We start from the raw sequence: 54385 nt of genomic DNA, 5'->3' as shown, positions 1-54385 counted from the left end.
AATCTGATCACGCTGTTCGATTATCCCCCCGCCATCCGGAAGGTGATTTACACCACCAATGCGATCGAGTCACTGAACAGCGTGCTGCGTAAAGCGACCAAGCAAAGGAAGCTGTTCCCGACCGACGACTCGGCGCTAAAAGTGGCGTTTCTCGCGATACAGCAGGCCTCCAAGAAATGGACCATGCCGATCCAGAATTGGAAGCTTGCCCTAAATCGTTTTATTATCGAATTCGGTGATCGCCTGAACGGTCACCTGTAATGGAGTGGGCAGTTACACAGAATTATTTACAGGCTCACAGATCTAGTTATCACCTGACACCGGCCTCAGGCCGGTGTTAATTCCTTTTTGAACAGCATCTTGTTCCTGCCCCCCGTTGCCCCGTATTCTGGTCAAACTCCGAGGTGTTTAGTGTCTCTTCCATCTTCCTCATATTGATTCCCGGTCAAACCCACTCCCTGTCGGGCTTTCTCAGCCAACACCTTCCGCAGCTCAGCAGTGACTTCCTCTACCGGTACGCTGCGATTCCGTAGGTAAACTCTCACCTCCGCCTCCATCTCACATACTCGCAGGGACACCTGGCGGCCAACTGGCGCGCTACGGGGAACAGGATTATTCCGCAGAATAACGCCCCGCACCTCTGCCGGCCGTGGCGCAAACTGCCGATCGGCATCCTCCCCAAGCTGCAGCACCGCCTCCCGGATCTGCTGCGCATTGAATCCCCTGAGTAAACTCCCCCAGGCCAGCGCTACGCCGCGGGCATTGCCGTCCAGCTGGTTGGCACTGGCTGGCCATAGCCCTGCCATCAGCGGCAGAAGCTCCTCGGCCAGGAATACCGACATGCGAGCACTGACCTGCAGTGCGTCCCCTGGCATGCTCAGGGCGGTTGTCTGGTTAGAGCGGAGTGCTGTCGTCATAGTCCCCCCTCCCCGACTCTCTCAACGCTTGTGCAGCCTGCTGGGCCGCCTGGATGTTGGCCAATGGCTTGCGCTGTGCCGCTGTTCGGAACGAGCTGGCTGCCCGGCGTATCCAGTTGCGCCAGGTCTTCTCCCAGTCCAGCTTGACCGCCTTGGCGCCGGGCAGCGCCTGCCAGTAATCGGCGAACGTAGCCGCCTCCATCAAGATCCGCTCTCTGGGGAGTCCTGTCTCCTGGATAGCCCACCTCCCCCACTCGGCCGGTAGTCCCCAGTCGCTAGGCAAGCGGGTACCTCGTCGAGAACTCTCGCTTGCAGGTCGCGTTTCCCCTTGGGGGGATACAGAGGGGATCTTTGGATCAATGACTGGTTCTAAAGAGTTACTGATTCTATGTGCAGCTCCTGCACCACCCCCTAGTGCAGCTCCTGCACTACCCTGGTGAATCTCCTGCACCTCTGGATGTGCAGCTCCTGCACCATCTAACGTGAGCACATAGACATTGGATCGCTTTCCTTTGGGACCGACTCGGGACTCCTTGGTCAGAAGCCCCACTTCACACATTGCGTCGATATGATTGATCACTGAGCGCCGGGAGATCTCGCACTGATCTGCAATGTGTTGGTATGACGGCCAGCACTCACCGGTATCGCTGGCGTTATCCGCCAGCTTGATCAGAACGAGCTTTCTCAATGGGTTCCCCACTTTGATGCTCATGGCCTTGACCATCAGTAGCATGCTCATGCTGCCATCTCCTGCTCGGTGTACTCACAAGCGAGGCACTCAAATATGCTGTCGTCGGTAACAGATTGCAGCTCACTACCACACTGCGGGCAGTGGCCAAGATCATGCAGCAAGAAGGTGCCCCCACGGGCGATGGTTGGATTGGTCATTGGTCAGGTCCTGGTTCAAGACGCCCGCTGGTCAGGCGGGCTGATTGTGGTTATGCGCTGGGTTGGGCCTCTGCTCGCTCAACTGTTCGGGCCTGCAGCTCTCGAGCCAATCGCAGTGCCTGCCGATCGGTACCGGCTGCATGTGCAGTCGGGATAAGTGCAGTATCCAACTCAAGTGCCAATTCATGGATCACGGCCTTCAAGATGATGTTGTCGCGATCACTAACGTGTCGTGATGCCGGGCGTGGCGGCCTGGGTTTCGTAGTCACGGTGTTACCTCCCGAGAATGAATTTGATGAGTTTTTGCAGGGGGCGTAGAGGGCGCTCCTCGTTGTATGTCGCCTCTTCATCTGAGGAGAACTGCAGGAGGCCACGCTCGGGTAAACCGGATCCATCCAGTATTTCCTCGACTGTCACGGGCGGGTATCCCTGTTCTAGCAGGCTCCGATTGGCCCGTTTGACGGCTCTCGCCAGGATCTGTGGATCGTGCTGTGATATAGCCTTGAGCAGGATCAGCAGCGAGGTGCGCGCGAATGCGGTTTCAGTCATCTGCAGTTCGGCCCCGACCTCTTGCCAAACTCGACGCTGAGCAGGGTTACCCCGCACGCGGAGCGGTGAAATAGAATCCATTTTTTCGTGATCAGATAATGCTGGGCGTCCCATTGAGTTGGTCCTCTTGGTGCGGTATTGAAGGCCGGTGGTCAGGCAGCCTGTTGAGTGGGTTGTTCCTGCTCTTTGTCCAGGGGGTAATCCTCCAGCCCTAGGCGTAGCTCACCATTACTGGCGATAACAAAGCTGACTGCATGCTGGGCAGGGATCACGTCGCCCCACTTCACGGCGAGGCTGCGGGAGATGCGGATGGCTTTCATGGCACGGGCCATGTTGCCGAAGTACTCTATTACTTCACGTTTCTTCATTGGTCGGGTCCTGTGGCGTAAATGCATGCAAATAATGTCCTCCACAGAGAACGATGTCAATCATCAGCGTCTCCCAAAGAGATCAGCAACAGAATTACAATTTAGTCTCTAAAGAGAACGAGAGGTTATTGATGAAAACATTTGGACAACGCCTTGAAGAGAAGCTGCAAGAGCTAGGCATCAGCATGTCTGAGCTTGCGCGACGCACGGGCTTATCCAAGAGCGTGATCAGCAACACCATCAATAACCCGAACCGCGAAATGCGCGTTTCATCCCTGATCTCAATCGCAAAGGTGTTAAAGGTTGACCCGATTTGGCTTTACTCGGGCCGTAGTAGTGGTGACCTACTAAACGATATTCAATTCAACTCAGACAAAGTCCCTGTCTGGACTGTCTCCGATGTGGAGAACTTGGCCACCGATATGATGCCGAACATGGATAGTGGTAGGTATGTGGTGGCCGAGAATCAAAGCCACAGCATTGCTATAGAATCCAACAACGATCATCTATCGAAGTCTGGGATAGTTGCCGGGGACATTTGCATCATTAACTTGGCTGAACGTACTCCAGAAGATGGTGCAGTCATGCTGATCCAGCTGGCGAAGAGTGGCCAGGCTCGGCTGTTGAGAGCTATGGCCGGTATTGATGGTTGGGTGTACGGGGTTGATGACCCGAGGCTTGGGACAGTCACATCCAGTGAGGCGACTGTACTAGGCAAGCTTTCCGAACTGAGACGTAGCGAAATCAAGTAACCCATAACTGCCCTTCTCAATACAGATCGCATCAACCCGCTTCGGCGGGTTTTTTGTTGTTCATAAAAAACATCGTTTATTTTAGAGATCGATATTGACCATTCGTTCTCTTAAGATTACAGTTTGCACGTCATCCTCTTGAGAGAACGACAAGAGTAAAATTCAAAGCCTGTTGGAACCAAACCAGAGGACCAAACATGAAAGTGAATGACCCTGTGCAGTACACCAACCCCCAGACCCGCGTCACCGTTCCGGCAGTGATCACCGGCATCACTGACCTAGGCAAGCGCCGCGGTGGCGGCCTGTTCTACACCGTCAAAACCGAGGCCGGTAAGGAACACCGAACCCGTGCAGGCTGCCTACAAGCGGCAGCGTAACCAGGCGCTCTCGCCGAGTGCGGGAGCACTCAACAGCATGAGCATTGCCTCAGTACTCAACCGGTTGAAAAAAATCATGGCCGCCAGCAACAGGACCCACCCCTAACCAGGGAAAAGTAGAAGGCGCCTGACCAGCGCGTAAGAACGACAAAGCCCGCACAAGGCGGGCTTCGAAGGACCAGGGTACCACCCCTAGTCATATTGCCAGGGGACCAACCCCAGCAACAGGACCCAACCACGCCAAAGCGGGCCGGTGTTAACAGGGACCAACCCGTCAACAGGAGCAAATGTACCATGACCAAGAACATTTTTTCCAGAGCCGCGCATTGTGCCGGCCAGATCATTACCGGCATCGCGGACCGGTTGAACGGCAATACAGCCCGCCGCCGAGCCCTCAAACAACGTCTTTATGTCGCTATGCTGGCCGCAGAGCAACACCGCATCGTTGCCGCCCGTGCAGTCCAACACCGCACTACCGGTTTAACCAAACACAACGCCCTCCTCCACTGGCGCGCCGATTTCCACCGCCACGCAGTCTGACCCGGGTCTGGCGCTTCCCTGATAGCGCCGTAGCCAAAGCTTTTTTTAGCACCACAAGGATGCTTTGGCTTCGCTCACGCCAAATTTGGTTGAGCTGCTCTTTAACAACCTGGATTGGGCCGTCACCGCTCGTAATCTGCTGGCCCGACAGATCCCCGCTAACCCGTTCAAACCGGAATGTGGGGCAGGAAGGTGACAGGGCACCGGCTTGCAAGCCGGTATCCCAAGGCGGTTCTGCTAAAACAGCGGCCGCCTTCGGATAACCGCATATCAAGAGGCCCTAAATATGAATGACCAAACTGAGAAATGCCCCTCGAATGAGCCAACCCCTCTTCGCTTCATTCGAATGCGTGAGGTCATCAAGAAAACAGGACTTTGCAAGTCCAGCATCTACGACCTTATCAACAAGAAAGATTTTCCTCAACCAATCCACTTATCCGCTAGGTCAGTCGCCTTCATCGAATCCGAAGTTGAGGCTTGGATGGCGGATCGCATCTCAGCAAGTCGCAACAACAAGTAGCCACTAGAACCACCAAAGGACCCGACCATGAAAAAACGTACCGAGCAGTGCAACGAGACTATCCCCCGACTCAATGACGAGTGCCGCAAGCGCCTGCGTGAATTGCGTGAGCGTCTTGGCCTAAGCAGGCCGAAGTTCGCCGACTTGCTGGGGATCCCCCCCAGCACGCTCAAGAACTACGAGCTGAACTACCGGGAGATTGGCGGCGGTACCCTGCTGTTGATCGCACAGCACCCCGAGCTCTCAACCCACTTCATCTGGCTTACTACCGGCCAAATGGCCGAGCAGACCATAGCCTAACCGGAGAGTTCGCCATGACCACCGAACATACCCTACTTGCCCTGCTCGACAGCAAAGAGGCTGAGGTTATCGCCAGGGCTGAATGGATTGCCCAATGGGTAGAGACTAACCGCCTCCCACTTCTGTCCGGCCAGCTCGACACAGACGCGGCCACCTTGTTGGCCGAGGTCAATACCGACCAAGCTACACAGCTCAACCAGGCTATTTACCTGCTGATGGTGTCTGGCGACAAAGTACCGCTCACCCTCCAGGTCCAGCGGCTACTGGAAGAAGGACTGACAGTTCTGGCAGACGACGCATGGAGCAACCATGTTGCCGGACTTGAAGATGCCATGGGCGACGAGCAGTGGGAGCAATACCAGCAGAGGAGCGCAGCATGAACGTCCCTGTCGATACCAGCCTGGCGCTGCCACACGGCATGGTGATGGGGCTGAGCAACGAGCAGTACCACGCAGGCCAAGGCGTCAGTAAGTCTCAGTTGGATGATATTGCCGAGAGTCCCGCCACCTATCTCTGGCGCAAGAGTGCGCCGGTCGATGATGAAAAGCTAAAGCCGCTGGATATGGGTAAAGCCCTGCATTGCCTGCTGCTGGAACCGGAGGAATTCAAGGATCGCTTCATCATCGCCCCGGAGTTCAATCGCCGCACCAATGCAGGCAAGGATGAAGAGAAGGAGTTCCTGGCTAGTTGCGCGGAGCTGGGTAAGACAATTCTCTCGTTCGAAGACGACCGCAAGCTGCTGTTGATGCGTGAAAGCGTGTTTGCCCACCCTGACGCCCGCTGGCTGCTGGAACAAGATGGTATCTGCGAAGGGTCGCTCTACTGGACCGACTCAGAAACAGAAGAGCTCTGCCGGTGCCGCCCAGACAAGAAGCTCAGTGACTTCCCTATCCTGGCCGACGTGAAAAAGGTGGACGACATGGCCCGCTTCGAACGCCACGTGGAGGAGTTCCGCTATCACGTCCAGGACGCAATGTATTCGGATGGCTTCTTTCAGATCTACGGCGAATTACCTGACTTCATCTTTCTGGCGGTCAGCTCATCCATTGAGTGTGGCCGCTACCCGGTACGGGTTCGCCCGCTGGAGCCTGAGTGGAAAGAGTCAGGCAAAGACCTCTACCGCCGTGACCTGCAGAAATTCCACGAGTGCCGCGTCAACAACGACTGGCACGACCTGATACCACTTACCCGCCCGGCATGGGCAAGGAGAGCAGCATGAGCAACATCACCAGCATCAAGCAGCAGGCGGTCGAGAACTTTGCCGCCCAGTTCCCCATGCTCGTACAGCGCGGCATCGACGAGCCAACCTGGAACGCCCTGTGCAACACCATCTACCCTGGCGCCAACCCAGACTCGATTGTCATGGCCATCGACTACTGCAAGGCCCGAGGCCTAGACATCCTGCTCAAACCCGTCCATCTGGTCCCCATGCAGGTCACGGATGCCCGCACTAAGGAAAAGGTATGGCGGGATGTACCGATGCCCGGGATCGGCATGTACCGGATCCAGGCTGACCGCTCCGGCAACTATGCCGGCGCCGACGAGCCCGTGTTCGGACCGGATGTGACCGAGGAGTTCCAAGACCCCTACAACCAGAACGCCAAGATCAAGGTCACCTACCCTCAGTGGTGCAAGTACACCGTCTACAAGATGGTGAATGGGCAGCGGGTAACCTTCCATGCCCTGGAGCGCTGGAAGGAAAATTACGCTACCCAGAGCAACAAGACTGAATGCCCCAACGCCATGTGGCGTAAGCGCCCTTATGCCCAACTTGCCAAGTGCACTGAGGCGCAATCCCTGCGCAAGGCATGGCCAGAGATAGGCAGTGAGCCCACCGCAGAGGAAATGGAAGGTAAGGAAATCATCATCAACGAGATCCCTGGCACCCAGCCGCCCCTGAGCGTTCCCGCCAAGAGTCGAGCCTTGGATGCCATGCGCGGCCAACACACCGCTCCGGTCACCCTAGACCACGAGCAGGCCACCGAACATGAAGCGTCCGCTGGGGTTGACCATGCCAACGCCTACGCCGACCACTGTGCCGCCATCGAGGGGGCCAGTGATACGGCTGAGTGGCAGCAGGCCTATACCAGCGCCTGGGCATGGGCCAGCGAAACCGCTGACCAAGCAATCACCGACGGAATCAAGCAGGTGGCCGGTGAGCGCAAGGCCCAGCTCAACAAAGCCAAGTAACCAGGTCACCTTTAACTTAACCAGCCCGCTAACACCAGCCGGTCAACCAGCGGGCTTTTTTATTGAGTAAGGACCCGACATGACCGAACAAGCCAAGACTGACACCGCCCAGAACCAGCTGGTTGTCATCGAACCTGCCAGCGTTAATGCCTTGTTTATTGAGGGCGTAGGCCTGCACGAAATGCTTGCCGCCGTGCGTCAGCAGGTGACTAACATCGTGCCAGACGAATCCACCGCCAAGGGGCGTAAGCAGATCGCGAGCCTGGCCCATTCCTGTGCCAAATTCAAAGTGTACGGAGAGGGCTTTGGCAAGGAGCTGGCCGACGATCTCAAGGCGAAGCCCAACAAGCTCGACGCCAACCGCAAGATTTTCCGTGATTTCATGGACGCCCTTAAAGACGAAGTGCGCACACCACTCACCAAATTTGAAGAAGCAGAGGCAACCCGGGTTACCGCCCTGCAAGACCGACTCACAATGCTGAAAGATCTTGGCGCTTCAGGCGGCCACGAGTTCACCGCCGCCGATTTGCAAACAATGCTACTGGAGGTCGAGCAGGCAGCCCTGGACGATAGCTGGCAGGAGCTGCTGCCACAGGCTACCGTGGCCAAGGAACTGGCTGCCAAGCGCCTTGGTGATACTCTGGCCACCCGGCTGAAATACGAAGCCGAGCAGGTCGAGCTGGAAGAATTGCGTAAAAAGCAGGCCGAGCAAGATCGTATCGACCGCGAACGCCTGATAGCAGATCAAGCCGCTGAGGGCGCTCGCATCCAGGAAGAAGACCGTCAACGTCTCGAGCGTGAAGCTGCTCAGCACCGTGAGCAGGAAGCTCTGCGCCAAACCCAAGTAGCAATAGGGCGCGAAGCTCAAGCCCGATGTGATGCAGAAGCTGCCGAGCTGGCCCGCCAGCAGGCTGAAGACAACGCAGCACAACAAGCTGAAGAAGCGGCGACCCACGCGGCAGAGCAGGAACGCCAGCACATTGCCGACGAACAACGCCTCAAAGACGAAGAAGATGCCCGCCGCCTTGCCGACCAAGATCACCGCGGCCGGATCCACAGCTCAATCATGATGGACCTTATGGGGCTCGGCATTGAGGAAGATAAAGCCATAACCCTCATTAAGCACATCGCCAGCCACAAGATCGCGCACCTGACTATCAATTACTGAGGAGCTGGCTTGATGGCTGATTACCGAGGTTCAACGACTCCTGATGACACCCGAGATCTCACCCAGACCCCAATGTTCCTTTTTCGAGCGTTGGATCGTGAGTTCAACTTTGCTCTCGATGCAGCGGCCCTGCCAGAGACAGCCTTATGTTCACACTACCTGACGCCGGGCATTGATGCTCTGCGCGTGGATTGGGGTGACTTCATCAACCCTCTTCTACGCGCTCCCTGGGCTTGGCTTAACCCGCCCTATTCCGCTATCGGCCCATGGGTAGATAAGGCCATTGAGCAGCAAAGGAAGGGCATCGGCACCGTCATGCTGGTACCGCAAGACACCAGCACTGAATGGTATCCAGGGGACATGGCCAGTGAAGTACGTCACATCAAGGGCTACCACGATGAAAGGGGTAAATGGCGCAATGGCCGGATCAACTTCATCGACAAGAGAACCGGCCTGGAAATGAAGGGTAACCCGAAAGGCTCCATGTTTCTTATTTTCGCCCCGAACTGGCGCAGCACCTGCCGGATTTCAGATGTCAGTAAGCAATCGCTGATGCTCGCCGGAGCAGAGCCCATCAGCGCTATAGCCTGATACCCCCAAACCATCCACCGATAGCCACACAGAAACGGTGGATAACTCATAGGACTCTCATGCAAAAGACTGAAAGCCCCTACTGCGGTGCAGTAGTTATTGGGTTTGGCGTCGTCATGCCTCATCCCAAGCAGCCCGACATGTTCGTCCTCCCAGGAGGCACGATATGCGATCGACAAACCGCCGAAGCTGCGGCCCGCAAGATTCACATGTTGCAAACACAGAGCCACCAAAGGCTTCGGAGGTGAGCAATGCGCTACAGAAAGCCCATTATCCAACCAGGGTTGACCCGAGAAGAAGCTACTGATGTACGTGAGCGATAACTGCGCATCAACCCCGACGCCCGGGTCACCATCGACAGCCAGATAACCCCCAGCTCAAGATCCTGATCGCCCATCTCCCGGTCCTGTCATTTCGACAGGTGCGGGATCCTGGTTTTATCGGGTACCGCAGCTGGAAATGCTGACTGCCCCCGAAAAGGCGACTTCTCGATGCCAATAAGTAACTAGCCAAATATCCAATAAATAGGTGTAGCTCAGCAAGGTGGACTTCAGGCAAAATCATGGAAAACAGATGCTTACCATGAGTACAAAGAATAATATTGGTATCGCATTTTTTTTTCGTATTCATTCGATTTTTACAGCATCCCCCATATTGAGGCCCCCCCGATGTCTAGCCTATTACTACTATCAACAACTCAAGATATCCCAGGGTACAAAGTCATTGAATTTAAAGGTTTAGTAAAAGGAATTGTTGTTCGTGCACCGACACTGTCTCAGGGGTTTAGTGCAGGATTTAAATCCATTGTTGGTGGTGAAATAGGTGCATTAATTGAAGTATGTGAACAAACCAGAGAGAAAGCTCAAATGAAGATGGAGCTTTGTGCCATCGAACTTGATGCAAACGCTGTCATCGGAATGCGATTTGATACTGCTGAAGTATCCAGCCTTTCAGAAGTTCTATGCTATGGAACAGCTGTGAGAGTTGAAAAAATATAGTTATATCAATTAATTGAATGCGTCATGAGCAGCTAAAAACATTAAGCGGCCCTTCCATCAACCACACTGGCACCCCATCCTCTGGGACAGGAGGGCCCCACAATGCAACAGCTTCAACTGACCATCGACCAAGACAGCCAGCTGCTCAATGATCTGGTCAGCACCGTTCGCTCCCCCACCCTTTCCCGATCGGCCAAGCTCGCCGAGATCGGTCGTATCCTAGCCCACTTCGATCTACCTATCGAAGCGCCACGGATTGCCGGCCAACTCTGGAGCGCAACCGAACTGGGCAAAGAGTTGGGGGTCAGCGCCCAGGCCATCGGCCGACTGGCCAACCAACACAAACTCAAACGCCCGGCGTTCGGGGAATACCGCCTTGACCAAGCGGTGAGTAGCAGGAAACAAGTCGAATGTTACCTCTACAACCGAGCGGGCCGGGATGAAATCACCAGATTGACGAGGACCAACCACCATGGAAACAACTACCGATCCCGCCAAAAGCCAGATCCAGGGCCAGCTCCTCATAATGAGATTGCCTGACGCCATCCCGCTAAGTACCTACCTCAGTACGATCGAAATCACCGACCGCGACACTATCAACAAGCGCATCCAGCGAGGCATCTGGCAGCTGGGAATCCAAATAGTCAACGTTGACGGGGCCAAGGAGCGTTGGGTTAACATTGCAGAGGTAATGAAGTGGGCAATGAAAAACAGCTCCCGCGCGGCGTGACGCTGCGCAGTGATACCATCAACATCACCTTTACCTTCAGGGGGGTTCGCTGTCGCGAGCCCATTTCCAATCTACCAAACTCCACCGCCAACGTGCGCTATGCCTCGCGGCTACTTGGCGAGATACAGGGAAAGATTGAGCGCGGCCAGTTCGCCTACGCCGACTACTTTCCGAAGTCCAAGAAACTGCGCATCTTCGGCGGCGCATCCATCGCCGCCAAGGTGGCCGACTATCTGAACGAGTACATCCACCGCTGTGAAGTCCGAGGGCTTAGCCCGTCAACTATGGTCGGGTACCGCAAGTGCTGCACCGCTCTGACGGATCTACACCAGGTGACGGTCTCCGACCTCACACCCGCCTTGGTGAAAAACTGGCTGATCAGAAGCAATACCTCCGCCAAGACGGCACGCAACCGGCTGTCATTTCTGCGCAGCTCCATAGATGAAGCTGTGACGGACGGACTGCTGCAGGCGAACCCAGTATCACTGATCTCGGTTTCCAGATATTTGGACGTGGATTCAGCTTCTGAACGAGCAGTTAGGGACGTTGACCCGTTCACCCCGGCAGAGGTGGAAGCGATCTTAACGACTGCCAGAAAAATCAACGAACAGTGGGCAAGCCTGTTCGCCTTTGCTTTTGCCACTGGAATGCGGCCATCCGAGATCTGCGCCCTGAGCTGGTCATCGATAGACTGGATCGGCAACACGGTCGCCATCTCCAGCGCTACGGTCGTCGGCATTACAAAAAGCACCAAGACAAGAGCTGGCACCCGCATAATCGAGCTGACTAAGGAGGCTATTGCCGCGCTGAACAGCCAGAAGCGCTTCACCTTCATGCGTTCAGAACTCGTTTTTGAAGATCCAAAGCTGGGCAAGCCATGGCCCGGGGCCGAGCCGATCCGGAAAAAAGCATGGCTCTACACACTCCGTCGCTCAGGCGTTCGCTATCGCCACCTCTACCAAACCAGGCACACCTATGCGACGGCCAACATCAGCCGTGGATGCAACCTGTTTTGGCTCGCCGGCCAGATGGGACACAAGGGGCCTGAAATGCTATTTCGGCACTATGGATCCTACCTTTCCGAGTACGACGGCCAGACGGCAAAAGCGCCAATCCCGATCCAAATTACAAAATGAAGATAAAAACACCTTATATTTCAATTGGTAAAGTTGATTTGGACGGGGGTTCAAATCCCCCCAGCTCCACCAAACAATGTTCCGGCCGGGAACGAAGAAGTACAGAAACCCGCACAGCGTAAGGCTTTGCGGGTTTTTTGTTGTCCGTAAAAGTCCGAGGGAGTCGCCAGAAGCCAGCTCATTTAGTACCATTATTAGTACCACAGGGGCTGTGGTACTAAATTCGGTGGTACGAAGAGGCAACATGGACAAGAAGACACGCGAGACCGGAACAAACCGGCTAACCGACACTAAGGTGAAAACTGCCAAGGCAGATGTAACCCGCCGCCGAAAATGAAAAAGATTTACGGGGAAAATGAGAAACTACCAGCCCAGCTGTTTATCAAACTTGGTGACACCGCAATCGCTGAGTTTGATAAGCCTGTTAAACCGGCATTAAACCTCTATCTCATAGGTCGGTAAATCCGGCGCCTCTCCTGCCAGCTCCCCTCCCCTGTAAAACGCCTTCTTGCCGATGGCCACAATACCTCTCACTGTCACGGTACCGCCGGGCAGGCGCGCAGGGTTCTCGGCTTTCGGGCAAAAGAAAAGCCCCGAACGGCGAACCGTTCTGGGCTTGAATTGGGGAGTGCTAGCCAATAAAAACACTGGCCGACTGTAGGGAGATGCTAACGCTGAACAGAGTTAAATTCAACCTGTAGCAGTAGTAAGCTTCATTATCCTCAAAATATTAGCCTTACTGAATAGAAAAACGAGCCACTTATAGTGACTCGCTATAATTTACCGGCCTACACTAAAGCATGTTGCAATTCATCTTTCTTTTCATTCTTCGAAATCGAAGTGGCTTCCAAAATTGCTACTGTGCAATGATTCCCATCAATAAGGCTATTCGCGTAGAGCGCAGTTGACATAGGGTCTGCCTTGCTGCGACTAACCGCTTTAGTTGTATCCTGGCCAGAATAAATAACATGTAACTCATCATCAATTAGCTCCCATGCACAGATACTGGAGCTATCAACGCTTAACCATGGCTTGGTTACTTTGATAACGGAAGAAGTTGGACTAAAGTCCAAATAGCTATCTTTTGTGCCCGCGATCTTGTAATAAAACTGTGTTTTACTGTCTTTGTATTTTACCTGTTCAAATTCAACAGCTTCATTCTCAGAGCCATTTCCGTAAAAAGCATCATGTCCCTTGTTCATTTTTACATAGCCGAAGTCTTGACCTTGGAATGTCAGCTTGAGGATTTTTTTTCCCATTTTTAGAGCGCCTTATATAAATGTCGAAACGTCTGATGGATGATGAAAATAATGATACTCCGTGCCGCTATAATAAAATGAACAACTCAATCATAATCATCGCGCACTCACAAGCTATCCTAGCCCCTCCCAAACATCTAGTGACACATTCAACACTAGATAATGACGCGCGAGCCTACTACCCAAAAAATACAAAGAGATTAGTATATTAATCAGCAAGTTATATTTATGAGAGCATAAGTAAACTCACCTTTATCAGCAACAGCAGGAATAGGACAAACGGCTATTAACGGGCTTGCGACAGACTCATCGCCTGATAAGCATTGATTTTAGTATCACGCAGCCGATTGACCGTGACAGTGGCCTGCTCCGCTTGCTGCTTCTTGGTCGCCTGAGGCGCCACATCTCAAAGGCAGTGTTCATTCTGGCGGGATTCTCAAGCAGACCATCGAGCTTGCCATGTTGGTTTGCCTTTTGATGAACTGCAGTCGGTCAGGATCACCACCTAAAATGGTGTCCGGAATGACCAAGCCACTACAGAATTAATTTATCCTCTCGCAACAGCGCTTCCCACAGGTCAGCTGTACCCTGATACGTATCAACCGCTTTATAATGAGTCGTTGCATGTAATTGAGCGTTACGCCCAAGTCGAATGACAACATCTGGCATAGCATTCAGTTCTACCAATACTCGGGCAAGATCATCAGAGTCGTTTGGATGATATTTACAGCAGTTCACACCATCAATCAGGTGCTGATCCCACCAGGCACCATCAGTTGGGATAACCACGCATAATCCTGCCGCCATCGCTTCCAGAATGGAGAGCCCAAACGGTTCTTGATGACTAGTAGAAACAAAAATACCGCATTGAGATCTTATCTCATCAAGATTATCAGGACTTGAGTACCAGCGGGTATCCGGCAACTGGGGCTGGGGCTGACTGCATGGCAGACGTGTTCCCATTGGCTGAAGATAGCAAACTATCAACTCTGGACGGCAGCTAGATATCTGTTGATGGGCGGCCAATATTGTTTCCAATCCCTTCCATTTCAGCAAGGACGCTGCCCACAATATACGAGCACCTCCCGATGTCGTCGTAGGCCAGTCAACGTCACTCAAACCATTTATAAATGACTTCCAATGTGATGGAAAATCAGTTTCGCCAAGCCGAAGTATTAACGCCTCCAAAGAGCGACGTGTACTTTCCAGATAAAATACAAGATTCGCACGCTGCAATGCTCTGGCTGAGAGGCCAGAACACCCCACAGGCCCATGGATCATCTGCACCACCCGACACTGCAACCAGCGGGCAGCCCAGTAACAGCAGAGATCGACCCCGGGCCCTGATGCTGCCAGCAAGCACTTGACCGCCCCCAGACGCCATGCCAGCCACAGAATAGCCATGGTCTGCCACCCCTGCTTGAGCAGATAACCCAAGCCTGACTCCCGCCCTTTCAAGAACGGGGGAACCCAAAGCTTGTGATGTCGACAATGAGCCCAGGAAGCCGGATCCTGAGTCAGCACATGAAATGTCATCTCCGGCATACGTTTGGCTAACTCGTCGAGTAATACTTCAGTCGCCACCTTGGATCCACCACGAAAGGGGATAGGATCAACCACGACAATCTTTCCTGTCACTGGCTTCATCTGTGTTGTCATCTTTTTGCTCCCCCCTCAATTTGATAAATTTCGGGTGCCAATACCAGCCAACATCCTCACCCACAATCTTCGTCCTCTAGCGGCAAGCCGTCGCCCAAGCCAACGAAACATCCGTTGATAAGGAAACTGACTCGCACTAGCCCAGCGCCCAGCCAGCGCGTCAGTCCATACCTCTGTTATCTTGTCGACATAAATCTCCACAGTGAAGAGTCGCTCTGCACGTTGCTGCCCAGCATGACCCATTGCAGATCGAAGCGAAGGGTTGCTCAACCTCTGCCAATGCCCAGCCATCTGGATCCAATCTCCCGGTTCAGCCAGCAGCCCATTAACCCCGTGTTCAACCACCTCAGGGATCCCCCCCACCCGGTAGGCACTCACCGGCAGCCCCAGCATGCCCGCCTCGGCCAAGGTAAGACCGAATACCTCTTCGCGAGCACCAGACACCAAGAGATCCACTCCCCCCCGCAAAATAGCGGCGCTATCAGAACGCTCGCCCAGAAAGTGCACCCGCTCCGCTACCCCGAGCTCGACCACGAGTGCCTCCAAGGCTAGTCGTTCAGGACCGCTACCAATCACCAGAAGTTGTACCTCTTCCCCTGAGTTGACGAGTTCTGCCAGAGAGCGGATCAGTAAATCGATCCCCTTTCGTTTGATGAGCGACCCTATCGTGGCCAGAATCAGCCCCCCGGGGGGCAGCCCCAACATGTCGAGCACAGGCCAGCGAGATCCACTGTTGAGGCGCTCACCATCCACGCCATTGGGAATGTGGATCAGGCGAGCATGCTCGCAGCCATCCTCTCGCCAAGCGGTCAGCACCGGCTGGCTCACCCCGATCAGTACATTGGCTTCGTGTACCCGTAAGGTGAACCTGTCTCTGGGCTGATAACGGGCATGCAGATGGCACACCAGTGGCACGGCCATCTCCCGGCACACCCCGGCCAACCACTGGCAGGGGGCGGCGCTGTTGGCGTGTACCAACGTGACACCATGTTCACCTATCAGCGCCCTCGCCCGTTGGCACAAAGCCCGATGAGCGGCCAAATCGAAACGGGGAGCCTGCCACCCGAACAACAGAGTAAAGGGCTCAACCACAGTGTTCACCCCGAGGCGGGCCGCTTCATCCGCCAACATCTGGCTGTTGCACCAGAGCAGAGGCGCAAAACGGCTGCGATCAAGGTGGGCCAGCAGATCCAGCAGGCAGCGTTCGCTGCCGCGGATCCAGTCCTCACCGTAGTGAACCAGCAAAATGGGGGTTGCACTCATTATCCTGCTCCCTTGTCGTTTGTGTCCTGTACCACAGCGGCCGCTTCCCTGGCCTGTTGGACGTATTTGATGGCGGCGACAGCCAACGCCAGCTCCAGATAGATGGGCCAGGTAAACCCTTGGGTCAGGAAGGACCCCGAAATAACAAATCCCACCATGCTGGCCATCACACCCTGCATGGCAGTGATCACTGCAGGAGGCATGCCAGCAAGCTGACAACGCCAACAACTGTGCAGCGTCACTGTGACCATACCAATAAACAGCGCCAGGCCGACAAATCCGGTTTCCGCCAGTACCCCGAACCAGGTGGAGTGCACTGCATGGTTGAGGCCATCCCAGTGGGGACTGTAGAAAAAGTAGTTGTAATAGAAGTTGGAAAGCCCCACCCCCACCAGCGGATGGCCTAACGCCATGCCCCAGGCAGCTTGCCAGGCGTAGATCCGCCCCATGGCAGAAGCATCGATCCCGCTCTCGGCCGCACCGCCAGATGCCCGGTCATTGATCCCTGCGACGGCAAAAAGCACCAGCAACGCCAGGGAACCACAGAGGATCAGCACGGTTTTAGACTTCACCCGCTGCCAGGCAAACAGGCCACAGACCGCACAAATGCCCAGCAAGCCCCCCCGGCTTTGGGTGGCGATAATGGCGGCCACCACCAGCACGAACCCCAGCGCCCCAAGGGCCCGCCCTGCCACGCCGTTACCCTGATTGAGCAGCAAGCTGAGCGAGAAACCGGCAGGAAAGAGCAACACCAGCGCCAGATCGTTAGGATCCCCCAGCACAGAGCCAAGCTCGCGACCAATGGTCACCCGGGTTTCCTCCACCAGCCCGATCCCGCTCGCCTTGTTGTAGAGCGCCACCAGCGCCACCAGACAGCCCGCCACCACGAACACCCTCACGGCCAGGGCAAAATCCCCCGGGGTGCGCACCAGCCAGGCTGTCGCCAGAGTCATCAGGTAGATCTTGCTGTAACTGCCAGTCCAGGTGGCAATCGCCTCGCCCCGGTTGCTGGCGAACAGTACACCGATAGACACCATCACAAAGAAGGCCGTCAACCAGCTCAGGGGCTGGCTCCAGTAGGGTTTGATCCGCCCGGTCAGCAAAATGTGCCAGACCAGGGCGCCAATGGCGGCCAGCGAGAACAGCAGCGGTATCTTGAGGGGATAGAGCTGGGGAAACACCTCATGCAGACGAAAGAAAGAGAAGGTGACAAACCCCAGCACCATCAAAAATGGCCAACGCAGGGCGAACCAGATAGCAGGGATAGCCAGGCCAATCACCGGCATCAGCAGGGGATGAGGCAGACGCCACCATAGCCCCGCCACCAGCAGGCTGACGGCCAGTCCCCACAGTGCATGGCTCAGGCGACCCATTGCCCTGCCCACCACTGACCCAGCCACATCATGGCCAACGACCCAGCGCTACTCGCCCAAAGCATAGAGAGACGATATGGCAACGGCAGCAACCGCTGGCTCACCAGATAGAAGGCCAACGCCCGTACCATATAGACCAGCAGCAGGGTCCAGATCACCCCGCCCACCCCGAACTGCGGGATTGTGAGCAAAAAGCCAGCCACGCCAAGTGCACTGCAGCCCAGATTGATGAACATTTGCGCCTTACTCTCCTCGCCGCTGAAGCAACCGACATTGAGCAGATCGGAAACATTGCGCACCGCCATTCCCAACACTAACAACGGGATATAAGCGATGGCCCCGTGATAGCTCTGCGGAGTGAGCCAGTGAATGAGCAAGGGAGCCGTGAGACCGACCACCCCGGCAGTGGCAAAACCCAACACCGACCCCAACACGCTGTAGTGCGCATTGAGACGCAAGCCATCCGGTTCCTTGAGCAGCATGAAGCGGCGGGGATACCACCAGAGGGCAAAGGGCTGCAGCAAGAGCCCCACCGCCAGCGCCAGCTTGCCGGCCACCGCATAGTAGGCCAGCAGAGTCTCGCCAACCACGTCTGCCAGCAACCAGCGATCCAGCCCGCTCAGAGCAAAGCCAGCCAGCCCGCTCACCACCAGTGGCATACCGTAACGCATCAGGGGACGATAGGATTGCCAGTCAAAGCGGATCCCGCTATCTCGCCACTGCCACAGGCTGAGCAGCAGGGCCAATGCGATGCAGGTCAGGGTGCCGGAGGCAAGCACCCCGCTCACACCCCAGCCCAACCAGAGCCACCAGCCCGTCAGCAGGGACTGGATCACAGCCTTGCCAGCCGTGACCACAAAGAAAAGGCGAGCCTGATTGCGCATCCGCAGCCACGCCAGCGGCACCCCGATCACCCCCTCGAACGGCAGGGCACTGAGCACCCAGCGCACATCGGCCAAACGGGTCTCCGCCGGCAGCAGCCGCTGCACCTGCGGGGCCAGCAACCAGAGCACCACCAGACTGGCCAACGCAATGACCCATACCAGGCCAAACACCCGCGCCACCACTTGTTTACGTTCGGCGTCGTTCTGTGCCATGCCAGCGAAGCGGTAGAGGGCGTCCACCAGACCGAAGCCGAGAATGAGTGAGCCCAGATTGATGATGGTCAGCAACACCTCCAGCTGACCATACTCGCGAGGCAGCAACTGATGGGTCAGCACCGGTAGCATCAGCAGGGAAATGCCCTTCATCAGCAGTAATCCGACCGCGTAATAGAGCATGGCTATCTGGTTCACACCAAGTTTCATAGGGCCTCCCAGCCACCAGGCAACACGCCCTGGGTCATATACCGCCAATGCAAAGGGCACGCCAGACAGCATATATGACGATAATCCCCTGTTTCCCTGAATCCTACACTCACAGCAAAGCATATTAGGTCCAAAATGAGACTGTTATTTGCGTTTTGCAGCACGGATAGCGCAATTTGCATATCCCCCTGCCACGCCCACCACCATCAGCCCCTCATCTGCAGGACGCGCTCGATTGGCGCGATCCATGCTAGTCCCTGACAGGTCGGCCAAACGGCAGATGAGAATAAGGAGACGACACAATGAACAGCATCAGCATGTACCGGATGAAAGCGTGGGCCAAACAGGGCGAGTCGGCGCAAGCCCGCTTTGTATGGCGGTTCGCCAAGGGCGCACGCAGCTGGTCCTTTCCACTGGTTCCTCCTCTTCATCGCCTGCTTTATCGCCTCTACAAGTTGGGCAGCCAGAGCCTCTCGACCCTGACCCGTACCTTTTGGTGGACACCGCTGTTCCAGTCACGCCTGAAAGCGCCCGCCCCCCGCCTCTATCTTTATGGCGGCATCCCCTTTATCAGCGGGCCCGTGTCAATCCAAGTCGGCTCCGACTGCCGCCTCAGCGCCGCCATGACCATCAGCGGCCGCCCGTCGAGCAAGGATCCGCAACTGACGCTCGGCAACAATGTCGGTATCGGTTGGCAGACCACCATAGCGGTGGGTAGCAAGGTGGTATTGGGGGATAACGTACGGATCGCCGGACGTGCCTTTCTTGCAGGTTACCCGGGGCACCCGCTGGACGCTCGGGCCAGGGCCCAGGGCCTGCCTGATCAGGACGAGCAGGTGGGCGACATCGTCCTGGAGCAGGATGTCTGGCTCGGTACCGGTGTCATGGTGATGGCAGGTGTCACCATTGGAGCGGGCACTGTGGTCGCCGCAGGCAGCATAGTGACCCACAATCTACCTGCCGGAGTGCTGGCCGCCGGGGTACCAGCTCGGGTACTGCGCCCTCTCGACACCCAAGATAGCCACGACATCCTCGCGGCCCCCACTCTCACAGAGGAGAACCGGACATGATGCAACCGACAGCACAGCCACAACTGGTGGTTCTGGGCGAAGATTGGGGCCAGCACCCCTCCAGCACCCAGCATATGATCAAGCGCCTGCTGCCGGACTATCAGGTGCTCTGGGTCAACTCCATCGGCATGCGCCGCCCCCGCTTCAATCTGCACGATCTTGGCCGCCTAGGGCGCAAGCTGGGGGCCGTGCTAGGTCTCTCGACCAAGCGGGAAGAGGTGGTACCGTCACACCAGGCGCAACCACGCCCCAAGGTGCTGCCTCCGCTGGCGCTGCCCCTGCCCGGTAGCCGCCTGGCGGGCAGAATAAACGGTCACTGGCTTGCCGCCCAGATCCGCCGCCAATTGCCCGATCTTGACCGTCCTCTACTCTGGATCTCGCTGCCCAGTGCCGTGGATCTGGTCGGCAAGCTCGGCGAGCGCGCGGTGATCTATTACTGCGGCGATGACTTCTCGGCACTGGCAGGCGTCGATCATGATGCCATTGCCCGTTGTGAGGCCAGACTGGTTGAAAAAGCGGATCTCATCCTGGCCGCCAGCCCGGCGCTGGCCAGCCGCTTTCCTCCCCACAAGACCCGACTGCTGAGCCACGGGGTCGATCTCGATCTCTTTATGCCGCCCCAACCGCGCCCGGCGGATCTGCCAAGCGGACGCCCCATCGCCGGTTTTTACGGCAGTCTGAGTGACTGGATCGACATCCCTCTGTTAGCAGAGACAGCCCGCGCCCTACCCCACTGGGACTTAGTGCTGATAGGGCCGCAAAAGACCGACCTTAGCGCCTTGGTGGGAATACCCAATATTCACCTGCTCGGGCCCAGACCTCACCACACCCTGGCCGCCTATGCCCAACACTGGCAAGTTAGCCTGCTCCCCTTCGTCGACAACGCCCAGATCCGTGCCTGCAACCCCCTCAAGCTGCGGGAGTATCTGGCGGTAGGGCGGCCCATCGTCAGCACCGACTTCCCGGCGCTCGATGATTATCGGGAGCTGGTGCACTTGCCCCGCCCCGGTGACAATCTTGCCCAGGCAATCAACCGCGCCGCCTTTGATGAACACGGTCCGGACTGGTTCCAGCGCCATGAGTGGGAGACGCTGACCCACTCCCAGGGATACCATGCCCGTCAGCAGACAGTGGCAACACAAAGCTGGGATCATAAGGTCGATGAACTGAAAACCTGGCTGGCAGCATTGATATGACAGGAGGGGCGGGAATGCGAACTCGCTTGCCATGGATCCCTTGGCTACTGCTGGCACTGTTCCTCATCGGCGGGGAGCCTGTGATGGCAGCGAGCCATCTGGCAGGGCTTGTCCCATTGCCACTGACTGGCGACAAGACGCCCCAGCGCCTCACCTTCGACACAGTCCCCTGGCCCGTCGGTGGAGATGATGAACTGGTGATCGAAGGGCATAATCCCTATTCGCAGACCCAGACGCTCATACTGCGGGCCGATGACGCGGCGTCAGTCAACTATCGCAGCCGGGTCAATCTGGAGCGGGCCATTGCCCCCGGTCCTTTCACCCTGCGCTTCGCCCTGAGCGACTGGCGCACCGCCCAGCCCAGAGCCCTGGCCCTCGACAAGCTGACCAAACTCTATCTTTTTATGGCCGACGGGGCGCCTCAGCTAACAATTCACCGTTGGTACTGGGAGCCAGGATTAACACTGCCCACCGGCACAATTGCCCTCGATCTGGGGGCGGCCGATGCCCCCCGTTTTACCGGTTTTGAAACCCTGGCTCCGGGCGATCCCCGTCTGCTGGGCCACCCCACCCCCATACTGCGCCCCTCCGGCGATGCCCTGATCCGCGATGGCCTGCGCAATCTGGACGGGGTGCGACTGGAGGTGGCCAAGGGCCGCTACCAGCTCACCCTCTGGCTGGATGATCCCGGCGAGTGGGAATACCTGCCCCACCCCTTCGAGCGCAGTGTACTGGTCAATGATGAGCCCATCTGGGCCGAGCAGTGGCAACCGCAAGAGTGGCTGCGCCAGCGCTACCTCGCAGGGCAGTCCCGCGAGGCACTGCCAAACCCGGATCCCTGGCTGCTGCTTGGCGCACCTCAGGGGGGGCCCGTCCATGTCACCCTGAACCACCCCGGCGGCCCGCTCACCATTACCCTGGTGGGCCACTCACCGGATGCAAAATACCTGGCGGGTGTGCTGCTAGCGCCCTATCCGGCACCCACCGGCCTGGCCGACACCCCGGTCGTGGCGGGTCACCCGCGCCACGTCATGCTGGCCAATGCCACCGCCCGGGTGCTGGCCAAACAGCGCCAGCTGTTTTTGGAAAAGTGGACGCTGGCCCCCTCTCGGCCAGCACCAATCCCGGAGAAGCTCAGCCTCACGCCGATCCCGGATGCCTCCCTGACCCTCCAGATCACACCAACGTCGCCCGCCCACGCATTGCAGCAAGCCTCACAACCTGTGCTGGCCGCCCGTGGCAGCCAGCTGCTGCTTGAATTTGCCATCCACGCGGCGACGGATGATCCTGCACCCTTGCTGGTGATCACGCCGCCCGAGACAGCAGGCACACGGCTGGCGCTGACCCCCTATTACAGTCAGTGGCATCTGGTTCGCCCCCAGGCGAGCGGCACCCTGCTGGCCCCCTCGGATCAGGAGCTGGTCGAGGGGGTGGCCGGGCTCACCCTGCGAGCAGGGGTGCCACGGCGTCTGGTGCTGCACGTGACCATCCCCCGCAGCGCCCCTGCGGGTCGCTATCAGGGCAATATTCAGCTGCTCAGCCAACAGCAACTGGTGCAGTTGCCACTGACTATCGAGGTACTGCCGCTGACCCTGCCTGCGGCCAGCAAACCGGTCGGCATCTACGTCGAAGCGCCCCCCTACCTAAGCTGGCTCACGCCGGATCCCAAGCCCTTGCAACAACAGCTTGCCGCGGCGAGTCGCTGCGATCTGGAGCGGCTAGCCCGGCTCGGGATTAGCGGGCTCTCCCCGGCCCTGCCACAGGATGAGGCGGGCATGCGTGACATCATGGGAGAAGCCGCCGGACTTGGCTTTATTCCCCCTCTGCTTGCCTATACCCCGCTCAAACGCTGGGGAGGCGATCCTGCCAGCCAACTCGATCAGTGGCAGAGGCGGCAACAGGCACTGACTGCCAGCGGTTTGCCACCCTTGGCCTGGAGCCTGTTTGATGAGCCGGATCTCGCCACCCTGCCCGCCATCACTGCGATGGCCCGGGAGATGAAGCGCCGGGATCCGGCGGTGATCCGGGCAGGCCACTTCAACCACCCAGGTCAGGTTGCACTGTTGGCAGAGGTGGAGATTGCCCTGATCAACGCAGGCTTTGGTGCCGACAAGGTCGATGTGGCGCGGGTCAAGGCCGCCGGGGCCACCCCCTGGCTCTACAACCTGGGCACCCCGAGAGCCGCCGGTTTCTACCTCTGGCAAAGCGGCGCCGAGGGATATCTGCAGTGGCACGGCCGCATGCCTACCGCCCTGCCTTATGACCCCACCGACGGACGGGAGAGCGACTTTATGTTGCTGGGCCCGCAAGCCTGCGAAGCCCATCGTCTCTCACATGACCTTCTGCTGCTTCAGCAAGCCATCGAGGATCTGCGCTGGCTCGCCTGGCTCGAGCAGGAAGCCCGTTACCAGGTCGATGCCGCCCTGCTGCTACAGCGTCTGCGCGATCAGGTGCCAAGCCGCTGGCAACTGGCCGAGCAGTTGCCAGCCAGAACCTGGATACAGTGGCGCCAGGAGATTGAACAGCTAGCCAAGCGATTGAAAACATTGCAAACTGGTGCCAACTCATCTTCCTGAAGTGACTGCGTATGGCCAATCAGATCCCCCGTGGCACCTGTCGGGGCAGACCACTGCCCCGATGGTTGCCCCTCATGCTGCCGCTGCTGATGCTCGTCGGTTGCGCCCGTCAGGAGCCGGTCAATGAGGCCATGCCCATCCTCAACCAGTTGCGGGATCAGCAGTTGGCCGAACAGCCCCAGTTGCAGCTGCAGTACCAGCAAGAGCAGCCCCTGCTGCAGGCTGATCAGGAGCAGCAGTTGCATCAGTTTCTGGGACTCAAGGATCCGGCCCGGATCGCCCTGGTGAGCGGCCCCGGACTGCAAACAGACATGCTGGAGAGTGCGCGGATAGCGAGCGTACGGCTGACGGCCCTGACCCACTTGCTGGCCTCTCGCGCCATTGAACTGGAACCCCGTTATGACCCCATGCTGGCCCCCAACACCTTGCTGATCCGCATTCTGCCGAGCGATGAACAGGCGCGGGTCACGCCATCGGCGGCGCAATGAGCCCGAGGCAAGCCGTCGGCAAGGCGACGCGATAGAGGGGATAGGGGGTCAGCCCCCACAATTTACGCCAGCCCTGAGTGAGGCGGTATGAGAGCAGCGGCGAGCTCTGGTGAAGCTGGCCTAAAAACATCACCCCCTGACTCATCCCCTCTCCCGCCAGCGTCACTGACATCGCCTCGCGATCCGGCGCCACCAGCATGGCCTGCAGCGTCCCGTCACATTGGGGATGCACCAGCTGATAGCTGACATAAGTGCCACCCAATACCGGCGTGGCTGCTCGCATCCGCCATCCCAGCTGGGCCAGCTCCATCAGCATGGGTTTGGCCCCTTCATTGACCACCCGGTTCTGATAGCGCCACCCCATGGCCGCGGCACTGGCCAGCGCCACCAGCAACAACAGCAGGTATCCCCTAGACATTCCCGCCATAGCGCCCCCTCATAAACAGAATGGCCATCACCAGCCGCATCACATTGACCACCCGTGTCTGATAGCACCATCTCATGGCCCCAACACCGGCGGCGGCACTGGCCAGCGCCACCAGCAACAGGTATCCCCTAGACAGTCCCACCATGGCGCCCCCGCATAAACAGGATGGTTATCACCAGCAACATGATGGCCCACTGATAGAGCTGGGCCAAACTGCCGGTGTGCAGCCAGCCATACCAGCGCAGATCCAGGCTCATCAGCACCAGCCGTAACTGATTGGCCCCGATATAGAGCAGGCAGACCAGCAGCAACATGGGCCACTGCCGGTATAAGGGACGTTCCGGCGCCAACCAGCAGCTGGAGATAAGCCAGGAGAGGGCGACCAGATAGAGCTGGGAGAAGGAGGAACACCCCTTGAGCACGATCAGGGCATGGCCCCCCAACCGCTCGATGCGATTGCCATCCCAGCGCGTTTCCCACCCCAGCAGTTGCAACCACTGGCTAACCCCCCAGGCATCGAGCGCCAGCACAGGGCCGGAGAGCAGGGCAAACACCTGCTGACCCCATAACACGGCCACGGTGAAGGCGAGCACGATCTGCAACACGGCCCGTTCATCGGCACTCTGGTGACGGCGCCACAGTGTGGCCACCAGCAGCAGACAAGCCAGCGCCTTGCAACTGGCGCTGGGGATCAGGATCAGCAGGATAAAGAGGGCGAGCGCAAGCGGGTGCACGCGCCAGGTTGGCGCAACCCGCGATGCAATTTGCCACCAGATAGCAATCAGCAACACCACCAGCACGTTAAAGTGACCCATATTGAGCCACACCATGCCCCACTGATTGGCCAAGCCAAGCAACAACCAGTTGGGTGCCCACTGCCAAGGACGGATATCCATTGCTACTCCTGCCCGTTATCACGTGTCTTATCCGGTATCGCAAGTTCCATGCCTGTCCCGATCAGGTCAGTTAACAAAGATGGCACGTTTTATTCATTCATTCTGCTGGCATTACCGCCAAGGAGAAGGAGTGAGCGATGAAACTCAAACCGTTGGCAGGGCTGCTAGGGATGGTACTGGTGACCTCCCCCGCATACGCCTTGACCCAAGTCGATACCGAACTGCAACTGCTGATGGATGTGTCTGGCAGTGTCACTTCATCGGAATTCAATCTGCAGTTACAAGGCTATGTGGACGCCTTTTATAACCAGGATGTGCAGAGCGCCATCCTCGATACCAGTGGTGGCAAACTCGGGTCCATCGCCGTGCAGATGGTGATGTGGAGTAGCAGCAACCAACAGAGAGTGATGACCGACTGGTTTCACCTCTACGACATGACCTCCATCAATAACTTCGCCGCCACGCTGGATAACCTGGTGCGCCCCTATGCGGGGATGACGGCCCCCGGCTCGGCGATGGCCTTTGGTGGCAAGCAGTTTGACACCAACAACTACACCGCCGCCCGGCAGGTGATGGATGTGTCAGGAGACGGGATCCAGAACAACGGGCGGGATACCGCCACCGTGCGGGATCAACTGCTCGCCTCCGGCATCGATACCATCAACGGCATCACCATAGGTCAGGACTATCCCGACGGGGTGCTACAGGATTGGTATCTCAACAACATTGCAGGAGGAGAGGATGCCTTTGTGATCAATGCCACCCGCTTTGAAGACTTTGGCAGTGCCCTGCAGCTCAAACTGGCGGCCGAGATTGAAGGGGGCATCATTCCGGAAGGCGCGCTGGCCGCCCCCATCGAGGAGATCCCGCTGGCCGCCCAGCTGTTGCTCGGCATGCCGCTGCTGCTGGCATGGCGCTATCAAAAGCGCCGGCAGCCCACCAACAGGCAGCTGGCGCCCGCCATCGGCTAGTTCGTCACCCCGAGTGCAGCGATTAGGGAGCCATGGCTCCCTGATTTTTTGGTTTATCCATGTGCGAATGCTGTGGCTACTAACATCAACTTCCAGTCACACATAAGCTCAATTCTGTAGAACAACCATAGAGTCATATAGTTATCACAGGTTGAGTGCTTTAGCCCTATAATATAGGCCTTTCAACTTCCTTAGGTATTAACAACAATTGGTACGTCAAAATTCTATGCTCCCTACATAACAAATAAGGATTCAACGAAAATAAACAGCACCATACATTGAGGCTCCCGTTGAATTTTTATACATTTTTCGAACCGACATAGATACCACTTACATGGGAAGCACTCTCATACCGTTTAATATTAGTGATTATAAACTTAATGCTTTCTAAATCGTCACCTAATCCTTTAGATATGCGCACCATAAAATAAACGATTCGAGACCATGCTTTGAAGTGATCATCCGTTAACTCCGATGCAACGGGAAGCAAGTTTCCGAATGTATTTAAATCAACATCACATTGGCCACGGATGGCATCAATTTCTTCAGTAGCCAATCCACCTGCCTTAATAAAATCGAATACACTATCTAAGTACTCAATGTTTTGTTCGTGTTCTTCACCATAAAAATTACCAACACGGTACTTGCGAGGTAATGTTTTAAAGCCGTGTCGTAAGAAAAAAATCAGATACTCTCTTAGACGCTTCTCTTTAACGATTAAAATCTGAATTCTGTTTTGCTCCTGCCAACGGTCGACAATGAACAGTATAATGCATAACTCAATCAGCATTCCGGTTAGTTCGGGCAAAAGATTAGCCGAAAAATACTCTACTGGGTTATTTATATAAAACCCTGTTCGGACACATACTAATAAAAGGATGGCAACCACAATGGTAAATGTCCCCTGTTTAGTATTACCTGGCATCCAATTCATTTTTATTCTTTCCCTCTGACTTAGTACAACACAGCATTAAGTACTCAATAACTTCACCAACCGACCTAACTCACTGAAGTACAATACATAAAAAATTTTAATCGCAACAACCAAGCGTTATAGACCTATGTTAAATTTAAATTTAACTCGTGTAAAAGATCACCGCAACCACAAATAACAGGTCCGCTGGTCGATTAGCGAGGCGTAATTGGACGTTTGCGGCATATGTCTCTTTAACTCGCCAAAATCCTCCAATCTTGCCACGTCTCCGCCACCCGAAACTCACTCTCGAACTGGCACCGGTCGGGACGTACTTCCCACATTGACGGGAAGTGTCGCCACGAGCGTCCTATTACGCCTGCTGGCTAGTCGAACCTACGAGTTAAACGAAGAATGAGCTCAACCAAGCTTTTTACCCCCTTAATGCGCTTGTTATATGTTTGACTTTCCTTTCATAAAATAATATTAGCTTGTTGCTGTAGCTTTCCAACATAACTATTTAAAGATTTTTTGAACTTAGGAATGGTTTCAGCTACAAAGTCCCAGTTAAAGCTAAGCAAAGCACTACTCCAACCAACATGAGATATAAGCCCATTTTCATTAGGTTGTTTATCACCATGTTTTACATAAAAATTTTGTTGGTCAAAGTGCGCTCCCTGCTGGTTACGATATGCTTTAGCTTGCTCAATAAACTGGTAAAAGCTTTCTCGAACATCTCCTGAAAATGCCTCTGTAATCACATTATCGATAATGGGTTCCCAAAATGCCTTCTTATTACCAGAAATAACACCAACCTTCCCATAACCATCGTTGAAAATAGTACAGAATTTAATTATTATTTCTTCGGTTATTAATTCATCAATCAGGTGAACATCATGAATATCTGGAAATAGAGAGCCATGCTTATCTTCAAAATCATCTAACTCCGCACCTTCAAGGCGTAAGCCAATTTTTAACCTTGCACGCTCTTCATCATATAATAGGGTAATATTCTGTGGTCTTCCAGAGTTACAGAAACGGTCAACCCGTAGTCTCAGTGCCAAAAGATCACTAATTCTATTAAGTGCTACTTGCCATAAATATAACCTCCCGAGGGTTTCCTTCTCACTCGACACTATATTACCCCTAACATATATGATAAAGTTTTTAATTAGATACAATAAAGCACATAATAGCAATTACATTGCTGACGCCATTAACATGTTAGTAACACATTTAATCTAACTCCACCCCACCACTCGTCATCACAACCAATAAATAATTTTAAAATCACTGCATTACCAACCGGCGCCTGATTTATAAGTGTATTATCAACGCCGGACACTGGTTCCAGTTGTATCACTGCGTAAAACCACAGTCAAGAAACGGAATTAAAATGTGCCACCAAACCTCATATTTATAAACACAACTGCATGGCGCTCTATGCAAACCATATCAAATGGCGTAGCTGGCCAAGAAGCTGACTACACCTTATAAAAAAGGCCTCATCACGAGGCCTTAACAGGAATATGCAAGTTCAGGATGGCTGGCATTGCGCCAGCCTTCGCGGCTATCAGCCCGGCTCTTATGCCAATGGCAGTACCTGACCAGCACTGCTGGCTGGATAGCCCTGTGCGGGCTCGCAATAGGGGATCCGGCTTAGCACAGGCGCATTGACCAGGTTTGCCAACTGATCGGCGCGACGCAGGCTGGTATCCGCCAGCTCGGTCAGCAAGGCCAGACCACAGCCAAGCCCCAGCCCCCCCACCACACCGGCGACCAGAAACAACCAAAGCGGGTAGTTGCTCGGTTTGCCAGGCGCAAACGGCTTGTCGATGACCTTGATCCGTTCGCCAGGCTCGAAGCTGCCGAGCGCCCCGGTCACCTTGGCTTTCTCGTAGCGCAGCAGCAGATCCTGATAGAGGGTGCGCTTGACCTCAAGGTCACGCTCCAGCTCCGCCAGCTGGCGCTCCGTATCCCCTTGGGAATCCACTACCCCGGTCAGTTCGTTGAGTTGCGCCTGCAAACCGGCGACGTTCTGCTCAGCCTCGGCCAGCTGTCGCTTGGCCTGTTCCCACTCGGGCCCTATGGCTGCGTCAGGCTTGCTCTTGAGCCGCGTCAGCTCCTGCTGTAACTGGCCAATTTGGTAGAGCAGCGTCTGCACCTGGCTGTGTTCGTCGCTGTAACGTACCCGCAGCAGCGCCAGTTCGGTCTGCATCTGCTGCAGTTTCTCCTCAAGGCTGCGAGCCATAGGCCCTTGCTGACCAAGGGATAACTGCTCAACCTGGGCTTTGGCCTGTTGCAGCTGGAGCTGGCTCTCGGCGTAACGATCCTTGAGACCATAGAACCGTGCAGCGTTGGCATTTTGCTGCGCTGGCAGGGCGCTGGCGTGCTCACGTTTGAAGTCGGCCAGCGACTGCTCGGCCCCCTGCAACTCAGTGCGACGGCTGTCGAGCTGGCTTTGCAGGAAACGCTCGGAGGACTCGGCTGACTGACGTCCCTTGTTGAGCAGGTTGAAAAAGAAACGGCGCGAGATGGCCTCGAGCAGGCCGGCACTGTTGGCGGCGGAGTCAGCCTTGACCTTTAGCTCGATCACTTCGTCTCCGATCAATTGGATAGACACCGAAGTGGAGAGCCAATCCATGATGGCATCGCGCTTGGCGGGAGGCGTGTCGTCATTCACCAGCCCCCGATCCCGCGCTACCCCGTCCATCACATAGCGGCTACGCAGCATGGCCTCCAATACAGCAAAGCGATCTTTAAGGCTCTCCTGGGTGAGGAGGTCCTTGAGGGTCGAGGCCTGATTGGAGTCCTGCGGCACCATAAAGGTGGTGCGGCTCTCGTACATCTTTGGGGTCATCAGACCGATCGCCCCCCCCACCAGCGGCATGATCAAGATGGGCATCAGGATCAGATAGCGGCGCCGCCAGGCGGCGAAGAGAATGATGTAGAGGTTGTAGTAAAACTGGGTTGGCATGATGTCACTCCCGACAAGACGGCTAAGGCATACAATCAAATGCAAGGGCGGTGCCAGTAGATAGAAAGCGGGCACAATTCTCATACGCCCCCGACCAGTGTTGGTACAGGATTCGCATAGTCACCGCTACGGGGCGAAGGCGTGCTCCATTCAGGACAGGAGAACACCATGCAAATGCTCACTTCACCAGCCCCTTCAGTATCCCTACAGTCCGCCATCGTGCAAATCGTCCAGCACCTGCAACCCGGGGGACTGGAAACCATGGTGCTCAACCTCAGCCAGGCCAACGAGTGCCACCAGCCCATGCACATCATCTCACTGGAGGGCACAAAAGACACGCTGCTGGCAGCCTGGCCAGCCCTGCGTCCCTTTGCCGAGGGGATCCACTGCCTGGACAAGCCAGCCGGCTGGTCGCCCGCCACCCTCTATCGTCTCATCCGTCTGTTGCGCAAGCTGCGCCCGTCAGCGGTACACACCCATCATCTGGGCCCTCTGCTCTATGGCGGACTCGCCACCCGGCTGGCCCGGGTGCCAACCCTGGTGCATACCGAACATGACGCCTGGTATCTGGACGATCCTCGTCAACGCAGGCTCGCAGGCCTTGGGCTGCATGCCTTCCGGCCTATCCTGGTGGCCGACGCCATCCCGGTCGCCAATCAGTTGCAGGCAAGGCTCGGCAAGCTGACCCCATTGGTGATCCCCAACGGCATCGATGAGCAGCGTTTTACGCCCGGCGCCAGCGAGCTGGCTCGCCAGACCCTGGGCTTGCCGCTCGGCGTCCGGCTCATCGGCTGCGCCGCCCGCCTCGAAACCGTCAAGGGCCACGCCCTGCTGCTGGACGCCATGGCCACACTGCCCGATGAGGTGCATCTTGCACTGGCCGGGGTGGGCAGTTTGCAAAATGCATTGCAGCAGCAGTGCCAACAGCTGGGGATCGCCCATCGGGTCCACTTTCTCGGTCTGGTCGAGCAGATGCCCCGCTTCTACCAGGGGCTGGATCTCTTCTGCCTCCCCTCGCTGGCAGAAGGGATGCCCCTGTGCGTGCTGGAGGCCCAGGCCTGTGGCGTCCCCGTGGTCATGAGTGCGGTGGGCGCGGCGGCAGATATCGTCTGTCCAGCGAGCGGCCAGTTGCTAGAAGAACGCGATCCCATCCGACTGGCTCAACTTCTGGCACAAGGGTTGCTCAAGTCTTGTGGCCTGCGCGCAGCCACCAGAGCATTTGTCTGCGAGCAAGGCAGTTTGAGCCAGATGGCTCATGCCTATCAAGCGCTGTACGTCCGTTGAACTGACGGTAACCTTCGACAAAGGAGTATCCCATGGTGTGGATAATGATCCTGTTCTGGCTATGTGCAGCTTTGGTGGTCTACCACCATGTCGGCTACCCCCTGCTGCTGAAATATGTTGGCAAGCGCGCAGGTGGGCGGGTCACCCCCCCGCTCCCGGTGCAACGTGGCTTCAAGGCCGAGGCCAGCGACGCCGCGCTGCCGACCATTACCCTGGTGATGCCCATCTACAACGAGGCGGCGACCCTGGCGGCCAAGTTGCAGAATCTTGCCAGTCTCGACTATCCGGCCAACAAACTCTCCATCCATCTGCATTTTGATGGCTGCAGTGATGAGAGCTACCCCATAGCCCTCTGCCAGTTAGGCGATCCTGCACTGCAGCAGTTGCACATCCGTCTGTTCGACCACCCCTGCAATCGCGGCAAGGTGGCGGTACTCAACGAGGCAATGACCCATATTGAAAGCGATCTTGTGGCCCTCACCGATGTCTCTGCCCTACTCCCCATAGACAGCTTGCTGTTGGCGGTCGCCCATTTTCAGGACCCAGAGATCGGGGTAGTGGGCGAGGCTTATCGCTTCTGGCAGCCCGGTTCCCAAGGGGAAGAGAGCTACTGGCACTACCAGAGCCAGATCAAGCTGTGCGAATCAGCCCTTGGCAGCATGCTGGGCGCCCACGGGGCATTTTACATGATGCGTCGGGAGTGCCTCACCCCGCTGGCCGCAGATACCATCAACGATGACTTCATGCTGCCGATGATGGCCATCGCCAAGGGATACAAGGCGGTCTATGACAATCGCTGCTCAGCCCTGGAGCTCGAGGTATCCGATGCCCTGCTGGAAGCCCAACGGCGCAAGCGTATCGGTGCTGGCAACACACAGCAGCTGCTACGCCTGCTGCCTCTGCTGCACCCCAGATTTGGCTGGGTCGCATTCAACTTTGCCAGTGGCAAGGGACTACGGGTACTGATGCCCCTGTGCCTGACACTGCTGTGGCTGTGTGCGATTCCGCTGGCAACGCAATCCATGCTGTTTCAGGCGCTGCTGGTGCTGCAACTGCTGGGGTATCTGCTGGTCACGTTAATCCATCTGACCCCCCTGTACAGCTGGCCCACTCTGTTTCGCAAGATCCACTATCTGGTACTCGGACATTGGTACAACGGCATCGGCACCCTGCGCTACGGCCTGCGGATGCTGGTACACCCCACCACACAGGAGAGAGCAGCATGAAACACCCAATTCCAACAGCAACACTGGTGATCAAACGCATCATGGATCTGGTGGGTGCCAGTCTCGGCCTGCTGTTAACGCTGCCGCTGTGGCCCTTGATCATGCTGGCTATCCGGCTGGATAGCCCGGGTCCGGTGTTCTTTCGCCAGTTGCGGATCGGACGCAGCCACGAAAGCCATACCGAACTGTTTTTCATGATCAAGTTTCGCACCATGCGCGCCGACGCCGAAGCGGCCACGGGGCCGGTCTGGTGTGGCAAAGGGGACAGCCGGATCACCCGCAGCGGTGACTTTCTGCGCAAAACCCGGCTCGATGAACTGCCGCAGTTTATCAACGTACTCAAGGGCGACATGTCTCTGATAGGTCCCCGTCCGGAGCGGCCCGGGATCGCTAACCGGCTGGAAGAGGCAGTGCCTTTCTTTATCGAACGCACCTATGGGGTGGCTCCCGGCATCACAGGTTTGGCTCAGGTCAATCAGGGCTATGATGAGTCGCTGGATGATGTGCGCAGCAAGCTCGCGTTCGACCTTGCCTACTCGGTCGCGCTGCTCCATCCCTGGCGCTGGCTGGTGCAGGATGTGCATATCATCGGCAAGACGATCGCCATCATGGTTGGCAAGAAGGGGCGCTAATCCCGCCACCCACCTCATCAACAGCCTCAGGCCATTGCCACTGCAATGGCCTTTTTTATGAAGCATCCGACGTGGTCGTGCACGAGGCGACGGCTTGAACGCCGTCATATCGCTACCCATCAATATTGCCGGCGCTCATGTCACCTTGAGCAACGAGCGGTGTCAGGGCCGGCCGATAGCAAGGAACCATGCCCCATCACATAAAAACGAGTGGCAAAAGCCATAATGCCCGCCAGGTAAGCATGTCGCGCCGCTAACAAATCTGTGCTGCTTCGAACGATGCCAAGCCCCACATAGCTGGCCACGATGTCGGCATGACAAGCTACCCGCAGACAAGGGATATGACGTTCGCCGTTGCTGTGGTTATCGGAGGCGACGGGGGATCAAGACTCCCATTGCCGGCGAGGCATCGATAGCAATGCGCAATGCGCGATGGGATCGTCACTCTGGATCATCGCGCGAACTCATGGTGGCTCGCCGGTTTTGGCAAGCGGAGTCTGCGTTTCGAGCGACGCTGGATACCCATCTCGCTTGCAGACGCAGGCATGTGCCCTTATCTGCCTGCACTTGGTTGAGCTGTGTTGTTAGCGGCTCTTATTGTGACTGAATATTTGAAATGTTGAATAACAGGAGCCGCGCCAGGGTGAAAGAGTCCATTTGGCTGAACCCCCTGCCCTGACGGGTATCCAATAAAAAGAGGGAGGCATCATGCCTCCCTCACTCTTTGGCCCTATCCCTCTCAGGTTGGGACTCACATTCTCTTAACTGACTGGCATTATGGCCAAAACCACCCGTTCTTCAGGCACTGTAGACGGCCAGAATATCGGTCACTCTGTGGTTCACGCTGTAACCCCTGGCAATGGTTCTGCGAGCCGCCTGACTCATTCTGCTACGAGCCGTCTCATCGCTGCGCAGCCAGTAGTTGACCAGCTCCGCCATGTCACGAACATGGCCGGGCTCTACCAGCCAACCATTTGATTTGTGATCAATCAGGTTAACCAAGCCGCCCACCGCAAAGGTACAGACAGGGATGCCATGAGCCATCGCCTCAAGGGCAACCAAAGGCAGTCCTTCAAAACGGGAGGTAATACAGAGCAGGTCTATGTTATGCCACTCATGGGCCATGGTTTGAAAGCCATGAAGCTGCACGCGATCGCCATACTGCTGCCACAAGGCGCTCTTCATGGGGCCATCCCCGTAAAGATGAAACTCCCCATCCGGGCAAAAGGCGGCCAACTGACAGAACGCTTCTGGTCCCTTTTCCGGGGAGAGGCGGCCGACAAACGCCACCCGGTTACCTGCAACCGATGCCGGAGTCGTCGGCATGGGCACAAAGTTGCTTATCACCGTACTTGGCACAGGCAATCTGCGAGCGATTGGCTCACTGACTGCAATACACTTCGCAAAACGCGCGGTGAGACGATCCAGCCAACTGTAGAACTTCAGCCAGCCCTCCCCTTCATCACCACTGTGAAAAGTAGAAACGACCTGCTTGCCGCTACACCAGGCGGTAAGCCGACCGAGCACTCCGGCCTTGTAACCGTGGGTATGAAGCAGAACGGATCCCGGCTGGCAAGCCAGCTGCCGCATGAAATCCCGGCTGTTGCGGCACACCCTGTATGGCAACCCAGCCCGCCGGAGCAACGCGATAAAAGGGGTCATACCGTGGTCGGCTACCAGCACTATGGTGACCCCCAGTCCCCTTGCCAGCAGATCGCTGGCGAGGTGTGTGATGTGAACCTCGATCCCGCCGACCTGACGGGCATCAATGGCAAGCCAAACCTGCTGTGTTGGCAACATACATGTTCTCCTTTTGTGGCCCCAAGCCACATCCAGCAGGTTATTGCATAGAACGGGCCAGCCTGGCTGGGAGAGAACAGGATCAGGGGGAGGGACAGGCAATCAGCAGCAGGGTCATGTCATCCGGTGCACTGTCAGCTCTGTCGTCAAACCAGTTGGCGATACGCTGAGTCAACCGATCCAGGTTGGGTTCGTGGCTAAGGCAGATTTGCTGCAACTGCACCTCCCACTGCTGGCGCTCGACAGCATTGCGGCTCTCCAGCAACCCGTCGGTCCAGAACAACAAACGTTCCCCCGGAAGAAGCCGGTGCTCGCAGGTTTCGAAATGGGGATCCGGTCGCAGGCCGGGCAATGGCCCGGTGACGCCAAGCTGATGCATCCCATCCGTTCCTATTAGCCAGGGCGCCGGGTGTCCCGCACTGGCCCAGCGGACCCATCCCTCTTCACCGAGTTCAATGCAGAGGGTGGTGAGCAGGGTCGCCCCAAGCAACGGATCGCTATGGACGGCAGTGGAGAGCGTTGTCAACAGCCGGGCGGGTGAGCACTGCTCGCTTTGGGCCGTCAGCAGACCACGCAAATAGCCAGCATAGGCGTGGGCGAAGAACTTGGCCTCAGCATCGTGCCCCATCACATCCCCAAGCCAGAGCACCCGCTCCCTGACCAGCAGAAAATCCCCCCCGCCCACAGCGGCGGCTCGGGTCTGTAATGCCAGCTGATAACCATGGATACGACTGGCAGGCAACAAGGGACGCAGGGCCGAGGTCATCCGCTGATCCAGCTGATCCCCCCACTGAGACTTGAGCTGGACCGAGCGTTGCAACACCCGGGAGACAGCCAGCAACAGTGCCTGCTTGGTGATGGGCTTGGTCAAAAAATCATCTATGCCGAGCGCGCCGGCCCTGCTCTGGGTCCATTGATCCTGATGACCGGTCAGGAAGATAAAGGGCACACCGCGCATCTTGGGGTCCTTCATCAGCTGCTGACGCAGGCCAAAGCCGTCGATACCCTCCATCTCGATGTCGGAGAGCACCAGAGCCGGGGGCTGGCGCCCTAGCGCCTGCAGGGCTGTGAGAGGATCGGCATAGCTTTCGACCCGATATTGACCGTGAAGATACCCGGTCAGCAAGGTACGCATCACCTTGTCGTCGTCGATCACCGCCACTACGGGCTCCTGCCTGGCACAGCCACGGGCCCGCAACATCACGCGATTACGATTGCCTTGGTGGCTAAAGCTCACCTCATCAAACAGCCGGTATACCAGAGCCAGACCGTACCCCCCCTCCTGCAGTTCGTCCGGTAGTTGTGTCGCAACGAGGTTAGGCTGGGGGCCACCATCGTCGTCAAGCAGAAGACTTAATCCAGATTCATCCTGTTGCAAAGTGAGCCAGAGGTGGTGAGCCGGCGGCTCCGCATACCGCACGACATTGGTGGCCAACTCGCTGAAGCAGAGGAGCCAGTTGGCCTGATCCTGGGAGGGGACCTGAAACAGCGCCAACCCCTGTGCCAAGCGGCCGCGCAGTTCGCGCACCGACTGCAGGGTAGCGGGGGCAGATCGCAACCACTCTTCCATAGGCACTCCCTCAGATCCTGAAATTGAGCAGGGCGCTGCGCCGGCACCAACGCTTGAGCCACTCGGTCAGCCGGTTGTTCGGCAGCCGGTTGAGCTCACGCAAGATCTCGCTGGCAAGCCCGGGGTTAAGGCGATCGTTAAACACGGCACCCATCAGGTTGGCCTCGGCCCGGGTCAACTTGTCCACGGCACGTTGCACCATGGCAGTCGGTGTAACCCCGGCCAACACAACCAGCACTGCGCCCTCGCAAGCCCCGCAGACCTGATCTGCCGGGATATTGCCCCGGTTGAGGGCATTGAGGGGGGAAGTATCAAAGAGCACCACGTCATAATGTTCGAGCCAGCGAACCAGCAGTTGGCGCAGGGTATCCTTGTTGCGAAAAGCCATCAAATCCTTACCGGGTGCCGGCAGCACCGCAAGGAAGTGGCCCCGACTCAGCGGCTCCGGTACATCGTTGGGCCCCCAGGCCTGGGTTGCGGGGCGACCGGGGTGATACAGGTTGAGATCCACCAGCAGTGTGTTGAGCCCATCCGCTTCTGCTCGCCGGGCCAGCGCCTCACAAATGGTGCTGACCCCTTCTCCCCCTTCGGCCGAGGTCACCGCCAATGAGCGGATCCCACGACCCAGGGTGGCGGCATAGAGCGACTCCAGCTCAAGGTACTGGATTGGAATGCTCATCTCACAGGGTTCCCATCAGAGCGACCACCGAGATAGTGGTGAGAATGTCCCGCATTCCCTCCATGAAGATGGCCCAGTTACTGCTCTTGCTATCGGGGATGAAGACGGTGTCTCCTACCCGCAGCACCGGTAGCTTGCTGAAATCAGGCTCCTTGGCAAAACCGTCCAGATCGAAGGTACGAGCCTGATCCCCCTGCCCGCTCACAGCCATGTTAATCACCACAATCTTCTTGATGTAAGCAGAGCTGGTTGGCCCACCGGCCTCCGCCAGCAGATCCAACAGGGTCATGGAAGAATTGAAGCGATAGCGGCCGGGTCGGGCAACAGCCCCTAGCACCCGGATGGTGTCCTCCTTGGGTTCATCAAGCCAGGGGCGGTTTTTCTCCGGCAAGTAAATGGAGTCACCTGGCAGCACCTTGGGCAGCAGGGTTTCATCACCGGTCTCGAAGTAAAGGGCCAGATCCAGCTTGCTCACCCGTGCCGTACTACCATTGCGATGGGCGATGCGTACATTGCGCAAGTCCGCCATGGCGCTAGGACCATCGGCCGCGGAGAGTATGTCGATAAAACCCATCTGATCGTTGAAAGCGTAGCGACCGGGAGCGCCAACCTGGCCGAATATATAGATGGAACTGTCCGGTGACTGGCGTACCCACTGAGATTTGTTGTCGCTGGGATCGGTGGGCAGCTCGGGGATCATGATGGTAAAGCCGGCATGGATCGTTGGCAGGCTGGCGAGCGCGCCCCCCTGATGCAGAAACTTGTCGAGATCGAAGAGGGTCGGAGTTGCCATCCCCCCATCCGCCTTCAGGATCTGTACTTTGGCAATGTCGGCGCGCTCATTGGGGCCACCGGCATGGGCAATCAAATCAAGCAGAGACATCTCATCAGACCATTCATAACGACCCGGGATACGTACCGCCCCCATCACCATCACCGCCCGTCCGGGCGCCACTTTTAACCAGGATTTCTCGTTAATATCGGTCTTTTCCGGGACAAAAATCGCGTCGCCGGGTTTGATTTGAGGCAGCGCCTTTTGCGTACCTTCGGTGTAAGCCTGCAGATCGATCGGTTCGACCGACCCATCGGTGCGCAGTAAGCGGATTTGGCGACTCTCGGCATAGCGGGTCGGACCGCCAGCGTTGGCCAATATGTCGAGGAAGGAGTCCCCCTCCCGCCCCTCATAGGCGCCAGGTTTGAACACCTCTCCCATGATGTAGATGGTGCGAGCCCCCCGCTTGATTTGCTCTTCATCCTTGGGGATGAAGATGGTGGCCCCGGGGGCCAGAGTGGGCAGCAACTTATTGTTACCCGAGTCCAGGTAGGCTTTGAGATCGAACAACTCGGGGGCATCGCCATTGATCACCCGGATCCGCTCCACCCCTGCAAAACGAGTCACCCCTCCGGCCCGCATCAGCAGATCGACGATAGAGTTGCCACTTTTAAAGCTGAACGCACCCGGGCTGTTCACCTCGCCAAAGACCTTGATAGCCTTGCCGGTGTCACCATCCCCCCCTGCCGCCAGGGTTGCAGCATCAAAATCAATCTGGACGTTGCCGATGAGAGGAGAGGCTGGCACGAACACCACATCGAGGGATTGCAGCGGGGGCAGCAAGCTGGCATCGCCGGTATCGAGATAGTGCTTGTAGTCGAAGTTGGAGACGGTATCGCCACGACGTACCTGCATGTTGTTGAGCTGGGCACCCGGCACCAAACCACCAGCCGCATCGAGCGCCATCTGTACATTGCCATCGGGTGCCAGATCATAGCTGCCTGGCTTTTTGACATACCCCATAACACTAATGAGCAGGCGCTTTTCCAATAGCGTGACAGTCAATTGTGAGAGGTTATTGTAGATGGGCTTGAGGGCAGTACGGATAATCTCATCCGCCTGCTGGAGCGTTTTCCCCCCCACCACCACAACACCCACCTCGGGGAGTTTCACTTCCCCTTGCTTGTTTATCTGGAAAGGCTGGTCAAAAGCGGCCTCCCCTGGCTGCACTATCGCCAGTCGATCCCCGGGAGCCAACAAGGTGGTCGCCAGCAGCGGACAGGCAAACAACAAGAAAACAAAACAAATCAATCCTTTGATAGCGCCCCGATTCATAAACATCCTTTTGCTTGTTACGTGTGCCTCCACTGACGCAAGGGAAGCCCCGACCAATCTGTGCTACAGCCTTCGCTGACTCTCTCTTCCAGATGCAAACGTACCTGTTGTAACGATTGTGCCAGCATCGTCTGACGCCAGGCAACCTCTGACCAGAGTCGACCATGCATATCCCGCACGATGTCAACACGTTGAGATTGCAGCTGTTTCAACCCTGCGGGCATGCACTCACGCAGATTGGCTTGCTTCAATGTGGCTAGCTGCTTATCTAGCTCCTTTTGACGCTTATCATAATGTAACCAGATCCGCCGTTCATCCTCGTTCCGTGGCAATAGGGTAGGCCTTACCTCGGCAAGTCCCCCATAACCTTCAGGTGGCCACTGGGCGCAGCCGGATATCAGCAAGCATATCCACAAGGTACACCACCTTTTCATGATGTTGCCGCCATCATGCCGCAAGAGAGCATATAAACTTTGATACTCTCATGGCACGGGATGACTCTGTCTATATGTAACATTTCCAATAGGTCATGGGGTTGACCTGGGCCACAAATAAGCTCCAGACGATGACCTTTCATAAGCAATCTTTTATACAGGAAGACCAGGGCCCCAATACCCGATGAATCAATAAAATGAACGTCACGAAGATCGGCTAGTACATCACCAGAGTACTCTGATAACCGCTCGAACAAAGGCCGTAATTCGCTGACTGCCATCGCATCGAATTCATTCTCCAGTGCGATGACTTGGGTGTCATTGAGGGTGTAAGTCATACTTTCCATGTTCAGCTCCTTGTTTATACCTAGACAGCTCACTTTCACGACAGTTGAAGCAATGCAAAGGCTGTGCCGGATCAATAAGCCCCATAAGCTCCTAATCTATCGCCCATAAAAAGCTCCACCTGAGACACCAACCCCCATTTTAGTTACTAATTTGCAACATGAATCCGCCTTTTGTTGCAAAGTGCAATGAAACTGGAACCAATCTCCTACCTCCCTGCCCGGCCAAGCCGCAAACCGGCGTTTCTCACAGATCGGCCCGTATATTGCTTACTCTCCCTTGCCGATGCTCACCATTGCCAGTATCAGCTTCGAACGGATTGATGGAGGAAGATATGAAATTCACCTTGTATGTCGCACCGCTTCTGGCCACCCTCTGCGGAGTCGTGCAGGCCACCCCCTCCCCCGACAATGCCCTGCTCAGAGTAGAAGGGAGCATCACTCAGCCCAACTACCAGCAATTGGCCTTGTGGGATAGTGCAATGCTGGATCAACTGCCCGAATACGAAATCAAGACCCACACCCCTTGGTACGACGAGGAGAAAACCTTCCGGGGTCCGCGGCTCAGTGACCTACTGGCCAAGGTCGGCGCCAATGGCAAGCAGCTAACCATCACCGCCCTCAATGACTATTCCGTCCAGATACCCGCCAGCGATGCCAGCCAATACCAAGTGATCCTGGCCCGTAGCATCAATGGCAAACCCCTCTCGGTACGCGACAAAGGGCCACTATTCCTCATCTATCCCTTTGATCAATATCCTGAGCTTCGCAACAAGCTCTACTACGGTCGGGCCATCTGGCAGATCAGCCAGATCAAGGTGGAGTGAGGTATATCATGCGATCCATAGCTGCGAGTCAGCGATCACTGTTCGTGGTGCTCTGCGTCCTGTTGCTGGCCTTTGCCGGTATTGGCACCATCCAGTATCGGCAATTCCAGGACCTTCATCGCAGTACCACCCAAGGTGAAGACAACGTCATGTGGAACTATTTTCAGCTCTACAACGAGGCGTTGCGCTTTCAAAACTCCCTGCAGCATGACTCACAGGCTAAGTTTCAGCTCAGGTACGACATCATGGTTAGTCGCATGGACCTGATTCTGGAGAGTAAGGATCGCACCCTGTTGCAAGAGACCCAGATATACCAACAGGCCAGCAAGGCGATCCTCAGTTACATTGCTCTGGCCGATATCTGGCTTGGACCAGATAAGGTCACACAACTGGACCAGACAGCGCATCAACAGTTAAACCAAGAACTGGAACAACTGCTCCCACTGCTTCATCAACTGACACTGGAGGTCAACCAGCAGGCGACCTTATTCGACGTCATCCGGCGCGATGGAGTGCGAGAGCAGATCATCACAACCACACTGATCGCTACATTGCAGTTTGCCTTGCTGTTTGTGCTGGCCCTGCTCATATGGCGCCAAATGAACACATCCTATCTGCACCACAAACTGATGCAGCAACTCAACGAGAAGCTACTCCAGGCCAACCGTGAAGCAGAAGCCGGTCAGCGGGCCAAAAGTAGTTTTCTGGCCAATATGAGTCACGAAATCCGCACCCCCATGAACGGCATCCTTGGCATGTTGTCACTGCTGGCAGATAGAGAAATGGCCCCCAAGGAACGGGACTATCTGGAGACTGCTCGGGAATCGGCCAACCACCTGCTGGGACTACTCAATGACATTCTGGATATTTCCAAGTTGGAAGAGGGCCGGATCGAACTGCTCCTCGCACCCCATCATTTACCTCATCTTTTGGAAGATATCCGGGTGCTGATGCAGAGTAGCTGCGACGAAAAGGGGATCAAACTAAACCTGACGCTGGCCCCTGAGACACCAGAATGGCTGATGATGGATCCCCTGAGGGTACGTCAGATACTGTTCAATCTCCTGAGCAACGCCATCAAATTTACCCATCAGGGTGAGGTCAATATCAACATAGATAGTCGGCCACTGGATAAAGACTGCCATTCGATCAGGATTTCAATCCAGGACACAGGTATTGGCTTGAGCAAGGATCAGATAAAAAACCTATTTCAACGCTTCTCCCAAGCCGATGTTTCCATTACCCGTCAATATGGTGGTTCCGGCCTTGGCCTGGAAATATCCCGCAATCTCGCGCGTTTAATGGGAGGCGATATCTCGGTCGAGAGTCAAGATGGATTTGGAAGTACCTTCACCTATATCTGGCCTGCCCAAGCGACCATACCTTCCATTGTTTGCTTACCCTCCAAGTCAGTTAATCAGGAGAGCTATCGTATTTTGCTAGTGGATGACAATGCCACTAATCGCAAGGTAATAGGTGCCATGCTCGATTCTGTCGGCCATCAGGTCACACTGGCGATACAAGGAGAAGAAGCATTAACAAAGTTGACACAAGCTACGTTTGATCTGGTATTGATGGATGTCCAGATGCCTGTCATGGACGGCTTGGCGGCTACCACCCAGATACGACAATCCTCAAAACCTTGGGCTAACATTCCCATTATTGCGTTAACTGCTGATGCCATGCCAGAATCCAAACAATACTATATGTCACATGGTATGAATGGTTACATTACCAAACCGGTAAATAAAGACGTACTTATCAGCGAAATAAATAAACATATATTTAGAAAGAAAATGTCAACTCAAAACCTAATGCATATATCATCATTGCAGTGATAATATCCCCATATCGGGGTAATGTTAAACATCCGGTCATGCCTCCGTTCTGTTGATAAGGCATGGTGATGATTTTGAGACTCAGTTATTTATGGCATGGTTCACTGCCCTCGTTGCCACTCCGACCGCGTATATCGCCACGGTAAGACCCTTGCCTATCCCCACGTTTTTCAGCTCACTTATATGACGCGTGTAAACCTGGCGTTAAAGCGAAGATTGTCGAGATGGTGTTCAACGGCTCAGGTGCCCGTGACACAGCTCGCGTCCTCAACATTGGTATTAACTCCGTCCTGCGCACCTTAAAAACTCGCACCAAGGCACGTAACTACCGAAAAGGTTGTGTTGGATGATGTGTCGCTTATTGGTGAACTGGATGAGTAATAGGCCTATATTGGCAATAAAAAACATCGACATTGGATTTTTTATACCTTTGATACCCAAAGAACATGTGTTGTTGCCTACACCCTGGCCAGCGCAGCGATGACACATGCCGTCGATTATTGAGCCTGTTGGCTCCCTTCCAACTTGACTTTATCACCAGTGATAACTGGGGAAGCAACGCCAGAGCCGTCGCACGCGAGAGACATCTGACCGTGAAAATATTCACGCAGCGTATCGAGCGTCACAACCTGACGCCCAGAACGCGCATCAAGCGCCAGGCCCGTAAACCATCTTTTTCCCACTCTTTTGAAATCCATGAGAACGTCCACCACTTCAACTGATTGGAGGCATTACGACATGAAATGACACCCAGCCTTGACAGCGGAAAAACTTGTCCTATGATACGTCGATACTTCCCTTCTATCAGACAGGTTTCATATGCGAAGTTATCTTGTCGGCTTAGGGTCGGTGTTACTTTTGTCGACGACTACCCTCCATGCGGCGTCACCCACTAATGATACAGAAAATAACCTTCATTGGTGGGATACCTTTACCAACAACGTAGTAAAAACGAAGGAAGAGCCACAACATTACGAACTGTATTTGCCTTTTCTTAGTTGGCATAACCGCCTGCTATACGATGAGACAGATCATTACAATGAAATGCCATGGGGGGGCGGCATCGGCATATCACGCTATGACGAACAGGGTAACTGGCATGCACTGTATTCCATGATGTTTAAAGACTCCCATAACCACTGGCAACCGGTTGTCGGCTATGGGTGGGAAAAAGGATGGTATATGGATGACGATGAAGATGTTCGTCTAGGTTTAGGGTTTACGGCAGGGGTAACTGCACGTAAAGATATGGGTAATTACATCCCTCTGCCGCTTGTGTTACCACTTTTTTCTGCGAGTTATAAGCAAATAAGCACGCAATTTACCTATATCCCGGGGTCAAAAAATAATGGCAACGTCCTCTTTGCCTGGTTACGCTACACTTTTTAACTTGGCTGTGTAACGAAACAATTAAGGACACCCACCTTTCTGAGCCAGCCACTGCTAGGCTGGCTATTTCCCCTATCAAAAATACTGACTCCAGAAAAAAAGTCTACATCAGGCGGCCGAACTGCTGGTAATGCGCCCGGTCTAAATAACTGATCCTAATAGTGCTACACCTTTGCTGTTCCATAGCCATGCCTAGGCTGTGTTCTCAAAGTGCTGGTTTTCTGTCCACCAATAGTTCCCGCAAGTAACGAAGGCAGAAAGCCAGCTTGATAAAAGCTGCAAAACTTACCGCCAGCTTTTCATACCTCGTTGAGGATCGGCGAAACTTCTTCAGCCATCCGAAGCACCGCTCGACCACATTTCTCCTGCGATAACGAGCGTTGTCTAATACCAGTGGACGCCCCTTATGGTGCCGCTGCTGGTCGCTACGTTGCGGGATGACCGCTTTTATCCTTCTACGCCGGAGTTCGGCCCGCAAAGCCCTGCTGCTATAGGCCTTATCTGCGGCAAGATACGTTGCCCGCGTGCGATAACGGCCTGATGAAGTCGGTATCCTTGCCATGGCCAACGCACTTGTCGCATATCTGATTTCCGCTGATTGCCCCGGCGAAAGGCAGAACCCCAGCGGCAAACCATGACCATCAGTGACCAAGTGAATCTTGCTGCCAAAACCGCCACGTGATCGACCAAGAGATTGATTTACCTGAGTGTTTTTTTACGCGCTCCAGCAGCATCTTTGGATGCCCTGACATTGGGGCCGTCAATGCACCACTGGTCGAAGTCGATAAGACCTTCCTCACATTGAGATGCCGTTGCAGCGCTTCAAGGATGGCATCGATGCGGCCTGTACTCTGCCAACGTCGAAAGGTGTTGTAGACCGAACTCCATGGGCAGAAACGTTCTGGCAAATCTCGCCAAGGAGCACCGGTGTGGAGTATCCAGAGAATGCCATCGAGCACCTGGCGTGGCTCGCGAGTAGGGCGTCCGCTTATGCGGTGATATGGAAAAGGGGTTCAATAAGCCCCCATTGTGCATCGGTCAACTGATAGCGACGGGACACTGCATAGGTCTTAAGCTGTTGAGAAGATGTGAGATTATATCTTCATCACTTTAAGAACACAGCCTAGCCCGCCAGGAATCGCGGATCAACGCCAGCCATCTGGCATCTTCCTTGGCATGGTCAGACTCGGGTCGGTGCAGTCATTGGTAAAAACCGGCACGGGCAACTTGCAACACATGGTCATCAGCGGCCAGGTATGTCGATGTTCGTTCATGCAGCGGTACCTTACTCGGACTCCCTGGCAAAGTACCGCGCGACTTTTTTTAGAATATCTCGCCCTTCCTCTGTGCAACTCATTTGCCCCCCAGTGCGAAGGATTTCGCTCTTGGCCTCGATCAACTCGGCGGCCTGTTTCTCCGAGTGATTTGGGCTGACCGCTTGCACCCATTTGTACAAGCTGTGGCTGGAACCCCCTGCCGGGCGGAAACCTCGGCCACAGAGTCATCACGTTCAGTGAACTGCTTGACGGTTTCTTCTTTGAATTCAAGGGGGAAATGCTGTGTGCTCATGGACATCCTCCCATGCTCAAATCATAGGGCAGGGTTGCCTACAGGAGGTGGGCCAGTCCAGCGAGGCTCACGAGGTATCTAGGGAAGTGGGGGGCGATTCAATCTGCAAGTGCGAGTGACGCAATGACCCAATGACCCAATGACCCAATGACCCTATTGTATTTTCCAACCCAAAAAAAGATCAAAAACTCCACACGCAAGATTTCCATATGAAACTACCCTGTAGGAGGTGGTGTCAGAGCCACCCCTGCCATGAGCTTGCCGCTCACCCCGCTTTTCGAAGGAGACTCGTTATCTCATGGCTTTACCCACAGATGCTCCCAGCGAGGTGAAGTGCTAATGAATAGTCCGAAATCCCCCAATGGAAATTGCCAGATCGACCCCATCACCAGCCTGAAAGAGATGTTCGTCGATCAGGTACAGTACGGGCGGATCCAACAGGGCCAATGTCCAGCAAGACGTCCTGTTTTCTTGCGGTTGCACGGCGTGGCTCATGGGCGTTTCGAGATCGTTCCGAATTTACCGGAGTCGCTGCGTGTCGGCATCTTCGGTCAAAGGGAGTCTTACCCGGCATGGGTACGGTTCTCCAGCGACATCAAAGACTCCTTACCGGACTACCAAAGCACGGTTGGAATTGGCATCAAGCTGTTTGACGTCGTAGGCACAAAACTACTATCGCCGGACGAGGCGGCCCCAACGGCCGACTTCATCCTGCAGAACATGAACGTGTTCTTTGTCGACAACGCGCAGCAAATGTGTGAGTTCACTCGGGCTTCGCTGAACACGAAAGAGGATCATGACGCATGGCTGGCGGAGCACCCGGAAACAGACCGCATTCTCAAGGCGATGAAGAAAGAGGTCCCGACCGTCCTTGCATCCGAGATGTGGAGCGTGATTCCGTTCCGTTTCGGCGATAAGCGCTATTGCAAATACAAACTGGAACCGGAATGGATTCCTGAAGGAACCGAACCTGACCTGCAGGACCCTGGCTATCTCCAGCGGGACCTACAGCAACGCCTAGCCAACGGCGAGGCCCGACTCCGTTTCATGGTCCAGCTGCAAATCGACCCCCTGTCCATGCCACTGGATCAGGCGATGACAGAGTGGAGTGAGAAAGAGTCCGCCCCCATTCACGTGGCCACACTGATCCTGCCGCAACAGGATATTTTGGCCCGTGGGCAGACCGAGTATGGCGAGACCCTGTCTTTCAACCCATGGCGTACCTTGCTGGAGCATGAACCGGTCGGCAGCATCGCCGCTGCCCGCAAGGTGGTTTACCAGGCTTCCGCCACCTTGCGCCGCGATGTGAATGGCCAGCCGCTCGGCGAACCGGAAACGCCCCGCTCGGCCGCCATCTGGCCATCGGCACGTGGTCCGATTGTACGGGCGGCCATTCATCCTGGCATCGGTATCGCTCGAGTGGGTACCAGTACCGAACCAGATGGCTACTTCCTCGGCCCGGAGGTAGTGCATCCGGAACTGACCATGGCGGGTGAGCACCGGGACCACCATGGGGCGCTCAAACGCCAGGCTGCGATCTTCCGTATTTATGGGTTGAACGCCGCCGGCGAGGTCGTCGACGAGCTGACCTCTGACAAAGCGGACATCCACTGGCACGCACATCTTGCCAATCGCAAGGCTCAGTGGTACCAATTCAAGCAACCGATGGATATTCCGGATTCAGCCACCTTGGCCGTTCCGTTGCGCAACCCGAACCTCCAAGGCTACGACCGCTCTTGCCTGGTGATCGACCCGGGCGAACGCCACATCTCCGGGATCAATAAGCAAGGACCCGAATACCACTTCGACAGCGGACAGTTCATGGGCGTCAACGTCCCACTGGGCGAGCTGCGCACTGACGACAAGGGCCGTCTGCTGGTGCTCGGCGGTCATGGGCGTTCCGCATCGCCCGAGGGGCGTCCAATCTACGACCCGACTGCCCCGGACAGTTTCAATAATGCGGCCGACTGGTATGACGACGTATCGGACGGCCCGGTTTCCGCCACTGTCTACCTTAACGGGCAGAACATCCCGGTCGACGATGCCTGGGTGGTGGTCGCTCCGCCGAACTTTGCACCAGATGTGATTGGCTGGCGCACCCTTTACGACCTGCTGATGGACACTTACATCGAGAGCGGCTGGCTTCCCTTCCCAGAAAAAGTATCGTTCAGCAAAGATGTCCTCCCCGCCCTGCAACGCCTTAGCAACCTGCAATGGGTGAATCAAGGCTACGCCACTCTCTTCGGCAAGGGCGGGCAGTTCGATTTCGACGATCCTAAGCTGATTGCCAAACTGGCCCATTGGCCGGAAAGTGTCGACCAGGATCCATACCATGAGCTTCGCCAAATCATTTACAACAGCTTCCGCCTCTCCGGCCAGACCGCGGTGGACCCACGCAGCTGGCCTTGGCAGTACGGGGATGTCGACTTCCCAACCTCGGCCCCGGACCGAGACAAGCCAATTTCCCCAAGCGCGTATCTGTCCATGTCTAAGGTTCGTAGCAAGCTCCTGCAACGCTGGGCATCCGGCGACTTCGAGTGCGACTGGCCTCCCAAGGAGGAGCCCGCCCGCGAGCTGAGTCAAGTTCCTCTGGCGGAGCAACCGGACATGCTCGACAAGGCAGCCCTGCACTTTTGCCTGGCCGATGCCTTCCATCCCGGCTGCGAGCTGCCATGGATCATGCGTCATGCCAGCCTGTACCGTGCGCCGTTCCGGATCCGCGCGCTACCGAAAGAACAAACGGCCCCCAGCGACTACGGTAGCAAACTGACCCAGTCGATCGCCCTACAGCCCGACGGTCCCGTGTATGCGCAACCTGCAGGTGGCCTCACTCGCTGGATGGCCCTACCCTGGCAGGGCGACTCCGCCTTCTGCCGCTCGGGTTACGACATCAAGTACGACCCGTACCTGCCGACGTATTGGCCGGCCCGAGTACCCAATCAAGTACTCAGCCTGCGCAACTACCTCAAAGTGATGGACACGAGTCTGCCTCGCGATGAACGTATTTTCGCCTTCCGACAACGCGACAACTGGCTGGCCCCGGTTCTGGGCACTCTGAGCAATCCCGCCAAGCCGCCGCAGGTCATGCTGAACATGATCAACCAGTTTGGCGAAATGGCTCTGGTCGAGGCCCGACCCGGCATTGAAGACGATCCGGACTTTCCCGCCGTGATGTTTGTCGCGACATTGCCCGGCGAGTCGGAGCAGTCGCCACACATGGGGACCTTGTTCGACCACACGCTGGCAGGCAGTATCGAGCAAAACCACCAGCTCCTGCGGGCCGGCTGGCTCAGCCACCAACAGCTCGAGGCGTTCAATGAGGTGTTCAAGCCATGACGACGTGGGATGTCCTGGTCGTGGGGGCCGGCCCGGCTGGGTCGGCCTGCTCGAAATGGTTGGCTGAAAGGGGCCTCGGAGTCTGCATTGTGGCCCCTCCTCGCTCCGGCATTCGGGCAGGCGAAAGCCTGCCCGGTGCGGCCTACCCCCTGTTGCGCGATCTCGGCTTGCTAGCCGCCTTGCAGCAAAGCTACGCATGCCCTTGCCATGGCAATCTCTCGGCATGGGGCAGTGAAGACCTAGTCTGTACAGACTTTATCCGGGACCCGAATGGTATGGGCTGGCATCTGGAACGCGAAGGCTTCGACCTTGCGCTTCACCAAGCGGCCTTGGCCTCGGGCGCTGTCCACGAGCCATTCCGAATAGAAACGGTCCGACGCGATGGCGGGTTGTGGCAAGTTGGCCTGTCTGATGGACGCATCCTTTCATCGCGCTTTCTAGTAGAAGCCAGCGGCCGCAGCAGCATCATTGCTCGCCGCCTGCGAGTCCCACGCCATCAGGACACGCCGCTGGTCGCGCTATATGCCTGGGGGCAAGACCGAGGACAAGACCAAAGGAGCTTGGTGGAATCAGCCTCTGTGGGATGGTGGTATAGCGCGTCGGTCCCCGGCAATCGCCGGGTACTCGGCCTACACGTGCAGCGGGAGTTCGCGGCCCACATCCAGCGAAAGCCACAGCTATGGGCTCAGCAGCTGGCAATGACTCGGTACATGCGCGAATGGTGCGATGCCAACTCGGACTGGACTGAATTGCAGGCCTATGCAGCGGGCGGGGCCTATCTGGAAAGGTTTGGGGGAGAACAATGGCTAGCCATTGGTGATGCAGCCCTCGCGATGGAACCACTCTCTTCCCAGGGGTTGTTCAACGCCCTGTACACCGGTTTGCGGGGCGCCCAGGCAATTGCCGCCTCCCTTCGCGGCAACATGGTCTTGCACGCCGATTACTGTTCGCGATTACAGCACGTACGCCAAGCCTACCTGCGACATACCTGCTTGTTCTATGCTGCGGAATCCCGCTGGCCAGACCAGCCATTCTGGAAGGAGCGGCATACACAGTCTCTGGTAATGCTGAATCAACAGCAGGACTCAAGCATGACGCTTAACGAGACAATGCCGCACAGAACCTCTCAAACTGAGGTACTCAGCACTCCGTAGACACCCCGAAAAAGCTCACTCACTTGGCGAACTGATTCCAGTTCGCCCCACTGTGCGCCGAGCCCGGCTGTGAGATGAGGTATTTAAGGCGGCCATGCTGCAAAAGCATGGCTATGCAATCAATGTGGCTTTCCCATGCTCGACAGAGGACACCGGTCTCGCCGTCGAACCTTGGCTACTCCTACGATAGATATTTTCCAGAATCGAATCGATCTAGCACAGGTTCTGCTTAGTCATACCGAACTGGTGAGACCGGTAATCCCCCCGAAAATCTGACATTGCCATTTTGAACCCACACTTTAACCCACACCTGTCTTACATCCCTTAAGATAGCTTTAGACAAGAATGGATAATTAAAAGATACAAATCAATCGGATAGCATTACCCATGGACAACGCTAAACAGCATTAGACAGGCAGTATGATAATCCGGCATGAACTGATCTCGATCAGACCTGCTACAGTGCAGAAAAAGGCGTATTCCAGCGATGGGATACGCCTTTTTCTATTCCCGGTTGTCTTTCATGGCAGAATCTCATTCCGTCGCCAGCTTGATACCGATCCCCACGAAGAGTCCCCCCATCAGACGGTTGAGACAAGCTCCCAGCCGGGCTGGCAACCTTACCTTGCGACTTGCATAGGCCGTTGAGAATGCCAACAGATGACACCAGATCATGCCATTGAAATTGAAGATGCAGCCCAGCACGATGAAGGCCAGCGCCTTCTGCGGCGCATCGGGGGCGATAAATTGGGGCACGAAGGCGAGGAAGTGAAACCTGGGACACCCACCTTTCTGCTGAGGCGTGGACGGCCCCCGTGGCGAAGGCTGTTGGGGGGGCAGGCAGAAGTGGCGCAAGGATTTCCAGAGCTGTTTACTGATGATTTTTCATGTCATGCCTGCTCGATGGGAATTGGCATCGTTCGAATCAACTCGATTTTGTTAGCGGCTCTTAATGGGTATATATGAGTAATAGAGATCAGATCGCGGTCAGATGAAAGGTTCAATAATAAAGTGGGATCCGGCCCTGGGCTTGAGGACCAACCGTACGAAAAACGGGCTCTGTGGCATTTAACTTGTAACCGATGGAATTACCGCACTGAAAATCGATTATTGCGACAGAGCCCTATCGAGGCAGAATAATATTTTGGAATTTTAAGGCTGTTTAATTACAGCTTGACTTGCCCGTTTTATGATTGATGGCCCCTTTTTCTATCAGCAGGTTTGCCACATCGGTAAAGCCATGTTCGCACGCACCGCTGAGAGGACTCGCGTTAATTTTAGGGTTCTCATTAATCGCCACGACGTTCAAATCCGGGTTGAATTGTAGAATATATTTTACCGTATCAAGCCTGCCATCTACTGCAGCGATCATAAATAATGTTTCACCGTCTTTTTCTTTGGCATTCCAGTCAACTTCGTTCTTTAAACGCTCATGCAGATATTGAACAACCTCTACATTATTTCCCATGACAGCAGATTTAACAGTATTGTAGACATCGGCTTTATCTGTGGCACGAATATCGGCACCTTTTTCTGTCAGATATTGGACTATATCCAAATAGCCGATGAACGCAGCCCAGCCTAACGCGGTTTGCCCCAAGGAAGCTTCGTCTTTTGCCTCAAGGTTTTGCCCCGCTTCGACCATCTTTTTAATCGTGGCCAAATCACCTTGTTTAACCGCATCAAACCAGGCTGCATCTGGACCAGCAGAGGGTTTTTCATAGAAAATACGGTGCGATAGCAACTTAGGGCTGGCAATTTCCTGCATTTCTGCGTAGCTATATCTGAATTTTGATAAATCCACAGCCCCTTTATTTTCTTGGGCATGTAGATTAAATGAGCCAGAAGCAATAATACCTGCGAGCAGTACCGTTTTTGTTAATTTAATCATTTTATTTACCTTAGGTTTTGGTAATTTAAAGAACAACCTTAGATCATTTTTTACTGGTAATACAACCAATTATATTGACAGTGACATTCAAAGAAATTGAACATGAAAAAGCACCATAAATCGTAACGTTTTCGGAATGCCTATAAGAGAACCGAACAAGTCCCTGATGTGAAATCATCAGTCCCAATTAGCATCAGGGGATAAGGTTCAGTATGAATCACCTTCGCAGATAGCGAGTTCAATGGTAAACGCCGAAAAATCCGCAAAGAGATATGTTTGGCTCGCATGAACGCCCTGCTCCCATGGCCCGGAATGTTCGGTCTCATCGAACCTATCTGCCCCAAAACGGGCAACGGTCGTCATCCCTGTCCACTCGGCACCATGCTGCGCATACAGCAGTGGTACAACCCCAGTGACGCCGTCAACCAGTGGTTTTTTAAAGCTGGCATCATGATGAAACAAGGCACGCAGGTCGATGCCACCATCATTGAGGCCCCTGGCTCCACCAAAAACAAGCGTGGAGAGCGTGACCCCGAGATACACCAGACTACCAAAGGCAATCAGTGGTATGTCGGTATGAAGGCCCATATCGGCGTCGATACCAAAAGTGGGCTGACCCACAGTCTGGAAACCACGTCGAGGCGTTAATGGGGTTAATGGGATTGACCCCGACCAGAGTCGCCCAATGGCAATCCAGCCACCCTCTTCCCCGCCACGCCTGCCAACCCCAACAAAATCAAGGGCTATGGGAATCCAGTACCTAGTCAGTGCGATTTGTTGAGCCAGCGCAAAAAAGCAGTCATTACTGACATTTGCATCACTTTTTGACTGGTGCGACCAGATTCGATTAGCTTATCATTTCCGTCCGGTGCCTATTCATCAGTGATGGGTAGCTACCCTCGCTGGTTAATGGAGCATATTGGAAGCTGTAATCCACGGGCGGTAGCGTGGGGTTTTGAACAGTGATTGATGCATTTCGTAGGTTGGCGCTGAGCGCAGCGAAGCCCAACACGCGTGCCCTCGGTTAGTTGGTTCTCATTTTGTGCAACCGAACAAACCTGATATATCACCCCGATACCGGAAAGGAGAGCCATGCGCTATCGCCGAGCAATAAACAGCGGGGCATGTTGGTTCTTCACCGTCAACTTGGCTGATCGACAGCAGGATCTGCTGGTACGTCATATCGACCTGCTGCGCGAAGTGCTCCGCCACGTCAAACAGCAACATCCCTTCGAGATGATTGCCATGGTGGTGATGCCGGATCATCTCCATGCCATTTGGCAACTACCGCCGGATGACAGTGACTATCCTATGCGCTGGTCTCTGATCAAGGCAGGCTTTTCACGAAGGCTCGCCAAAACAGAGCGGATACGGGAGAGCCGACTCAGAAAACGGGAACGCGGCATCTGGCAACGCCGCTATTGGGAACATCTGATCCGGGATGACAAAGATCTGCAAGCCCATGTCGATTACATCCACTTCAATCCGGTCAAACATGGTTATTGTGCCAAACCAGTCGATTGGCCTTACTCCTCCATTCATCGCCATATCGCCGCAGGATGGATTACCCAAGATTGGGCCATTAATAGTGACTCGGGTCGGGAATAATCGGCTTGGGATATGTTGTAGGTTGGCGCTGAGCGCAGCGAAGCCCAACAAACGGGAGATATGATCTCCAAAACAAGATGAATTTTGACCATGCAAAACCAACAACCAAATCAAATTTAGCTTTCACGCTAAATGTTGCGCGTCACTTCGTGTAGGTTGGTGCTGAGCACAGCGAAGCCCAACAAATGGCAGTGAAGATTTCTAAAATACTATTCGTGCAATAGAAAATCAGAAACCGAATTTAGTTTTCCCGGTAAACGTTGAGCTTCACTTCGTTCACAGGGCAAGATCGCGAACG

General features: G+C 55.6%; 51 protein-coding genes and 5 pseudogenes. 31 read left to right on the top strand and 25 right to left on the bottom strand.

Translation table 11 applies throughout. From position 1 onward, the window contains the following. A partial coding sequence (locus tag BN1129_RS02135; RefSeq protein ID WP_042034171.1) for a transposase occupies positions 1-261 on the top strand: 261 nt, incomplete at its 5' end. Positions 262-392: 131 nt separating this feature from the next. Here BN1129_RS02135 and BN1129_RS02130 read toward each other — a convergent pair. The 6 genes and pseudogenes from BN1129_RS02130 to BN1129_RS02115 form a co-directional block, all read right to left on the bottom strand. Next, complete coding sequence (locus tag BN1129_RS02130; protein ID WP_244463001.1) at positions 393-842, bottom strand: hypothetical protein; 450 nt, start codon at positions 840-842, stop codon at positions 393-395. A gap of 52 nt (positions 843-894) precedes the next feature. Continuing rightward, entirely contained in the window at positions 895-1119 is a 225-nt protein-coding gene (locus BN1129_RS24120) for a hypothetical protein (protein WP_244463003.1), read from the bottom strand. Between the two features lie 348 nt (positions 1120-1467). After that, positions 1468-1629 (bottom strand): annotated as a pseudogene (locus BN1129_RS24115) (helix-turn-helix domain-containing protein); the annotation flags it as partial. A gap of 23 nt (positions 1630-1652) precedes the next feature. Further along, the gene (locus BN1129_RS23720; RefSeq protein WP_167335261.1) at positions 1653-1805 is read right to left on the bottom strand and encodes a hypothetical protein; all 153 of its coding nucleotides are present in this window, start codon (positions 1803-1805) and stop codon (positions 1653-1655) included. 273 nt (positions 1806-2078) lie between these two features. Then, positions 2079-2468 (bottom strand): hypothetical protein, encoded by a 390-nt coding sequence (locus tag BN1129_RS02120; RefSeq protein WP_042034169.1) that lies wholly within the window; start codon positions 2466-2468, stop codon positions 2079-2081. Between the two features lie 38 nt (positions 2469-2506). Next, positions 2507-2722: a Cro/CI family transcriptional regulator gene (locus BN1129_RS02115; protein WP_042034168.1), complete on the bottom strand. Its 216-nt coding sequence runs from the start codon at positions 2720-2722 to the stop codon at positions 2507-2509. Positions 2723-2775: 53 nt separating this feature from the next. On the opposite strand from BN1129_RS02115, the gene BN1129_RS02110 reads away from it, so the two are divergent. The 13 genes from BN1129_RS02110 to BN1129_RS02050 all read left to right on the top strand — a co-directional run bounded on the left by BN1129_RS02110 (position 2776) and on the right by BN1129_RS02050 (position 12024). Beyond that, the gene (locus BN1129_RS02110) at positions 2776-3474 is read left to right on the top strand and encodes a helix-turn-helix domain-containing protein (RefSeq protein ID WP_052449305.1); all 699 of its coding nucleotides are present in this window, start codon (positions 2776-2778) and stop codon (positions 3472-3474) included. A gap of 197 nt (positions 3475-3671) precedes the next feature. Continuing rightward, positions 3672-3851 (top strand): hypothetical protein, encoded by a 180-nt coding sequence (locus BN1129_RS02105; RefSeq protein WP_042034166.1) that lies wholly within the window; start codon positions 3672-3674, stop codon positions 3849-3851. A 294-nt stretch (positions 3852-4145) separates the two neighbouring features. Then, positions 4146-4391 (top strand): hypothetical protein, encoded by a 246-nt coding sequence (locus tag BN1129_RS02100; protein WP_042034165.1) that lies wholly within the window; start codon positions 4146-4148, stop codon positions 4389-4391. A gap of 286 nt (positions 4392-4677) precedes the next feature. Next, positions 4678-4911 (top strand): AlpA family phage regulatory protein, encoded by a 234-nt coding sequence (locus tag BN1129_RS02095; RefSeq protein ID WP_042034163.1) that lies wholly within the window; start codon positions 4678-4680, stop codon positions 4909-4911. A gap of 27 nt (positions 4912-4938) precedes the next feature. Beyond that, a complete protein-coding gene (locus BN1129_RS02090; protein WP_042034162.1) occupies positions 4939-5211 on the top strand; it encodes a helix-turn-helix domain-containing protein in 273 nt (90 codons plus the stop codon). 14 nt (positions 5212-5225) lie between these two features. Continuing rightward, on the top strand, positions 5226-5591 hold the full coding sequence (locus tag BN1129_RS02085; RefSeq protein WP_042034160.1) for a hypothetical protein: 366 nt from the start codon (positions 5226-5228) through the stop codon (positions 5589-5591). Continuing rightward, positions 5588-6430 carry a PD-(D/E)XK nuclease-like domain-containing protein gene (locus BN1129_RS02080; protein ID WP_042034159.1) on the top strand — a complete coding sequence of 281 codons (843 nt, stop codon included), beginning with the start codon at positions 5588-5590 and terminating at the stop codon, positions 6428-6430. Before BN1129_RS02085 ends, BN1129_RS02080 begins: the two co-directional genes overlap by 4 nt. Next, on the top strand, positions 6427-7401 hold the full coding sequence (bet, locus tag BN1129_RS23950; RefSeq protein WP_052449304.1) for a phage recombination protein Bet: 975 nt from the start codon (positions 6427-6429) through the stop codon (positions 7399-7401). Before BN1129_RS02080 ends, bet begins: the two co-directional genes overlap by 4 nt. 79 nt (positions 7402-7480) lie before the next feature. Further along, complete coding sequence (locus BN1129_RS02070; protein WP_042034158.1) at positions 7481-8569, top strand: hypothetical protein; 1089 nt, start codon at positions 7481-7483, stop codon at positions 8567-8569. Between the two features lie 12 nt (positions 8570-8581). Then, positions 8582-9160 (top strand): phage N-6-adenine-methyltransferase, encoded by a 579-nt coding sequence (locus tag BN1129_RS02065; protein ID WP_042034157.1) that lies wholly within the window; start codon positions 8582-8584, stop codon positions 9158-9160. A 668-nt stretch (positions 9161-9828) separates the two neighbouring features. Then, positions 9829-10158 carry a YbjQ family protein gene (locus BN1129_RS22050; protein ID WP_084204536.1) on the top strand — a complete coding sequence of 110 codons (330 nt, stop codon included), beginning with the start codon at positions 9829-9831 and terminating at the stop codon, positions 10156-10158. 102 nt (positions 10159-10260) lie between these two features. Next, complete coding sequence (locus tag BN1129_RS02060; protein WP_042034156.1) at positions 10261-10698, top strand: hypothetical protein; 438 nt, start codon at positions 10261-10263, stop codon at positions 10696-10698. A gap of 156 nt (positions 10699-10854) precedes the next feature. Continuing rightward, on the top strand, positions 10855-12024 hold the full coding sequence (locus tag BN1129_RS02050) for a site-specific integrase (RefSeq protein WP_042034153.1): 1170 nt from the start codon (positions 10855-10857) through the stop codon (positions 12022-12024). Positions 12025-12812: 788 nt separating this feature from the next. On the opposite strand, the gene BN1129_RS02045 is transcribed toward BN1129_RS02050, so the two are convergent. The 5 genes from BN1129_RS02045 to BN1129_RS02030 all read right to left on the bottom strand — a co-directional run bounded on the left by BN1129_RS02045 (position 12813) and on the right by BN1129_RS02030 (position 18885). Beyond that, on the bottom strand, positions 12813-13283 hold the full coding sequence (locus BN1129_RS02045; RefSeq protein ID WP_042034152.1) for a hypothetical protein: 471 nt from the start codon (positions 13281-13283) through the stop codon (positions 12813-12815). A gap of 534 nt (positions 13284-13817) precedes the next feature. Continuing rightward, complete coding sequence (locus tag BN1129_RS22035) at positions 13818-14942, bottom strand: glycosyltransferase family 4 protein (RefSeq protein WP_084204532.1); 1125 nt, start codon at positions 14940-14942, stop codon at positions 13818-13820. Positions 14943-14957: 15 nt separating this feature from the next. Next, on the bottom strand, positions 14958-16205 hold the full coding sequence (locus BN1129_RS02040; protein WP_042034151.1) for a glycosyltransferase family 4 protein: 1248 nt from the start codon (positions 16203-16205) through the stop codon (positions 14958-14960). Further along, a complete protein-coding gene (locus BN1129_RS02035; protein WP_042034150.1) occupies positions 16205-17578 on the bottom strand; it encodes an O-antigen ligase family protein in 1374 nt (457 codons plus the stop codon). The genes BN1129_RS02040 and BN1129_RS02035 overlap by 1 nt, the downstream gene beginning before the upstream one ends. Beyond that, a complete protein-coding gene (locus BN1129_RS02030; protein ID WP_042034149.1) occupies positions 17566-18885 on the bottom strand; it encodes a lipopolysaccharide biosynthesis protein in 1320 nt (439 codons plus the stop codon). Before BN1129_RS02030 ends, BN1129_RS02035 begins: the two co-directional genes overlap by 13 nt. 302 nt (positions 18886-19187) lie before the next feature. On the opposite strand from BN1129_RS02030, the gene BN1129_RS02025 reads away from it, so the two are divergent. From BN1129_RS02025 to BN1129_RS02010, 4 genes are all read left to right on the top strand, one after another. After that, positions 19188-19955: an acyltransferase gene (locus tag BN1129_RS02025; protein ID WP_042034148.1), complete on the top strand. Its 768-nt coding sequence runs from the start codon at positions 19188-19190 to the stop codon at positions 19953-19955. Then, positions 19952-21151 carry a glycosyltransferase gene (locus BN1129_RS02020; RefSeq protein WP_209418468.1) on the top strand — a complete coding sequence of 400 codons (1200 nt, stop codon included), beginning with the start codon at positions 19952-19954 and terminating at the stop codon, positions 21149-21151. The genes BN1129_RS02025 and BN1129_RS02020 overlap by 4 nt, the downstream gene beginning before the upstream one ends. A gap of 83 nt (positions 21152-21234) precedes the next feature. Next, complete coding sequence (locus BN1129_RS02015) at positions 21235-23727, top strand: hypothetical protein (protein WP_042034180.1); 2493 nt, start codon at positions 21235-21237, stop codon at positions 23725-23727. 74 nt (positions 23728-23801) lie between these two features. Beyond that, positions 23802-24215: a hypothetical protein gene (locus tag BN1129_RS02010; RefSeq protein WP_244462999.1), complete on the top strand. Its 414-nt coding sequence runs from the start codon at positions 23802-23804 to the stop codon at positions 24213-24215. Here BN1129_RS02010 and BN1129_RS02005 read toward each other — a convergent pair. Continuing rightward, the gene (locus BN1129_RS02005; protein WP_042034145.1) at positions 24193-24642 is read right to left on the bottom strand and encodes a hypothetical protein; all 450 of its coding nucleotides are present in this window, start codon (positions 24640-24642) and stop codon (positions 24193-24195) included. The genes BN1129_RS02010 and BN1129_RS02005 overlap by 23 nt on opposite strands. Before the next feature lie 128 nt (positions 24643-24770). Then, entirely contained in the window at positions 24771-25538 is a 768-nt protein-coding gene (locus BN1129_RS02000; protein WP_042034144.1) for an archaeosortase/exosortase family protein, read from the bottom strand. A gap of 137 nt (positions 25539-25675) precedes the next feature. Between BN1129_RS02000 and BN1129_RS01995 the strand changes: the two genes are divergently transcribed. Then, positions 25676-26509, top strand: a complete 834-nt coding sequence (locus BN1129_RS01995; RefSeq protein ID WP_042034143.1) for a DUF1194 domain-containing protein — start codon at positions 25676-25678, stop codon at positions 26507-26509. A 298-nt stretch (positions 26510-26807) separates the two neighbouring features. Here BN1129_RS01995 and BN1129_RS01990 read toward each other — a convergent pair whose 3' ends face one another. From BN1129_RS01990 to BN1129_RS01985, 3 genes are all read right to left on the bottom strand, one after another. After that, positions 26808-27443, bottom strand: coding sequence for a hypothetical protein (locus BN1129_RS01990; protein WP_052449303.1), 636 nt, complete (start codon positions 27441-27443; stop codon positions 26808-26810). A gap of 452 nt (positions 27444-27895) precedes the next feature. Continuing rightward, on the bottom strand, positions 27896-28558 hold the full coding sequence (locus BN1129_RS22030) for a hypothetical protein (protein ID WP_084204540.1): 663 nt from the start codon (positions 28556-28558) through the stop codon (positions 27896-27898). Positions 28559-29007: 449 nt separating this feature from the next. Further along, positions 29008-30399 carry a GumC family protein gene (locus tag BN1129_RS01985; protein WP_042034142.1) on the bottom strand — a complete coding sequence of 464 codons (1392 nt, stop codon included), beginning with the start codon at positions 30397-30399 and terminating at the stop codon, positions 29008-29010. A 168-nt stretch (positions 30400-30567) separates the two neighbouring features. Between BN1129_RS01985 and BN1129_RS01980 the strand changes: the two genes are divergently transcribed. Genes BN1129_RS01980 through BN1129_RS01970 form a run of 3 tightly spaced genes read left to right on the top strand, consistent with a single transcriptional unit; the run spans position 30568 to position 33541 of the window. Next, the gene (locus BN1129_RS01980) at positions 30568-31683 is read left to right on the top strand and encodes a glycosyltransferase (protein WP_244462998.1); all 1116 of its coding nucleotides are present in this window, start codon (positions 30568-30570) and stop codon (positions 31681-31683) included. A 32-nt stretch (positions 31684-31715) separates the two neighbouring features. Next, positions 31716-32909, top strand: coding sequence for a glycosyltransferase family 2 protein (locus BN1129_RS01975; protein WP_042034141.1), 1194 nt, complete (start codon positions 31716-31718; stop codon positions 32907-32909). Then, complete coding sequence (locus BN1129_RS01970) at positions 32906-33541, top strand: sugar transferase (RefSeq protein ID WP_042034140.1); 636 nt, start codon at positions 32906-32908, stop codon at positions 33539-33541. Before BN1129_RS01975 ends, BN1129_RS01970 begins: the two co-directional genes overlap by 4 nt. A 798-nt stretch (positions 33542-34339) precedes the next feature. On the opposite strand, the gene BN1129_RS01965 is transcribed toward BN1129_RS01970, so the two are convergent. The 5 genes from BN1129_RS01965 to BN1129_RS01940 form a co-directional block, all read right to left on the bottom strand. Further along, positions 34340-35341 (bottom strand): glycosyltransferase family 4 protein, encoded by a 1002-nt coding sequence (locus tag BN1129_RS01965; protein WP_042034139.1) that lies wholly within the window; start codon positions 35339-35341, stop codon positions 34340-34342. An 82-nt stretch (positions 35342-35423) separates the two neighbouring features. Beyond that, a complete protein-coding gene (locus tag BN1129_RS01960) occupies positions 35424-36911 on the bottom strand; it encodes a SpoIIE family protein phosphatase (protein ID WP_042034137.1) in 1488 nt (495 codons plus the stop codon). A gap of 10 nt (positions 36912-36921) precedes the next feature. Further along, positions 36922-37590, bottom strand: a complete 669-nt coding sequence (locus BN1129_RS01955; RefSeq protein ID WP_042034135.1) for a P-loop NTPase family protein — start codon at positions 37588-37590, stop codon at positions 36922-36924. A gap of 1 nt (position 37591) precedes the next feature. Next, entirely contained in the window at positions 37592-39697 is a 2106-nt protein-coding gene (locus BN1129_RS01950) for a polysaccharide biosynthesis/export family protein (RefSeq protein WP_052449302.1), read from the bottom strand. A 430-nt stretch (positions 39698-40127) separates the two neighbouring features. Beyond that, complete coding sequence (locus BN1129_RS01940; protein ID WP_052449301.1) at positions 40128-40478, bottom strand: STAS domain-containing protein; 351 nt, start codon at positions 40476-40478, stop codon at positions 40128-40130. A gap of 332 nt (positions 40479-40810) precedes the next feature. Here BN1129_RS01940 and BN1129_RS01935 point away from each other — a divergent pair, with 332 nt between their 5' ends. The 5 genes and pseudogenes from BN1129_RS01935 (at position 40811) to pagP (ending at position 44529) form a co-directional block, all read left to right on the top strand. Next, positions 40811-41302, top strand: a complete 492-nt coding sequence (locus BN1129_RS01935; RefSeq protein ID WP_042034131.1) for a putative pterin-binding protein — start codon at positions 40811-40813, stop codon at positions 41300-41302. Between the two features lie 8 nt (positions 41303-41310). Continuing rightward, positions 41311-43140: an ATP-binding protein gene (locus BN1129_RS01930; RefSeq protein WP_042034130.1), complete on the top strand. Its 1830-nt coding sequence runs from the start codon at positions 41311-41313 to the stop codon at positions 43138-43140. A gap of 224 nt (positions 43141-43364) precedes the next feature. Beyond that, positions 43365-43490, top strand: a complete 126-nt coding sequence (locus BN1129_RS24550; RefSeq protein WP_422613989.1) for an IS1-like element transposase — start codon at positions 43365-43367, stop codon at positions 43488-43490. A gap of 40 nt (positions 43491-43530) precedes the next feature. Beyond that, positions 43531-43862: pseudogene (locus BN1129_RS24545) on the top strand (IS1 family transposase). Between the two features lie 97 nt (positions 43863-43959). Next, on the top strand, positions 43960-44529 hold the full coding sequence (gene pagP / locus BN1129_RS01925) for a lipid IV(A) palmitoyltransferase PagP (protein WP_084204531.1): 570 nt from the start codon (positions 43960-43962) through the stop codon (positions 44527-44529). 205 nt (positions 44530-44734) lie between these two features. On the opposite strand, the pseudogene BN1129_RS22020 reads toward pagP, so the two are convergent. Together BN1129_RS22020 and BN1129_RS24540 are read right to left on the bottom strand one after the other, a co-directional pair. Continuing rightward, positions 44735-45589, bottom strand: a pseudogene (locus BN1129_RS22020) (IS5 family transposase). An 85-nt stretch (positions 45590-45674) separates the two neighbouring features. After that, positions 45675-45803, bottom strand: coding sequence for a hypothetical protein (locus BN1129_RS24540; protein ID WP_422613988.1), 129 nt, complete (start codon positions 45801-45803; stop codon positions 45675-45677). Positions 45804-46437: 634 nt separating this feature from the next. On the opposite strand from BN1129_RS24540, the gene BN1129_RS01915 reads away from it, so the two are divergent. Next, positions 46438-49434 (top strand): LodA/GoxA family CTQ-dependent oxidase, encoded by a 2997-nt coding sequence (locus BN1129_RS01915; RefSeq protein ID WP_042034129.1) that lies wholly within the window; start codon positions 46438-46440, stop codon positions 49432-49434. Beyond that, the gene (locus BN1129_RS01910; RefSeq protein ID WP_052449300.1) at positions 49431-50588 is read left to right on the top strand and encodes an FAD-dependent monooxygenase; all 1158 of its coding nucleotides are present in this window, start codon (positions 49431-49433) and stop codon (positions 50586-50588) included. Before BN1129_RS01915 ends, BN1129_RS01910 begins: the two co-directional genes overlap by 4 nt. 534 nt (positions 50589-51122) lie before the next feature. Here the strand turns inward: BN1129_RS01910 and BN1129_RS01905 are convergent. Both BN1129_RS01905 and BN1129_RS01900 read right to left on the bottom strand, forming a co-directional pair. Next, positions 51123-51356, bottom strand: a pseudogene (locus tag BN1129_RS01905) (LysE family transporter); the annotation flags it as partial. 394 nt (positions 51357-51750) lie between these two features. Next, positions 51751-52479 carry an ankyrin repeat domain-containing protein gene (locus BN1129_RS01900; RefSeq protein ID WP_042034128.1) on the bottom strand — a complete coding sequence of 243 codons (729 nt, stop codon included), beginning with the start codon at positions 52477-52479 and terminating at the stop codon, positions 51751-51753. A 216-nt stretch (positions 52480-52695) separates the two neighbouring features. On the opposite strand from BN1129_RS01900, the pseudogene BN1129_RS01895 reads away from it, so the two are divergent. Beyond that, positions 52696-53118, top strand: a pseudogene (locus BN1129_RS01895) (IS5/IS1182 family transposase); the annotation flags it as partial. A 453-nt stretch (positions 53119-53571) separates the two neighbouring features. Beyond that, a complete protein-coding gene (locus BN1129_RS01890) occupies positions 53572-54087 on the top strand; it encodes an REP-associated tyrosine transposase (protein ID WP_042034127.1) in 516 nt (171 codons plus the stop codon). Positions 54088-54385 lie beyond the last annotated feature (298 nt).

It is taken from the genome of Aeromonas popoffii (assembly GCF_000820025.1).
GTDB classification, from domain to species: domain Bacteria; phylum Pseudomonadota; class Gammaproteobacteria; order Enterobacterales; family Aeromonadaceae; genus Aeromonas; species Aeromonas popoffii.
Note: the sequence above shows the minus strand (reverse complement) of the source record. Positions and strands in the feature narration are given on the sequence as shown.

What these genes read in the sequence shown, in the direction of transcription:
- BN1129_RS02130 (WP_244463001.1), bottom strand. Translation starts at nt 842, where the DNA reads ATGTCGGTATTCCTGGCCGAGGAGCTTCTGCCGCTGATGGCAGGGCTA.
- BN1129_RS24120 (WP_244463003.1), bottom strand. Translation starts at nt 1,119, where the DNA reads ATGGAGGCGGCTACGTTCGCCGATTACTGGCAGGCGCTGCCCGGCGCC.
- BN1129_RS23720 (WP_167335261.1), bottom strand. Translation starts at nt 1,805, where the DNA reads ATGACCAATCCAACCATCGCCCGTGGGGGCACCTTCTTGCTGCATGAT.
- BN1129_RS02120 (WP_042034169.1), bottom strand. Translation starts at nt 2,468, where the DNA reads ATGGGACGCCCAGCATTATCTGATCACGAAAAAATGGATTCTATTTCA.
- BN1129_RS02115 (WP_042034168.1), bottom strand. Translation starts at nt 2,722, where the DNA reads ATGAAGAAACGTGAAGTAATAGAGTACTTCGGCAACATGGCCCGTGCC.
- BN1129_RS02110 (WP_052449305.1), top strand. Translation starts at nt 2,776, where the DNA reads ATGTCAATCATCAGCGTCTCCCAAAGAGATCAGCAACAGAATTACAAT.
- BN1129_RS02105 (WP_042034166.1), top strand. Translation starts at nt 3,672, where the DNA reads ATGAAAGTGAATGACCCTGTGCAGTACACCAACCCCCAGACCCGCGTC.
- BN1129_RS02100 (WP_042034165.1), top strand. Translation starts at nt 4,146, where the DNA reads ATGACCAAGAACATTTTTTCCAGAGCCGCGCATTGTGCCGGCCAGATC.
- BN1129_RS02095 (WP_042034163.1), top strand. Translation starts at nt 4,678, where the DNA reads ATGAATGACCAAACTGAGAAATGCCCCTCGAATGAGCCAACCCCTCTT.
- BN1129_RS02090 (WP_042034162.1), top strand. Translation starts at nt 4,939, where the DNA reads ATGAAAAAACGTACCGAGCAGTGCAACGAGACTATCCCCCGACTCAAT.
- BN1129_RS02085 (WP_042034160.1), top strand. Translation starts at nt 5,226, where the DNA reads ATGACCACCGAACATACCCTACTTGCCCTGCTCGACAGCAAAGAGGCT.
- BN1129_RS02080 (WP_042034159.1), top strand. Translation starts at nt 5,588, where the DNA reads ATGAACGTCCCTGTCGATACCAGCCTGGCGCTGCCACACGGCATGGTG.
- bet (WP_052449304.1), top strand. Translation starts at nt 6,427, where the DNA reads ATGAGCAACATCACCAGCATCAAGCAGCAGGCGGTCGAGAACTTTGCC.
- BN1129_RS02070 (WP_042034158.1), top strand. Translation starts at nt 7,481, where the DNA reads ATGACCGAACAAGCCAAGACTGACACCGCCCAGAACCAGCTGGTTGTC.
- BN1129_RS02065 (WP_042034157.1), top strand. Translation starts at nt 8,582, where the DNA reads ATGGCTGATTACCGAGGTTCAACGACTCCTGATGACACCCGAGATCTC.
- BN1129_RS22050 (WP_084204536.1), top strand. Translation starts at nt 9,829, where the DNA reads ATGTCTAGCCTATTACTACTATCAACAACTCAAGATATCCCAGGGTAC.
- BN1129_RS02060 (WP_042034156.1), top strand. Translation starts at nt 10,261, where the DNA reads ATGCAACAGCTTCAACTGACCATCGACCAAGACAGCCAGCTGCTCAAT.
- BN1129_RS02045 (WP_042034152.1), bottom strand. Translation starts at nt 13,283, where the DNA reads ATGGGAAAAAAAATCCTCAAGCTGACATTCCAAGGTCAAGACTTCGGC.
- BN1129_RS22035 (WP_084204532.1), bottom strand. Translation starts at nt 14,942, where the DNA reads ATGACAACACAGATGAAGCCAGTGACAGGAAAGATTGTCGTGGTTGAT.
- BN1129_RS02040 (WP_042034151.1), bottom strand. Translation starts at nt 16,205, where the DNA reads ATGAGTGCAACCCCCATTTTGCTGGTTCACTACGGTGAGGACTGGATC.
- BN1129_RS02035 (WP_042034150.1), bottom strand. Translation starts at nt 17,578, where the DNA reads ATGGGTCGCCTGAGCCATGCACTGTGGGGACTGGCCGTCAGCCTGCTG.
- BN1129_RS02030 (WP_042034149.1), bottom strand. Translation starts at nt 18,885, where the DNA reads ATGAAACTTGGTGTGAACCAGATAGCCATGCTCTATTACGCGGTCGGA.
- BN1129_RS02025 (WP_042034148.1), top strand. Translation starts at nt 19,188, where the DNA reads ATGAACAGCATCAGCATGTACCGGATGAAAGCGTGGGCCAAACAGGGC.
- BN1129_RS02020 (WP_209418468.1), top strand. Translation starts at nt 19,952, where the DNA reads ATGATGCAACCGACAGCACAGCCACAACTGGTGGTTCTGGGCGAAGAT.
- BN1129_RS02015 (WP_042034180.1), top strand. Translation starts at nt 21,235, where the DNA reads ATGGCAGCGAGCCATCTGGCAGGGCTTGTCCCATTGCCACTGACTGGC.
- BN1129_RS02010 (WP_244462999.1), top strand. Translation starts at nt 23,802, where the DNA reads ATGCTGCCGCTGCTGATGCTCGTCGGTTGCGCCCGTCAGGAGCCGGTC.
- BN1129_RS02005 (WP_042034145.1), bottom strand. Translation starts at nt 24,642, where the DNA reads ATGGCGGGAATGTCTAGGGGATACCTGCTGTTGTTGCTGGTGGCGCTG.
- BN1129_RS02000 (WP_042034144.1), bottom strand. Translation starts at nt 25,538, where the DNA reads ATGGATATCCGTCCTTGGCAGTGGGCACCCAACTGGTTGTTGCTTGGC.
- BN1129_RS01995 (WP_042034143.1), top strand. Translation starts at nt 25,676, where the DNA reads ATGAAACTCAAACCGTTGGCAGGGCTGCTAGGGATGGTACTGGTGACC.
- BN1129_RS01990 (WP_052449303.1), bottom strand. Translation starts at nt 27,443, where the DNA reads ATGAATTGGATGCCAGGTAATACTAAACAGGGGACATTTACCATTGTG.
- BN1129_RS01985 (WP_042034142.1), bottom strand. Translation starts at nt 30,399, where the DNA reads ATGCCAACCCAGTTTTACTACAACCTCTACATCATTCTCTTCGCCGCC.
- BN1129_RS01980 (WP_244462998.1), top strand. Translation starts at nt 30,568, where the DNA reads ATGCAAATGCTCACTTCACCAGCCCCTTCAGTATCCCTACAGTCCGCC.
- BN1129_RS01975 (WP_042034141.1), top strand. Translation starts at nt 31,716, where the DNA reads ATGGTGTGGATAATGATCCTGTTCTGGCTATGTGCAGCTTTGGTGGTC.
- BN1129_RS01970 (WP_042034140.1), top strand. Translation starts at nt 32,906, where the DNA reads ATGAAACACCCAATTCCAACAGCAACACTGGTGATCAAACGCATCATG.
- BN1129_RS01965 (WP_042034139.1), bottom strand. Translation starts at nt 35,341, where the DNA reads ATGTTGCCAACACAGCAGGTTTGGCTTGCCATTGATGCCCGTCAGGTC.
- BN1129_RS01960 (WP_042034137.1), bottom strand. Translation starts at nt 36,911, where the DNA reads ATGGAAGAGTGGTTGCGATCTGCCCCCGCTACCCTGCAGTCGGTGCGC.
- BN1129_RS01955 (WP_042034135.1), bottom strand. Translation starts at nt 37,590, where the DNA reads ATGAGCATTCCAATCCAGTACCTTGAGCTGGAGTCGCTCTATGCCGCC.
- BN1129_RS01950 (WP_052449302.1), bottom strand. Translation starts at nt 39,697, where the DNA reads ATGAATCGGGGCGCTATCAAAGGATTGATTTGTTTTGTTTTCTTGTTG.
- BN1129_RS01940 (WP_052449301.1), bottom strand. Translation starts at nt 40,478, where the DNA reads ATGGAAAGTATGACTTACACCCTCAATGACACCCAAGTCATCGCACTG.
- BN1129_RS01935 (WP_042034131.1), top strand. Translation starts at nt 40,811, where the DNA reads ATGAAATTCACCTTGTATGTCGCACCGCTTCTGGCCACCCTCTGCGGA.
- BN1129_RS01930 (WP_042034130.1), top strand. Translation starts at nt 41,311, where the DNA reads ATGCGATCCATAGCTGCGAGTCAGCGATCACTGTTCGTGGTGCTCTGC.
- BN1129_RS24550 (WP_422613989.1), top strand. Translation starts at nt 43,365, where the DNA reads ATGGTGTTCAACGGCTCAGGTGCCCGTGACACAGCTCGCGTCCTCAAC.
- pagP (WP_084204531.1), top strand. Translation starts at nt 43,960, where the DNA reads ATGCGAAGTTATCTTGTCGGCTTAGGGTCGGTGTTACTTTTGTCGACG.
- BN1129_RS24540 (WP_422613988.1), bottom strand. Translation starts at nt 45,803, where the DNA reads ATGAACGAACATCGACATACCTGGCCGCTGATGACCATGTGTTGCAAG.
- BN1129_RS01915 (WP_042034129.1), top strand. Translation starts at nt 46,438, where the DNA reads ATGAATAGTCCGAAATCCCCCAATGGAAATTGCCAGATCGACCCCATC.
- BN1129_RS01910 (WP_052449300.1), top strand. Translation starts at nt 49,431, where the DNA reads ATGACGACGTGGGATGTCCTGGTCGTGGGGGCCGGCCCGGCTGGGTCG.
- BN1129_RS01900 (WP_042034128.1), bottom strand. Translation starts at nt 52,479, where the DNA reads ATGATTAAATTAACAAAAACGGTACTGCTCGCAGGTATTATTGCTTCT.
- BN1129_RS01890 (WP_042034127.1), top strand. Translation starts at nt 53,572, where the DNA reads ATGCGCTATCGCCGAGCAATAAACAGCGGGGCATGTTGGTTCTTCACC.